This window comes from Plectonema cf. radiosum LEGE 06105 (assembly GCF_015207665.1).
Classification (GTDB): Bacteria; Cyanobacteriota; Cyanobacteriia; order Cyanobacteriales; family Nostocaceae; genus Rivularia; species Rivularia radiosa_A.
The window spans coordinates 1-57,671 of record NZ_JADEWL010000020.1 but is presented as its reverse complement, the minus strand read 5'-3'; the positions used below and the strand labels follow the sequence as shown (position 1 = coordinate 57,671).

The following is a 57,671-nucleotide window of genomic DNA, read 5'->3' as shown; positions in this document are numbered from 1 at the left end:
AGCTTATTGGAATAAGGAAGAAGCTTGCCATCAAAATCAAAGCTAAATTGACCATAGGTTTGAGGATGGAATAAACTAAGAAAATCGTCATACTTAAAAATTTTCCAACCATTTAATTCTTGAGCTAATGATGCAATAACTGCATCATCTTCATAAGGACGAAGCGCTTTCCTTTTATCCCAGTTTTTATAAGGACAATCGACTCCATCCCATCCATAAGGATAGATGCCGCAAACGATTTTATCTTCACCGTGTAAATTTTGACATCCTTTGCAAGATTGCAAATTGGAGGGATTAAAATCTCCTCCTTGACGCGCATGAATATACGAACGATGAATGTCCAAGTGTTCGCGTAATGCTTCTTCTGTTAATGGTTGATATGACGAAAAGGTTTTCCCTACCAAACCTGGGTTAATTTCACTTTGATTTTCGTGGATTAACGCCAAATCTTCTTCATTCTCAGTAAGTACGCAATTGCATAGGTTGATTGAATTTGATTGCATACGAGGAGCAACCATCAACCTGTTAATTGATGGATTCCCTTTGATTTCCACAAAATAATAGGTGTAAACGCAAGGCTTTTCCACCTTTTCTTCAGGTTCACTTGCTAGTTTAAGGCTTGTAAATGATAACAGTTGATTACTTGATACTTCTTCCTCGCTCAATTCCTCATGCAACTTTTTTGAAACTGATGCTAATGCGAAAGCGGAGCTAATACCTCCTACACCAACCGTAGATGAGATTAAAGCGAAACGCCACACATGATTCCAAGTATTTCCTTGTCGAACAATACCGCACTTTTGTAGTGAGTATCCTCCTACAGCAACAACTGCGGTAATACAGCCGGTAAATACAGCAATCAGACAAGATGCGCCAAGAAAACAGCTAGCTTCATCCAAAAAAGTTGATAATCTTCTTCGTAACATATGAACCTCCATACATTGTGTTTCAACTAATATTTATTAGCCCCGCACAACGCAGGATATGAAAGCTTTTTAGTCAAACCTACTATCTACTAAAAGTGCGGTATTTTTAATAGCAATTAATTCGAGTTCGGTATCCTTAAAAGCTCCCAATGGCAATAGCAAGAATCGAACTTGCTTTTACTCACCAGAACTGCCGGGTGCCTCGCTTAAAATTAAATCAATTTTACGTAATGCATCAGATGCCGTCTTCAATTCCTTCTCCTTCCCCAATCCATCTATTAGCTTTTTTATGACCATAGGTAGAAACTGTTCCCCAATTGGAGGTATCAGCATAATAATTCAACGCTTCTAAGGCACAACACAGGGCTTCTTTATTCTTGTTTATTTCTTCTTTCATAAAACTATGAATTCAATAAATATTGCTCAAGCTTTGTGGATGGAAAATTATTAGATAGTAAAAAATTATCTAACAAAAATTCAGGAGTAGGGGATAGTCGTATTATTACAATATCATTACCAGAACAACGATGATAATAATGAACTACCGGCGATTGAATTACTGTCAAATTATCATTACGAATTGCTTTAGCACTAACTAAACCATCCATAATGAATTTTGCAGCTGCCGCCGTATTATCAGCATCTCTACCAAAGTTACGTAAATACCAATGAAATTCAATCCAAATTTTATCATTTAAGGTAAATCCACAGTTCTTAACAAAGTTAGCGATTTTATTTGTCCACTGCTTTTTTAATTTATTACTTGGTTGCCAACCACTACGGGCAGTATTGATAATTTCATTCATAGTTGGTGGTAAGGGCATTTTAAGTTCATATATCATCTTCTTCACACCCTTGACTACTTAAAAAATTTTCTACAACAGTTCGATATTTTTTGTACGATTTACCGTCATATCGAGAAATATTAAATATTGCTTTAACTATCTCATCAACACGATAATTCCTTCTACATAAATTTAATATCGAGTTTTTGGATTCATCATCAAGCTTTATCTCAAAGCCAAAACTATGATCAAATTTTGCTTTATCATCTTTGTGACTGGAGTTTATATTTTCAGAATGAGAAAACTCTTCAATATCTTTTGGTTGCCAAGCATTATAAATATCTTCCTGATTTATTGCTTCTTCTAAGAGCTTTTCAAAATATTCCGGTTCCTCCGCATCGCCGACATAAAGAGCTTGAAGTCGTACAATTTTAGTAGAAGTTTTATATAAAAAGTCTCCATAGCCCAACAAGTTAGCAGCTAAGGTATTATCGTCGCCTAAGATAATGCAGCTATCTTCTGGGCGAGTAGTCGCAAATGCGGTTTTGGCAGGGAAATTACTCCGAATTAAAGGATTAATAACGTTTTTGTCTGGACGTTGGGTGTAAAGCATTATGTGAATACCCGCACCCCCAGCTTTAGCTAAAAGTTTCATCATGTCCAATTCAATAAAGTCGCAATGAACTTTGTCAGTTAGCAAGTCAAAACATTCGTCTGCCCATGTCGCTATCCGAGTCATAATTAAATCTGGGTAATGCTTGCGATTGAATTCGGCTATCGTCTCTACACCTACCTTCTCAAACTCCCGATATCGGGCTTCCATATGCTCCACCAGCAAACTAAATAATTTGGCGCTAGATTCAGCATCTTTAGCTACGGGTGCAATTAGGTGAGGTAACTTAGAAAATTTGCTAAAAGTAACTCGCTTAACATCTGACAAAGCCAGTTGAACTACCGACGGGGGGTAACGACGTGCTAGGTAAAGTATCGCTGCTTTCTCAAATTGTGATTTACCCCCACGAGTTCTTCCACCACCAAGAATATGAGTAACGTTTTCGTCAGAGAGCGGGATATCAACATATTTCCCATCAACACCAACACCACCGGGGATGACAATATTGTGTATATCTATTGGTGAAGAGAAATCAGCGTAATCTTTGAAATAAACAATTTCTCTATACCTACGGGGGACATCAATAGCAGCACCTCCAGGAACAACAGACACCATTGGTGGGGTGTCCATATTCAAAGTGTCTCCAAGTTGCTGCACAAAGTCGTTACCAAAATCTTGAATTTTCTTAAATGACACCCCTTTACCCAATTTTATTTTGATGCGGTTAAAGGTGGGACCGCATTGTGCATCAATATATTCTGCTGCTATCTTAAATTCGGCTAAGGTATCTACAATCAGCTTTCCTGATTCGGAAGTTGTTATGTTCGGTTGTTCGATATCTGTTTTAGCAGATTCCAATGCCTCAATTGGCTCCACACCTTGAGCCTTGGATATCATTACCGCTGCGCGATCGCAATACTTGATTATCGTTTCATCAGTAGTTGAGCGGGCAATATCAATGAACCACTTAATCGGTTTATTGTCACAAAATGCCCTGTAAAGATGTTGCAGTATTATCCGATATGCAACTTCTTTATATGCAAAGTTTTTAATAGTCTCGCACTTTTTAATTAATTCATCAATATCAAGTTTAACTAGTTCGCTATGTACGTTATCTAATTCCCATGCGGAAGGAATGCGATTGATATTTATATAACGCAGTGCATACTTAGCAAACTCAAATTGCTCCAAGTTGCAGCTATTTGATAATTGATTTAGTATTGCTTCGTCGTTCTTATTTTGGTTTACTAAATAAAATATATAGTTAAATAATTCTGATAAATTGTTAAAATCACGCTCATTCTGCTCGTTATTGAAATCTAAATTATCAATAATAGCAATCGCATTGTCGTGTAAACTATCGGGCAAATTAGCAATAGTTGTTTCTAATATTTCATCTTTACTCATGCCACTGTCATGAGCATGAACTATAGCTTTATATATATAATTATCTAGTTCCATGACTAAATTACTCCGCGATTAATTAGTACTTCATTGATTGCCAATCGTCTGCGGTTTTGGTCAATATCAATGCATCCACGCTTCCATTGCGTTGAATTTCGAGGATAAGCAGCAAGCCTTGATATGTAATATGGTTCTCTACTACAAATGTTGAACAAGCCGGACGCACTTAAATTGAATGCATCAATTCGGGAGCGACGAATAGCATCATCAATAGATAATCCAAAGGATATATTATTTGCATAAATTTGAGGAAAATTATCGCTAACTCTAGGTGCTGCTTGATTCCATAAATCTACGGCATTAATATAGGCAGCAGTATGTTTATTTACATCAAGATTATGCTGTTGAAATAATTTATTTAATCGCGGTAAACGAGATTTTATTCGATGCAAACAGCCGCGATTTGCACCATCAATATCACCCGCTTTACTTTTACCGTAGTCGCTACAAAAGCCTTGATTTAATACTCGCTTACCTCCTATTTTTGATGGGTCAATATGACCATAATATAATGAGGTAAATTGACCATTTTTTTCGCAGTTCCCCTCAGCGCGGCAAATAGCAACATTGCCTGGACTCTCAATATTACTAAACAGTTTTTCAGCATTATTCCTATCTATGTAGCTGAAACTTTGATTGATTGATAATCCAAGTAAAGGGGAGGATAGGATTAGTAAAGATAAGATTGTGAGGTGATAGGGACGAATCATTTTTTATCTACCACGTTGTAAATAGGGACGCGGGTTTACTGGCTTATTATTTAGCCTCACCTCAAAATGTAAATGCGGTCCGGTAGAAAATCCCGTACTTCCGACCTCCCCAATCATTTGTCCTGCTAAAACTCGTTCCCCTTTTCTTACAGAAAGCGCCTTCGCATGACCGTAAAGAGTTGACTTTCCCGCACCGTGATTGATGATAACAGCTTTTCCATAACCGCCTTTGGAGCCAGCAAACTCAACTAAGCCTGCTTCAGAAGCATAGATTGGAGTACCTTTAGAAGCACTAAAATCAATACCGGAATGAAATTTACGTTCTCCAGTAAGGGGATGAATTCTCCAGCCAAAACCACTGGTTATAGGTGAACCTTTTATTGTAGGAAAAGCTGTACTTTCTGATTCGCTCACGTTGTTCGTAGTTTTTGCGAGTCGTTGGATTAATCGAATCGGGAGTTGGGACTCAACCCATCCAGAAAATTGGGGAAGTGCGATCTGCTTGCAGCAGCGCTTCGCTATCACCATGCATAAAATCAAAGTAGAAAAACCATATTTCCAATTAGGAGAAATTGGTTTTACTATTGATGCATCTGTTTTATTCGTTTCGGTAGTACTAAAATCAATCAGAAGTCGCATTGTGGCAGCCAAATCTAGCTTGAAGAACCGCTTCTAAATCATTGTCAGGAGAGGGACAAGTAGAAGGTTGAGGAGAGGATGTTATTGGTGTATTTTTTTTTAGTCTCGACAACCTAACATCGGATAGAGATAGTTCAATTGAGTTAGGCTGCCAAAACTTTAGATATCCGGGCTCGGCTAAATCCGCAAAGAATAGGAGTAGTACCAGCCAGAATGTAATGCGAACAAACACTTAATCCACCAAATCAACAACAGGAGTTAAATTAGGTAAGCTATCTGGCGTTAGTTTAATTTCTTTATTTTGCACGTAACCAGGACCCGAATAATTACCATTGAGCATAAAGTTAATTCCACCAATCCCCAACCACAGCATTACGATGGCAATACCTACGGGGGAAGCAATCACGTCCTTGAGCCAGTAAAAGATATACCAAAAGTAACGTAGATTGTTATGGGGATGGAATCTATGTGCCTTCCAATAATCTGTTACAGGGACATAAATCTCCGGTACTCGATTACCAGTCGGTTTATTCGGAGAATTTACGTGATGTACGGTAACACCTTGTTCGCGGTGTATTGAAGTCGGCTCGACGTTAATAGTAGTTGGTTGTTGAGTCGGATATTGCTGTTGTTGAGCCGACTGCAACATTTGCGCTAATTGTTGTTGTGTGGCTAATTGACCGGCTTGAGAATAGTCAACACCAAAATCTCTACGTCTATTGTTTGCCATAATTTACCTCTTTAATCAGACCAAACATCGTCTTCTAAAGCATTCTTGAATTGTTCGGGGGTTATCGGTACGCTACCGTCGGCAGTAGGACGACGAAATGGAACTAAGTTTTGAAATTCGGGCTTAACACCTTCATATTGCTGGGATTGAATTGGTTCCATCCCGCCGATTGCAACATCACCGTTTAATTTCTGACTGTCGATTTCGGGTATAGATGGGATAAGGGGTGTAATCGGAGCGTCAGTTGAATCAATACCAAGGTCAATATTGGAGTTATATTCCCAAATTGCCCAACCAATTAACCCGATGCTTGCTGCAAAAAATACTCCACCCGATAACCAATTTAAGTTAGCTCCTGGGGATTTCATCTGAGCCACAGCAGGACGGGATGAATCGCCAACACTCGTCTTTATCGGAACCCGCTGCATGGCACCCAATACGTTAAATAGCGAAAGTACGAAACATATACCCGCACCAATAAATTTGACATACACTTAATCAACTCCTTGTTTGGATTTCTTCAACTTTTCTAGCTTCAGCTTCCTCTTACGCAATGATTCAGCTATCCTTTGACGTATTATTGGTACTTCGGATAATTGACGCACGGGGTCTTTGTACCCCTGTATCCGCAAATAATTGGCTTGAGATAATGCATATGGTTCTTGTACCGTCTGGATTTGCGTCACTATTTGATTCAGGTCAACCATCGGACGATTCTGCAAATTCTCGGCATAATCGATAGCCTCCAACTTCCCTATTAGCAATACCGCAGCACCACCTGTACTTAACTTTTGCTCAACTTTAGTACCATCAGTTTTGGTATAGCTATAGTTAAAACTATTATTTCCGGCAGCAACTTCAATCAAAGCATCCATCGTATCTTGCTTCATTATTGCCAATGCTGCCATGTGATGAAGTCTAAAAAACGGAGAATTATCATCACTTTGCTGGTTGTTTATATTTTGCAATACCTCACTAGACCATTGCGCCGCAGCTAGTTGCCGCCAACCCGTTAGCGTTACTTCCCCATTAACACTGGAGTTTTGTAACTCGTCGGGATTGAAGTCGGTACGAGTCAACTTCTCGATGTAAACGCGCCGTCGGGAATCTGCGATTTCTTTAGCATGGTTAACAGCAGAAACAGTGGATGGTACTTCACCGCGTCTACCTACGATAATTGCAGCGGCTGCCAACACTGAACCCAATCCAACCGTTGCACAACAAACCCACAACACTATGTCGATTTTTCGACTGCGCTTTTTAGGTATGCCGTTCGTATTGATCGAATTAAATTTATCTCTTTTAGGAAGTAGTTGCATAACGCTTAAGAGTTATCAACGATTAAGTACAAAGGTTCCCTTGAATAAGAGGCGAAGGTTGAACGCAGTATACAAACCCAAGCTCCACCAACAACTGCACCCATTAGTAATAGCAAAGGATTAATCGCAAGCGCTGCACCGACTCCCATCATTTGACCTATAAATCCGCTGATACCGCATCCAGTCGCTATCCCACCACCGATATTAATTAAAAAATCTTTAATCGCTCTCATAACTGGTAAACTCCCTGGTTTTCTTGAGTATTAAAGTAAATGCGATCGCAATTCCAACTAAGCCACCAAACAAAGAACTACCAATAACTTTGGGTACATTTATTTCTTGTGGAGATAACACGAATCCCGCTACCATCCCGGAAAAATTACCCAAAAATACAATTCCTATACCTTGTATTGCTGCAATCCTGAATTGTTGTATGCCTTCAGCAATGTAATCGGTGCATATCGGCATCATCAAGGTGATGACTTCTCTGGCAAGGATTTTGTCTTGTGGCGAGATTTCAATTGTTGGGGTTGTATCGCTAACGATGGATGCGGCTCCTCCCCCCAATTGACTTTGCCGAAAAAATCATTATCAATTCGGGAATAAATCTTGTTTTGATTTTCTTCTAATTCTGTCGATGTTTCTTGAGTTCCGTTAAATAACAAATCCTCCAACATTAAGGTAGAAGATTCGATAACTACTTTATGACGCAATGCTGCTAACTGTTTTCCTCTAGCAACATCTGAATGCAGTAATTTAACAAAACTATTAGTTGATGCTTCTGAGGGTTTTACACCAAATCTTTGTTCAATATACTCATCTTCATCAAATTCATGCTCTTTACCCGAACGCTCGTCACGCATTTGTAACAAATGATTGGCAGCTTCTTCTAACGACATATTTTCAGCCGCAGCAACTTGTTTTAATTGAATTAGATGCTCTTCCACATCAGGTTTGAGAGTATTATCTTTGTTTATTTTTAACTCTAATATTTGACATACTTTACCTACTATTTCAGGGGTGGTTTGCAAAATTTGAGCTACTGCGTTGATGTGTTTCATTTCTTTCTATCCTCCTAATTACAACTTTTACAATTGGATTTTGTTTTTCTTCTTCAGGAATATGCTTAGTCAAAAAATCGTACAAGCTAAGTCCGTTTGTTTGACGCATAAACTTATCTAATCCACCAGCAGGAATTACTTTTTCTAAATACTCTTCGTGAGTCAGCCGTCTTATCTTTGTCGCTACATAAAAAAGGTCGGCAATTTCTACTGCATCTAAAGCAAAGTAGCCGCCACGCTTTTTCGGCTTAACTATTCCCGCATATGGGTACCAGTACTGTAATGCCGCAATTGAAATCCCATATCTTTGGGATAGAGACTTTTGCGTATAAATAATGTTTTCTTCACATTTCATTGAAATTCAAAAAATACTTTAGGCAAGATAAACTCTCTTGAAAACTTGGCGACAAGAGTTGTGAACTTATTTTTATTTCACAAGTCTTGTCGCTTGAGTTTGATTTGATATAAATTAAAGCTCAGCTAAAGTCGCTGTTCTTTACACATATTATATATACATAGATTTAGAAGCTTTACAAGATAAATTGTATTAGGTAGTTAAACTTTCTGGATTTTGGTAATTTGCAGTTTTAGGAAAAAATTATCGAGACGGCAGGTTAAGTTAATAAAAATATTCTTAAATTATTAAAAGGGCTGGAATTACATTCTTATTAGCGCGATCGATTTTAGGATTAAATTATGAGTAAAGATAATTGGTTTTCAAATTTTGCACATAAACCGATATTTATGAGCGATTTCAGTTACCCAACAGTAGAATACGCATTTCAAGCGGCGAAGACTCTTGATATTAAAGAAAGAAAGCATATTGCTAATATAGGTTCGCCAGGAGCAGCGAAAAAAGCTGGAAGAAACGTAAATTTACGTTCAGATTGGGAAGAAATTAAATTGGCAGTAATGTACGTTTGTTTATGTGCTAAATTCGCGGATGAAGGTTGGTATCACGAACTCAAACTTACTGATAAACTTTGTATCAAAACTAACTACACTGTTCTATAAAAGGACACGCAGAAGCAGGAATGACGGGAGAAATTGTTGTTTCTAATAGTTAACTGTCTTATTAATGGTCTTTACTTAATAAAAAAAGCCCAGTTGACTTAACAACCAGGCTTCACACATTACAATATCACACAGCACTCATGTACAAGAAACCTTAATTTTGCTCCAAGCTAACTTTAACTACCTTGTGCTTTTCTTCTTCGGATTTGGGTAGTGTCAAATTCAAAATACCGTAAATTAATTAAACGAATAATCAATTATATTTCTACTAACTTTGGTCTTGAATTTTTAGATTTAATATTATTTATAATTAGTTTTATACCTCTAATTATAATGATTTTATTATGCTATTCAGTATTCCAAAAAATTCTGCGAATGCTAAAAAAATAACCCCAACTCCTTGAATCGCTGGTTCATTTTTCTAGCTCTCAGCTTTGTACCAATGCGATCGCCTAGCGTGTTCCCTTGAAACTAAGTGCCGACAATCACAGTTTGCTGTATAGTTCGTTCAGTTTGGTAACTGTAAAACTTGAGAGCGATCACTTTTACCATTTAGTTGATTAAAGTGCCTCCCAACAGAAAACCTAATCCTGAAAGCAAGGCGATCGCGATAACTTACGGACTAGTCTTCTTGTTTCCAACGTTCTTTATCGCCTTTGCTGGACTGAACATTAACTGGCTCGAACCTTTTTTTTGCTAAAGCTAGCATTTCATGATATTCCATGTAATCGTTTCCAGTGATTTCATCATGTAGTTCCCGATTCACGATTTTCTTTACGTTCTGGCATTTGTATAAATAGAAACACTTCCCTTTTATACTCGTGCATAAAAAATGCTAAGTTGAAATTCTTAAGATAAAATTATCGCACCAATCGATAATATATGTTTTGGGGAAGAAAAACTACTCTTGGTGGGGAGGAGATGTTTTTGCGATCGCCTTTAAAAACACAAAGTATACTAAAGCTTTGAGTTAATTTGCTTTAAATCAAATTTATCGGGGTCAAAATCTTCTTCTAACCATTCCATTTTCTCCTCATACTCAGGATGTTCTGGGTCATTAAGTATAGACAATAACTCCGAATAACACCAAGCACCGCCACAATCTTCAGGAGGACAAGCACGCTTTCCTGCTATACATACGGGGTAGCGTGTATCAACAGTTGGAGGTAGCACCTTTTCTACTAAAATTTCGTGTTCCCAAGAATCCCCAAAATCGTAGGTGTAATAAAACTTAAATTTCTCCCCAGGAACTACCTTATTAAGTTTTACCGTTTTCTCATTGAGCAGGTCGGATTCATATTCTTCGTGAGGTTCACCGTAATCGATACCACCAATATTCCAAGAGTGAAGGTGACAGTCGTACCAACCCATTACTATTTGAACAATTGAATGTAATAAAGATAGTTTAATATCGCTGTCAACCAAAACTCTTCTCCAAATCGGCGGTCGGATCTGCTTAAGAGTAATTTTGAGTTGGTAAATTTTTTGGGTGGAAGCAGATTTAGTTGACATAGGTACGCATATTAAGGCGATTAAAACTTATTTTACAGAATAGGTGTCAAGTTATTCGTGAATACAATAATTATTCCAATCCGATAATTCAAACAATGGCAGCTGCATTACTTGGGATTCTTTAACGTTATCAAGATTAGATAGCGAAATCCCCAACAGCCGAATACTTTTATCTTCTAGCTGAATCGTTTCTAATAGCGCTTAATCCCCAGTTAACGTCGCAAACGCGAACCATTCGGATTTCTTGCTTCCTCATCTTTTCGCGTTGGATAGTAGACTTTCTTTGCTTCCAACTGATAGAAAAGCAACCCATGAATTCCTTGGGCTTCAGCTTTAGGAATAGGACGCGACCAAATGTTTTTAAAAGCTTGATCCAAGCTTTCCTTATCTTCGCGATCGCAAACTTCATCGATAAAGGCAATATCCTGCCCATCTGGGAAAATTAATACAAATTCTTTTTCCGTTGCAGCGAAAATATCGTAAACACAATTTTCTGCTGCATCAATTACTTGGATGTTTTTCATAGATTTACAATCAAATAGGTGGGAAAATTTTTTGTTGTGGTGAGGAAATAGGAAGCCGAGTCTATAAACGTTTCAGCTATCAATTACCCAAGTTAATATCCCAAACCTGAATGCGTTGATTATTATTGAAATTAAACTATTCACCAGTAGCCAGTTTCTTGGAATATTTCGGTTCTAGTTAACCGCGCAACAGTAGAAGCGTAAGGTAATCGTTCATTAAAATATCTAGATAATTATCTAAATGCGCTGCTAACCAATTAGCTTGCTCGACATAACCTAAGTTTTGCATTACTCGAATAACACAATTGGAGTCAAACATATTACATTGACCACTGCTTTTAACCGCATCAAGAGCGGGGATTAAATATGGGCGAGAAGGCGGAGGCTTGACGCTTTGCGTATCGCTATTTGATAACATTTTTATCTTCATCTTATTTGACACTTAAGAAAATTAATTCGTACAATATTAAGTAATAAATATTACATTTAATATGCGTAGTGATTTTTCTTGGCTAATTATACCAAGTATAGTTATCGGAGTTATTGTCTTTTTGAGTAAGCAGACAAGAGAAGGAGAACAAGTTCAAGATAGCGTCAGAACAATTAACGTTGCACAAATTGCCTTTTTTTATGAGGAAGGTCGCTTTGCTACTTCTATTGAAGAACTGCATATTGGCGATAAACTGAGAACGGATAATTATGATTACTCAATTGTTCTTAACCATCAAGCTGCATTTAATTATGCTATTCCTCGTTCCCACAACTTAAAAGTTTATGTCGGAGGAGTATACTTAAATCCTTTTTCTACGAACCAATCAATAAATCAAGTTGACGACAAACCCAAAATCCCAACTATTTTATGCGAAGACAATTTTATAGGAAGGAATAAACCAGAATTACCAACAGTTGATTTAGGCGTACTTGATTGTGGTAAAGGTACAACAAAAATTGGAAGTTAACTTAAACTACATTATCAATTAAGATTTTTTAGTAACTATTAATAGTCGAATATAATAGCTCAGTAAATATAATTATATGTTAAAGCAAATGGTGGTTGAGAATAGTGAAAATTGAGTTACCTCCATCAAGTATTATTGCTGTGTGCTTTGTACTCTTTATAAGTGCGATGCATTTACTTGGCGGCATAAATCAGAGACAACTAATTAAAAAGCAACAGAGTGAAAAAGGTTTAAAAATAGAAAGACCAAAACCTAGTTTAGGTTTTTCCATATTAATCACTCAAATATCGTTAATTTTATTTTTAATCGTATCGTACAAAAACGGGTGGAATTTCACGTCAGTTGGGTTAAAATTTGAAATATTTCCAATAATTTCTTTGATAGTTGGTAGTATCTGCTATATCTTATTTACTTTTGGATTAATTATAATATTAAAAATTTTGAAGCTTTTGGAAGCCACAGAAGATGATACTTATCGAGTTATGTTAAGGCTTACACCACGACAAAAACTTCCAAAAATATTATTTCTCATAGGCGTATGCATATTTAATCCCATAACCGAAGAGTTGATGTTTCGTGGAATATTGGTACATCAATTAGGTCTTTTTATAAATAACCATCTGTTGGCGATCGCTTTAGGATTATTTATAAACCTGGGAAATCATATTTATCAAGGAAAGTTACAAATAGCTACGCACATTATCTTTTATCTGATTGCGATCGCATTGCTTTACTCACCTTTTGGACTTATCGGGGCTATTGGTTTTCACTTTGCTGGAGATATCTATCCGTTTATATCGCTAAAAAGAAGTGCTATTAATTACAGAAATCGAATCAGAAATAAGCGTGCGGTTAAAGATACTTCTAATTAGTTTAAAATATCAGATCCGCTTGTAAGGTTTTTTTATTAAAAACGTGCCAAATTGCGTGACTCAGCAACAATATTAATAAAGAAAGTACAACTGCAACCGCCAATACCCCAGGCGTAACGTTATCGGGTACTGTTGAAAATCTGACTGCTACATCTTCTAAAAGTGCTACCGATAGTAAGTTAGATTTACTGTAATGGTTGTACGCCAACTCAAAATAAGGTTGAGCTTTTTGCGATGGTCGCTTCGCGTTCGCGTGTCGTTAGACAAACCGCCTTTATGCATCCGCTCATGCGTGGTTAATCAACGACGCAGGACAAGTAATTCACCCCTACTTGGAGAGATTTTGCGGAATGTGGGTTGTATTGACCCAATTAGTAAATTAATTTTCCTTAGTTTCAGCAACTGCATTACCCAATCTTTTGAGAATCTTGAGAACAATATCTAGCTCGTGGTTGACCGGGAGCAGAGAGTAAGCCCGTGAAAAACCGTATAGGGGCTGTTCGGCGCTTAAATCCAATTTGAGAAAAATAAATTCATCTCCATTGGTAGCTAGTCCAAAAGCTAGATTACCTTGTCGTGGCTGGGCAAGCATATAGGCAAAGAGTTGGGGAAGAGCAACACCTACAGGAATCGCGCTTCGTTTGGATTCAAGCGATAGAATCCATAAATTATTGTTAACTACTAAGGTGTCAATAAAACCACGTAGAGTTTCTACCGTATCATCAATAACTAGTTCCACTCCGAAGGGAGAACGGATTTGGTATGGCTCGTCAAGAAATCCGGCTAGTTCCAGAAGTGGGGACACAACAAGCAAATTAACAGTACCTTCCAGAAGGAAGCCGTCTTCGCGGTGGTAATCAAACCGCTTCTTAATCTTGCCAACTCCGGCTTTTTCTTCCTGGGATAATTCTTGCAACTCCTCGGATAACTCGCTGAAAAATGCCAGGTCTTTGGATTGTTCTAAGTTGAAGCTTCTTTTTAAATCTTTGAAGCTTTTGATTCTATCGGTGACGGCTAAGGTCATTTATAATAATTATCTATAGAGGTAGTACAATAATACTGTAATTTATTTAAATAGGAATATCTATGAATTTTTGAATCAATTCTGGAGTCATGCTCGCCTTAGTCATTTCCAAGAAAGCTTGTATAGTTTCCTCAGCTTTAGCGCAAACATTTTCCACTGATTGGGTTTCCAAGTCTTTTGCTAAATGCTTGAGGATTACTATAGCAAACTTTTCATTTTCAGCTTCAGCATTTTCTTTGATAGGAATCAAAAGGTGGTGTTTAGGATTTGTGATGATTGCAAAAACGGGGCTTGAGATATAGCTGAAAGAACTTTCTGTTTGAGCGAATTCTTCCATTTTCCCAGCAACCTGGGCTGGTACCTTCTCGTCTTGGCAGAAGAGTTTAAAAAGCATCTAGAATCCTCAGAAGACCTCGAAGGTATTTTTGAAATAGTCAAAAGCCAACATGAGTATTGAAGCGCATAAAAGGGGGAGTTAGTAAGAGGGCAGAAGAAGAATAATAATTTACCAATTACCAATGACCCATTACCAATTCCCCAATCAAATGCATCAAATAACATTCGGCGAACTGAATATAGATATTGTGAGAAAGAAAATCAAAAACTTGCATTTAGCAGTATATCCACCCGACGGACGGGTACGAATCGCCACACCATTAAACATTGATGACGAAGCCGTGCGTTTATTCGCCATCTCCAAACTGTCCTGGATAAAAAAACACCAAGCAAACTTTAATACTCAAGAGCGTCAATCCAAACGAGAATTCGTATCTGGTGAAAGTCATTATTATCAAGGAAAACGCTATTTACTAAACGTTATTTATCATCAGGGAAATTCCAAAGTAGAAGTTAGGAATAATACCTATATTGACCTTTATGTAAAAGAAGGAAGCAACGAAACCCAACGTAAAAATGCCATGACTTCCTGGTATCGCAAACAATTAAAGCAAGACATTCCCCAACTAATCGCCAAATGGGAACCAATTATCAACGTTGAAGTAAAAGATTGGGGAGTAAAGCAGATGAAAACAAAATGGGGAACCTGCAACACCCAAGCAAAACGCATCTGGTTAAATCTAGAACTCGCTAAAAAAGATCGGCATTGCTTGGAATATGTCGTAGTCCATGAAATGGTGCATTTATTGGAGAGAAGTCACGGGGAGAGGTTTGTAGCTTTGATGAATAAATTTATGCCCAATTGGCGGTTTTATAAAGATGAGTTGAATTGTTCGCCTTTGGGGGATTATTGAGTTGGGTTTTGGGGATTGTATTATAAAGGGGTGGAATAATAGTAAATAATACTAATTTTTTGGCTAATCTCCGTATTATTCCGGAATGTATGATGCTGTTATTGAACTTTTATCATGACTAAGTGTGTAATATCTCACATCCTTACCCATGAACGAACAACGTCAGCAAGCCTATCTCAACCTCATTAGCAGCCTGTTTGATTTCCCCAGTGCTGGAGAAGAGATTTTAACCGCACACCAAGATTTACTTGATGCTGGATTTGTGCATCAATTAGAAGAATTAGCACAGATATATTCTCAACATGGAAATGAAAATACGGCAAATTGGTTGCAAAATTTGGCAAGTTATCTTAAGGAAGTGTTAAATCTAGATAATCAAGTAGATTTGCAATTTCTGAGTAAGGAGGAGATGGAAACATATTTCCAATTCGTGGGGGAGGTGCTACAAGCAACCGCAGACAGCAAAGGTAATCCCCAGGTGGTTTACCCCTTGCTGGCACGGAATACAGACAAGCTCGATGGAGTGTTTGCACAAATACTACGTGGCTTGGAAACAAATACACTCAGAGAAGTGAAAGCAGATGAGGCGGAAAACATAGCATCAGTTATCGACAATTTTAGCAATCTTATTCAGCAATTCCCCTTGGGTAACAAAACCAGCAATATGGAAATTGCCATCACTGGGCATGAAGTCGCGTTAACTCTCTACACTAGGGAAGCTTTGCCTGTTGAGTGGGCAATGACGCAAAATAATCTTGCTGCTGCCTACAGCCAGAGAATCAAAGGAGACAGGGCAGAGAACATCGAAATTGCTATCGCTGCTTTTACTGCTGCTTTAACTATCAGAACCCGCGAAGCTTTTCCCAAAGATTGGGCAGATACGCAAAATAATCTCGGTGCTGCTTACTATATGAGAATTCTAGGAGATAAGGCAGAAAATATTGAACAGGCGATCAAGGCTTATAAGGCTGCTTTAACTATCATAACTAGCGAAGCCTTTCCCGAAGAATGGGCAAGGGCACAACATAATCTCGGTGGTGCTTACGGTGATCGAATTCTAGGAGATAACGCAGAAAATATTGAACAAGCGATCAAGGCTTATAAGGCTGCCTTAACTGTCAGAACCCGCGAAGCCTTTCCCAAAGATTGGGCAGATACGCAAAATAATCTCGGTGCCACCTACCATATTAGAATTCGAGGAGAGAAGTCAGAAAATGTAGAACAGGCGATCGCTGCTTTTACAGCTGCCTTAACTGTTAGAACCCGCGAAGCCTTTCCCGAAGATTGGGCAGTTACGCAAAGTAATCTCGGTGCCACCTACCGTAAAAGAATTTCGGGAGAAAAGGCAGAAAATATAGAACAGGCGATCGCTTCTTTTACTGCTGCTTTAGCTGTTAGCACCCGCGAAGCCTTTCCCGAAAATTGGGCAATGACGCTACATAATCTCGGTGGTGCCTACGTCGATCGAATTCGAGGAGAGAAAGCAGAAAACATAGAACAGGCGATCGCTGCTTTTACTGCTGCCTTAACTGTCACAACCCGCGAAGACTTTCCCCAAGAATGGGCGGAGTCTTCGTGTAGACTGGGGGTTGCTTACCAAAATATAAACCAGTTTTGTTTAGCTTACAATACTTTTGAATCTGTCATTGCCACAGTAGAATCTTTGCGAGAGGAAATAGTTTCTGGAGAGGAAAGTAAACGCAAACAAGCAGAGCGTTTTAACGAAGTTTATAGCAACATGGTAGAAGTTTGCTTGGAATTAAGTAATATCACGGCAGCGATTGAATATGTTGAGCGTAGCAAAACTCGCAATTTAGTTGAACAAATCCTCGAACGCGACTCTAAAACCATCTTCCCGCCAGAAGTAGTCACTCAACTAGAAACATACAGGGATGAAATAGCCGTAGGACAATATCAAATCCAAAATGGCAAAGCTGATGAAAATCCCCAAGTCCTAGCACAACATCTGCAACAGTTGCGACAAGAGCGTAATGAATTGCAAAACCGCTACTTACCCGTTGGTTATGGTTTCAAATTTGACTCATTTCAATCTACTTTGGATGAGCATACAGCCATTATCGAGTGGTATATTCTCAATAATAAAATTCTGGCGTTTATTGTCACACAAAAAGGAGAGGTTAATGTTTGGCAATCCCAACCAGAAGACCTAGAAGCTTTGGGAAATTGGATAAATCAATATTTGCAGAACTACTACGAGCAAAAAGACCAATGGCTGAATAGCTTAGGAGAGGCACTCAATAAATTAGCCTCAATTCTGCACATTGATGAAATATTAACCCAGATACCAAAGCACTGCGATAAACTCATCCTAATTCCCCATCAATACCTGCACTTATTCCCCCTTCATGCACTACCAGTAAATCAAAATTCTCAAAATTCGTCTTGTCTTCTAGATTTATTTGCTGGTGGTGTAAGTTATGCACCCAGTTGTCAAATACTGCAACAGGTACAACAGCGCCAACGTCCTGATTTCCAATCCCTGTTTGCGATTCAAAACCCCACAGAAGACTTATCTTTTACTGACTTAGAAGTAGAAAGCATATTATCTTACTTTCCCTCTCATGAAGTATTATCCAAAAAACAAGCTACAAAAGCTGCTTTATCCCAAGCTGCAATACAATTAAAGCAAGCGAATTATCTCCACTTTTCTTGTCACGGTTTCTTCAATTTAGATTTTCCCAAAAATTCCTGTTTAGTGCTAGCAGATGCTTATGTTTCTCCAGAATTTGCTGATGCTCACCCCGAAAAATATGTAAAAGTATCCAAAGACAAAGCTGTAGATTTAAGTAAATGCCTGACATTAGGTAATTTATTTGAACAAACTTTCGACGTTAGTCAAGCTCGTCTTGTAGTTCTCTCCGCCTGCGAAACTGGTTTAATTGATTTTCAAAATACCAGTGACGAATATATTGGCTTACCTAGCGGTTTTATATTAGCTGGGAGCAAAGCTGTAGTCAGTAGTTTGTGGACTGTCAGCGATTTATCTACAGCATTTTTGATGATGAAATTTTATGAAAATTTGCAAATAATAAATAGTGTATCTCTAGCACTCAATCAAGCACAGGAATGGCTACGAAATTTAACAACAGAGGAATTTGAAGCACTATTAGTTAAATATGATTCACAAATTGAAGAAATTTTTGCTCAACTTCCAGAAGAAAAGCGTCCAGTGGCAAGAGCAATATTAAGAAGAACCTGCAAACGTAAACCCCACCCTTTTGTAGCACCATTTTACTGGGCAGGATTTACAGCTACAGGTCTTTAGGATTCAGGTTTGGCGGTTTCACAAAATTGCTTCTTCCCAATTTTGGCAACATAAATTACCACTGGAGTTGCCAAAGCTGCGGGAATATTACCACTTACTGCGAGGGTGGCGATCGCAGTTGTCAATACTCCTGCCATCAACTCGTCAAATTCTTCCTGGCAGATAATTTTGCTGAGTTTTTGGGCTAATTTCTCTAAATAATTTGAATCTCCCCTCAAGCTGACTTCTGCTTCGGTTGTCTCAACAGCAATTAACTGTGCTGCTGCTTCCAGATTTCCTTTACACTCTTCTATGGCATCCAAAGCTGCTAAAGCTTCTGGATTATCCGCCAACTGAGTGCGAAACTGACTAATTTCCTCTGGTGTAACTGTAATCATATAATAGTTTTTATCTGTAAGTATTAGGTAATTATATATTTAATACACTACATCAACAGTATTAGTAATCTTGGAGTGCGATCGCAACCCAAAAAATATTAATAAGGTTTTACCAGCAATTAGAATTACTTGATACTTACCCCATGTTTACTAGGAAGTGTCCCCAGTATGGTATAGATTTTGACCGGAATTACACGGCACGAGTTCATTAGGATTGTCCCGAATGCGGTTGGAAAGATGATTCAGTATAAAATTTCACGATTCAAAAACGCGATCGCACAACTTCCTCAAATCTTCTACCGACATATCCAACCTTGTTGCAGTTTCTTCAATTGTGGAATTTTCAGGATAGGTGCTGCCGGACAATAAATTCAACAACAATTCTACTTTCTCTTTAGACCTTGTTTCAACAAGCTTATCGAATTTTTCTTGAAATGCCTGAAAACCTTGAGTGACAATGAAGAGCTGTTCTTCTGGTTGAAGTGATTTTATCCAAGCAGAGGTGGTATCAGGAGAAAAATCTAGCTCCTCACGAGACTGCAAATCGCCCGAAGAAGGTTGTAGCAATTCCTCCAAAGAAATAAACCCTTCAAGATAACCGTTAAAAGCCTGATAAGAGCAGCCTATAAATTTTACTAACCTTTCTAAAGATTCCTTACTTAAATCGGCTTGACCTCTTTCCCAAGCTCCCCAGGTAGTAAAACCGATACCTCCAAGTTCTTGACTACGCTTCTTAGCAAACGAACGTAACGATTCACCGCCTCGAAGTTTCTTACATAATATCGAGAGACGTTGCTTACGTTCGTCTTCATTCGTCATAATCGAACTATTTTTACCCAACTACATACACATCAAAGTTTTTTTATTTTGTACTGATTGCTGTACAGATAGTATTGACTTTAAGTACGACAAGTATTATTATCTAAATTAATCGCAAATTATCGGTAATAAAGATTGATTGCGACAACCGCGAAAACATTGAAAAATCGAGGATTGAAACAAAAATTAACCCAAAGCGCTTTTTATCTTATCCCTAAGCTGAGATAAAACCTTTTCTTTATTAAAATCTGCCGCCGCTCGTGCAGATTCTGCAAGGATTGTATCAGTATTGGGTGTAAGCTTTAGTGCGCCACCAAGGTATCCGAGGGATTTGCAGTAATAGTCTGACAAATTAGTGGAAGCTAATCGCTTTACCCTAGCATAATCGCCTTGAACAAAAGCGTCACGTGCTTCTTTATGCAGTTCTTTCTCTGGTTCCGCAAGAACTTCAAGAATTGCGTCTACAGCTTGTTGTACCTTTTCTTTTGTAAATTCTGTAATTTGTTGTGGTGCCTGTACCATGTTTTACTCCTTACCAATTTTCAAAATCGTCAGCTGCTACTTGAGAAGCATAAAGCGGTTCCCACAAACGGTCAAGATGGTCTGTGACTATTCTTGACACGAATCCAATACCCTTATCGGTGTCGGTTAACTTAAAGAGGAAAAAGTCGGTCTAAAAAAAGACTCGACTACACTTGACGAATGGGTACAATACCATGCAATGACTACAAAAATCAATTAGCTACCAAAAAATCTATAAACATAGATGCCGACCTGGTAAAGCAGGTGAAAACTTTGATAATAATTCATAAAACATAATTTTTGTCAAAGTAATTAATTTTGGCTTAATAAGCTCAATATATCTTTACCTATAATTTGTTGTCTTCTTCTTCCCATCTTTCTTCTAATTCTTCAACGGAAATATTCTCGCTTTTCGCCATATCCGCGACTTGTTCTTTAATAAGGCTTGTGTTTGCTTCTAATCTCGAAGAAATTATCTGACCTGCGAAAGCGGTAGGTTGTTTACCATGAATTTTAGCCCAATGCAACAGTTTTTTATAGTTGTACTTCGATATCGTAATCGTCAATCTGGTGTTATGAGGATCGATCGCCATAGTAGATTTTTTAGAACTTTTCATATATATTCCCTTACGCTTTGGGTCAAGTCCAGAAATTTCAACAGGTTTTGCCTTCTGTCATAAAAACTATACAATAGATTGAGAAAAGTTTTGCACTAGAGATGCTCTAGTTATGATATCGTATTTTAAAGCTCACAAAAACTATAAAGATTATGAAAAGTTACGAAATGCTCAAAACCCTACCCTCGGAAAATATTGAGCCTCGCCATTTCTTGCGTTATTGCTTCGACATTGACCAACTTTCATCCGAAAACATTTTGGAAGAAGAAACTAGTTTCGGATACTGCTCTAAATGTGTCAAACTGCTCTCCAAGATATTAGGAATGAAGAGAAAGACGGTTCGTGAATGGGGTGAAAATCCCAACTTTGAAGGTATGCCTCATTACGCCAAAGTTACTTGTAGCTACGCGCAAGCAGCACTATCAAAGGAAGAATTAAACAGAATTATTCATCACGATTATGAAGCGCCAGCAGTAAGCGCGATGGAATTTATAGAGGAGATACTTTTACTGGGATTATCGCCATCGGAAAGATTGAAAGTAATTAGTTCCACCAAATTTCGCGGGCAATGCTTTACGTTATTGTCCGAAACTTTAAACATATCTAAGCGCAGGTTATACGAATGGGGGCGTGACATGGAGTTGCGCGATATGCCCCGACATTACCAGCATACTCTTGCCTACGCGATCGCAGTCTATAAAAAAAGACAACAAACTACTGCAAAACAAAGTGCTGCTTAATATTCGAGTTGGTCAAATAAATAAAATTTGGTCTTAAAGGAAGACCAAACAACAAAATCAGAATTTATTAATACCATGCAACTACTACAAAAATCAACCTACTGCGAAACTCACAACATAGATGCTGACCCCGTAAAGCATCTGGAAGCTAGCACCATAGAATATCTCCACGTTAGTTTTCTGCTCTGGGAATACAAAAGAGCGTACAGCAAACGAGAATATCGAGAACTACTCGACGGGTACGGTTGGGATAAAGGCAGCATGGAGGAGAAACGGGCGCTCAAGTTAGCAGAACATTTCCAAGATTTTGCCCATCGTCCCCATGCTCTAATCCAAATCCCCGTTACGACATTATTGAGATTATGCTCAGAGAAATACAAGCCGATAATCGCAGAATTAAACCAACTTGATGAGGATGATATAACTTGCGATCGCGTTCTTGGTTTAATCAAAGAAAGGCAAGCATTACTTAAGAAAGAGAAAGAATCGGAGCTACCAGAAAAACCTTCAATATGGCGCAGAAATTGCCGGGGTGAACGCTACGCGCAGTTTCCACCCGTATATGAAGATGATCAGCGGACGGGAGTATTAACTCAAAAGCTAATGGATGAGTACGGGCTAATACCGCAAGCAATACTCAGAGAGGCAGTTGCTGATTTATATCAGAAGATTACGGAAGGGCAACAAGAAGAAAGTGCTGCCCCTGATGTGAATGGTGTTGGTGTGAGAGTGAATGATGATAATCATTATAGTGAACCAATCCCATCAGTCAATCAAATCCCAACCGTCAAAGATAAGTGGCAAGAATTGAGCGAACAACTGCAAGCTGATGTTGATGATATTGGCTTCCTTGATCGTCAAACGGGCAACTTAATCGCGGAGAATTGCCAGCGATGGGAAGCAGCGGTTCCCCAAGATAAAAGATGGAATGCGATCGCTAATATTACAAATCGCGACGGAACATCCCTCAAGCATCTTTCTAATTATGCCGTCAACCACAATCCCCAATGGAGACAAACTTGGGGTACGACTCTTGCAAATTATCACAACTTCGAGCAAGAGTTGACTTGGGTAGACACCGACATTCGGAATGACGCTCTCGTATCGATGGGATTCGATATACCTGCTACTGTAGAAATTAAAACAGGGAATCTTCAGAACAGACAAGGTAAGGTGATCGGATTAAATGGGGAGAATATCACTCCCATCCTGGTTAAAGTTGATGGTTTTAATAATTATTTCCATTGGAGCGAGTTAGAAATAGTAGAAGAAACAAGTAGCTTTAGGTCTTATACTAGCGCCTCAGAAGCACAAGAATATTTAGAAGAAGCCGAAGAATCGGATTTAGAGTTGGAACCGACACCCTTAGACAAAGCAATCGATGTGCTAATACAAGGAGATTGGGAAGATATTAGAATCATATTTAACCAGTATCCAGAAGTTAAAGGAGAAGCCTGGAATGCTCTCTGTATTGAGCAAAAACGGAGGGTGATTGATATTACTCCGGATAGTGTCAAGGTATTAAATAAAGCCAAGAAAGAGGGTGTAATAGAAGAATATAAGGAGATAGCTTCGGGGGTGTATGAAATCAAACTTCCTGGTACGTTAATATGGGAAAACCGAGCCTTTCATGAAATTGAGATATATCATCACCTGCGTCGATGGCGAGATATGTCTTACTCGGTTAACTGAGCTTTTAGTTATTGTATAAAAAAGTTTCGATGGGTGCATCCGTTTCAGAATAAAACGCTCTGGGGAGAATGAAAGTGAAAGAAATTTCTGAGTCTGACCGTTGGAATCCGGCACATTTCGATGAAATGCCGCGTAAACTCGATTCAAACGGTAATCCTACAATCTTTTGGGATGACAGCATCGAGCCACCAGAACCGGATGACTATGACACATTAATCGAATATGAGGAGGCATGGCACCAATGGGAACAAGAAAACTTAGACAGCTTGACTTGTGCAGCGGAATTGGAGCCGGTTTCCCCCTCTCGGGAATCATCACCGGAAAAGTCAGACTATGTGGACTTTGCGAAACCGACTCGTTTTGTAGACAAAGGTTGCAACAACGTTTTCCCGGTGTGCCAATCTACAACGACGTGCGCCACCTCCGAATTGAAAAGGGAGAAATCGACACAATCACAGCATCGCCTCCATGCCAGCCCTTCAGCATTGAGGGAAAGCGTTTGGGAGGAGCCGACAAGCGAGACTGTATTCCCGCAGTGTTGCGACTTGTTGCCAGAATCCAACCCAAATTTTTCTGTCTCGAAAACGTACCCGGATTATTGTCGGCACCTCAATACCCAAGAAACGAACCCGGAACATATTTTCAACAGATGCTCCGGCAGCTTCATGAATGCGGGTATGATGCAGAGTGGATGGTTGTCGGAACATCAAGGTTTGGAACCAGATGGTCTGGAAAAAGACTCTTACTCGTTGCCACGTCCAGGAGCCTTAAGCTGGAGTGGCAAAGGACGACCTCCTGGCACCACCAAATCGGAAGCCAAAGCCAAGAAGTTAGGCTTAATTGGCAAGAAGGAAGTATTCAATCCAGAGTGGCTAGAACTACAATTTGGGCTGCCAATCGGCTGGACATCCCCGCAGGAGTGCCGAGCGGCGACAGAGTTACTCGCGATCGCCGAGCAGCACTTGGAAATTGTCTAGATGTGCGGCTCGCTCAAATTGCCTGGAAGCGAGTGTTTTATCTCTACTCACGAGAGCTTCGGTTGAAGAATTAGTCCATTCACAAGTTAAAAACAAGCGCAGAATGTCAATATGTACTATTTTTCTGCTATTTAGATACAAGTTCCATAGGGAAGGTTGAGAATTGGTTGTGTTTTTCTCATCTTCCGTCGAGAGATACTTGTTTTTACACAGGTATCTCTCTACTTTTTTGTACGCAGTCATTATGTTGCGGAAATTACTTTAGTCTAAACTCCAGTTATTTAGCCAGTCTCCCATTGGCTTTAGACAATCAAAAATCCAATAATTTGATTCTTCCCAATAATGTTCACTGTGAAGTTTTTCCAATAAACTTTGATACATAATAACAGCATATTCAACAGAATTATTTTCTACAGACTCTTCAATACTGTCACCAATACTATCAAGAACTTCTGTTAATTTCTGAGACAAAAAAGAAATATTTGCCTGCTCTCCACATTGCCTGATACGCTCATATACTAGCACAAGAGCTATTGATAAAGCTTTATCAAACATATCAGCAGAACTGTCTGGTTTCTTTTCTTCAAGATTTATTTTACCAGCGAAAGTTAAAAATTTGATACAATTTTCATGATGTCCTAAATTATAAGCACGTTCTGCGACAGCTTGAAAATCATCAGCAATATCATCAAATTTACCAAGTTCTTTGCAAGCAGCAGCAAGAGACAGGATGCTACCTTCTTCCCAATCAGTATCTTCTATTTGGCGAGCTGCCACTAAAGTATTATGGTAGTAATATTTTGCTTGTTCTGGTTGGTTATTTAATAAATATAGATTACCTAAACTAATACAAATTCTTGACTCATCGCATTTACGATAGTATTGGTGAGTTAAATTTAAAGCAGTATTGAAACAGTCAAGTGCTTCTTGAGTTTGTGATAGGGAGCGATAAGCTAAACCAAGATTGTTTAAATTGGTAATTTCGGAATCAACATCATTACGCTGGCGTACAGATTCCAAACTTAATTGCAATAACTTCACACTGTTTTCTAGTTTTCCCCAGCGACGATACATTTCTCCAAAATTATGAAGTATTGCCTCCCGTTGCACCGTATCTTTTACATTTTCAACTAATACTAAAGCACGCTGATAATCATTTTCTGCGTCTTCCCACATTTTCATCTTAGTCAAGCAATTACCTCGGTTATAGTAAGAAATTGCTGTTAGAGTGTTAAGATTGTGGGCTTCTGCACGTTTTATAGCTTCTTCACTTATGTCTAAGACATTTGCGTAAAGTTCTAAGTTTTCATAAGTTGCTCCCAAATTAATTAATGCATTTATTTCTTCTGGTTTACGGTCAAGTTGTGATAATAAAGCTATTTCTTGACGCATACAAGCTATCGCAACGCGATTGCGATTTAAAAGCTGCAAATATATTTCTCCCAAGGTTCCGTATACTTTTGCTAGAGCATAAGATGGAGCATTAACAAGCAATCGCTTCTTCAATAATTTTAAAGGACGTAAAATAGATTGAGGTGTTTCCAATTTACTTGCAAAAACATAAATATTGTTTAAAAATACCTGAATTTGCTTATCATCCATTAGATGCTCAAATAGGTAAATTCCTTTTTCGTAATAACCAAACGCATTTTGATAATCATTTATTTCATAATAGAAAGTTCCAATATCAAAGTAAGTGCTAGTTAATTTACTTTTATCATCGATTTCTTCTTCAATTTCTGCAACTTTCTGAAAATGCTTTATTGCTTTATTGTAATTACCCAACTTATGATGTAATTTTCCCAAGCCTACATGAACTAATTCTTCCAATTCCCATAGTTTATAAGTTTGTGCTATTTCTAAAGATTCTGAGTAGTATTTGCTTGCAATTTCGTATTTACCTTGCTTAAATTCATGTACGCCTAAATCATAAGTTAACATCCCTACCTTGTAAATCATACGCATTTCTTCCGCTATCTGGCGAGCAGTCTGAGTAAAATTAACAGCTTTTTGCCAATTACCTTGTTCGGCATATAAATGTGCTAAGTTTGCGTATAGGCATATTTTCTGCCAATTTGGAGCATTAATCTTTTCAAGTAACTTTAAGCCTTGTTTTAAAAGAAATTCGGCTTCAGGTAATTGCTGTTGACGAGTATAGATTTCTCCCAAATTATTGTATATTTCGGCTTGCCCTTTGACATCGTTTAATTCCTTTTTTAAAGCAAGGCTATTCAAATAATTTTTCTTTGCAATTTCGTCATTTCTCTGAACATAAACGGCTCCTAATATTTGAAAAGCAAGTGCACTGGCAACTTTATCTTGAAGTTCACCAGCTAAATGTAACATTCTTTGGTAAAAGTCTTCAGCCTCGTCATATCTACGCCAAAAATTAGCTAGCATTCCTTTACTACCAAGCAGCCATATCCATTTATCTGGACTTACCATATCTTCTTCAAATTGACTAAGAAATGTTTCTGCTAAATTAGGGTGATAAGGAATTAAACCAGCATCAATAGCATCAACTACTACTGTTGATGCTTTATTAAATGCTTTCGCACGGTAATAAAGTAGTATTGCTTCTAGTAAAAGATGATATTCTTCTTGCATTTGAGCCACCAAAAAATCAGCAAGCTGAATTTGCAAATTGCTTGGCTCATCTGTATATCTGAGTATTAGCGTGCGAATAGATTCATGTACTTTATAGTCATTAGATACAGATACATTAATTAATAATTGCCGTTTTAGTTTTGTTAAATGAATTTTTCCGTCATCTTGGAAAAATATAGAACGATAAGCACTTACTACATTTTCTTCTGAGAATGGTAAATAAAACATTGAAGCTATTGTCAAAAACTTTCTTTCATTCGGGGTTAAGCGTTCGTATATTTCATCAAATAATTGTTCTATAACCTGGTCTTCAGCTAATGCTAATAAATGTTCTTCTGTAAAGTCTTCCTTAAATAAAACAGCTATTAATTCAAGAGCAAGAGGTAAACCACCAAAACGTTTATCAATTTTTCTCGCTAACTCAGAGGAAATTTGAATACTTCTCCGAACAAAAAAATCTTGTATTTCATCAACATCACGTAAACCATCCAAGTGAAATACTTTTATAATTTTCTTTGCTTCATCAATTGGTTTACAGAAGCAGGGTTTTGCACGACTACTGATAAAAATTATGCTTTGTGTTAACTTCTGTTTTAAAATAGAGAAAAAGCTCTCTATGTTTGAATTCTTCTCAATAAGATGAACTGAATCAAAGAATAGATAATAACGGTGATGATTTAAATTTTTGATTATAATTGCAATGCGTTGTTCATCCAATAACTCAGAAGATTTGAACGTAAATGTTAAATTATCTCCATTGTCTATCTGCTTTTCGATAAACTGAGCCAAAGTTATCAAGATATGATTCAACGATGCCAATTCTGGATGAAACTCATACCAGAAAACATGATTCAGTTCCAGTTGGGATGCAACTTGTTTCATTAGAGATGTTTTTCCAACACCTGGAATACCTATTATTGCAACAATACGGGTTTTCTTAGAAAGAGAAAGAAACTCGTGAATTAACTGCTTTCTGCCAGCAAATAATTCTTCACCCGGTAAATTAAAACTTAATACATCTGGAAATTGCTGATAGCTTAATTGAATTTGTTTCGATAAAACTTCTATTTTTGTGAATGCTAAGTGTACATCCCTATATAGGGCTGCTAATTCATCATGCAAAGCATTTCCTACTTCATATTTATCTTTTAAAGTCGCTAAAAAAATTTCTAATACGGGCTTACCGCTTTTTATCCGCTTTTGCAGTAAATCTTCCAAACAAAAGTCAACTAGTTGCTTCCGATTATTTGCATTTCTAATTTCAGATTTAAATGGAAGCAATTCATCAGTGACAAAAACAGCAATTAAAGCATCATAATGTTTAAACTCATCGCATTGTAAGAAAACTTGACGACATCGATGATTTAGCTCTTTCGGCAGTCCTCCGCTCATCTATTGATAAATATTGATAGATAATGTTTTCAAATACTGAAACTAATGTAGCGCATTTTTGTAAAACTTTTACTGCCTCGAATTTTTCCAGATTTTTTTATTATTCTTTCTAATTAACACTTGTTTGACTTTTATAAACAGTTATGAATTTCAAAATAATATTTTAGGTCGGTTTACCATGTATAATTTAATGTATTTATCAGGTATTTAGACGGAAATATGGCTGGTATCCCCCCGCAACTGCTCAACAAATTGCGACAAGCACTGTTACTGTGCGAACAATTCGAGAGCGATCGCAAGCTCAGGCCAATTTTCACCTATGAGCCACTCCGTCCTTGGCGTTTTAGCTTACCACAAGCTGATAGCCTTACCAGCAGGGTAGATAACTTAATTGGTTTCCTTGTTCCTAACCCACCACCTAATGCATTAGTTGCACCTATTGCAGCTGGCGAAAAAGTAATTACCTCAAAGCGCTCAAGTCTTGTCAAATTTCTCCAGTCAAATTACGGTGATGCTGTAGCAGTAGAGATGGAAGGAAAGGGTTTACTTCAAGCTGCCCATGCCAATGAACCAGTATTGGCACTAATTGTTCGTGGTATTTCGGATTTAATCAGTAGCAAAAGTAAAACAGATAAAGTAGGTTGGCAAGAAATTGCTGCACATAACTCAAGTGCTTTTGCATTCGAGATTTTGGCAAAAATTGACGTAGTTCATAATCCAATTCAGAAAAATAAAAATGAGAAAAGCAGACTATTAGGAGAGATAAGCAAACTTCAAGAACAAGATAGCACACTTCAAGAGCAAGAAAACAGGTATCAAAATGATATCAAAAGGCTGAATGCAGAAATTAAAGAACAAGAAAATGAAAGTGCTTCCTTAGAGAAGCAAATCATAAGTGTTGCACCTCAACAAACACTAACAGCTTCCAACTGGTTAGGTAAACGAAAAGAAATTGCAAAGGAAGCAGTTAAGCGTGTCTTTGATGATAAATCATCGGGGCTTAAAGAAATGATTATAGAAACAGAACTACCACCGGATAAGATTTTTGAAGGTTTTTGCAATGAGATAGAAATTTACTTGGAGAAAATTTATTACTATATCCTAAGTGACGACAAAAACCTACTTGAACAACCTGGTTCTCCAATATACCTTCATTTAAATGCATATGAAAAGGCACTTGAAGCAGCCGGAATGATAGCATATGAAGAAATAGGCGAGGATGGTAAACAAATTAAAGACAGCCTACAAATTTTAATTTCTAATTTGTCTTAGACTACTTATTCTAATTTCCTAATTAGTATTTTTGTTTTGAATTGATTCGATTTTTTTCTGAATTGATTTAACTTCAGAGTTTAATTTACTAATTTCTGCTTTTAGTTTTTTACTCTCTTGCTGAACTTTATACAGTTCATTTTGCTTTCCTACAAGTTCTTGTTTCTTATTAGTAATTTTCTGAGCAACTTTTCCTAACTGGACTTTCAGTAGCTTTACTTTAGGGTCTTCCAATATTTTTAAGTATAAACTATAACTATTAATCCTGTTTGTACTAGTAAATAGCCGGATAAAATGTGTAAATATTGAGTAAAGCTAAAAGTGAAGCTTGAACAAATTATTCATTCGCTCGGAGTTAAAAATGTGTTTCATAAGAACTCGCATCATTACACTGACCGGGCTTGCCTGTACAAAAGCATCAAATAACGGAGATAACATAAGCGTTTAAGTGCTGTTGAGCGTCCTACCTTCTTAAAAACCCCAGATCCAGATCATGTACTATTTGTCAATATTGAGAGGGCTGGTCTTTAAACCAAGTTTTGCACTTTATTTAATCCACATTCCTAAGCACTTATTTAAGTCCTGGCAACTTCCAATCGCGTACAACCTTAGCAATTGCATCACGGCTAGCTTCTGCACCGAAACCCCAAGCTAGTAAGCTAAAATAATCACTCGGGCCATTAGCACCAAACATGGGCTGGTTTGCATAAAGTTGTCCAAATCCTGCTCCTGCAAGAAGCCCTACTGCGATCGCGTAACTCAACCAATTAAACCAATATATATTTCGGGCAGCTTGTTTTGAATTTGTTTGTGCAGAAATGACTTCAGGTACGGGGTTAGGAAGGGTAGGTGGTGTAGTGTAGTTAGCATCCCTGGCTGTAATTTGAGTATCTTTAGTTTCGGTAACTGATTGTTGTTTAATCTCTTTATCTAATTCGTCAATTGCATTGTTAACTTTTTGATGCCAATCGTCGGTAAATTTCTTATCTGTTGGAGAAAGCTGGTCTAAGTCGTTCTGCAAACCTTGTGATATACGTCTTAGGAATTCATCTTTATCCGGTACCAATTGAGTTAACTCATTTCTAAGAGTATTGAACTGATCGAGTTTAGCTTGACTTTGTTTGTACCAGGCTATTTGTTGTCGTAAGCGATCTAAATCTTCGCGAAACTTTTGGGTAGCTTCTTTATCAGCTGCTTGTCTTTTTGCGTTTTCTAATTGGCTACGTACTTCTTGCACATATGGTGCATTACTATTTAAAGATTCGAGGCTATCAAATAACTCAGATAAGTAATTTACCAGAGCTAACCAATCTTCCCTTTCTTTTCGCCATTTATCCCAAACCGCTTGTGCTTGAACTACTGCTTTTTGTGCTTCATCCCAACGCTTGTTCGTCAAAGTTGTTTCTACATCTATTAAATGTCTTGCAATTTTTCCTTGGAATGATTGCGCCAATTCAGGATCGGCTTGTATTTGAGTGCGAATGCGACCAACTTGTACAATAATTTCGTCGCGAGGCATACCATCGTTACGATATGCTGAAACTCCGATTCCCAGCCCAACACCCAATAAAAGCACGAGCAAAGGAAAAAACCAGTGGTCTTTAAGTCGCACTATAACAGGAACAGATAACTCACCATTGTCATAAACAACAAGTAATTGTCCGCTATATTCTCCACTGCGAATTTTGTTAAAGTCAAATTCTACAGGGAAAGTTAAAGGTTGCTTTGGTTGGACTGATTGATTAGGTAAAGCAAGACGGATGGCGCTAGTTGGAACAATAGTAGTCGAATCTGCGCGATTCAAATCAAGAGTAATTACCTGTAAATCTGTAATCACCTCATTTGTCTTTACAAGTAAGTTTCGTTTAACAGGTGGGCATTTAAAAAAAGCTGGGCATTGTGTTCCCACTACCGTCAAGCTAGAGGGATTTAGAGTTACTTTAGCTTCAGCTTGGGCTGGTGAAGCTGCTAAGACAAAACCCAGAGTAAGCATGAATAAGCTAATCATGGTCTTTTGACTGCGCTTCATGCCAATTCTCCTTAATTTTTTGATTTTTCAATACCTCACAGTTTTGATGATAATATAGCCCAATTGCTTATTTTATATAAGAAGTTAATGATTTTTTCGAGTTTTATACGCTACCCGTATTTATTATTAGCTGTTACGATAATCTGCTAATATTATGTCCCCGAATCCCTCAATGGAAGCAGTCGGCTCTTGAATAATGCCACCATTTTCCACACTCCAACGCTTGAGAGAATCCAATACATAAGTTTTAATATCATCCACAGTCACAAATCGCTTGCTACCCCTATCTGCTTTACCACTGAGTGCTTCTAGTAAATAATAAGTAAAAACTCCAAACTTTTTGTCTTTTGACTCTTGCGCTTTCTGTTGTGCTGTGCTTGCTGCGATTAGAGCAAAACCCTCAGCTAAGTCATAAGCATTATGAATAAACTGCGGATCGTCGTTAATGTCCCTACCAGTTTCTACTCCCATGTGGCAAGCATCCAAAGTCAGCACCAAGCGCCTTGCTTGACTAGAACGCATATGCTGCTTTACAACTTCAAGAGGTAGCCCAGTTTTTTCCAAAGTTTGGGAACGAGTATTATTTACTATTAGTAAAGGTTTTTCATGAAAAAGCTTGCCATGACAAGCAAAATGCACCAGTAATAAATCATTAGGTTCGACCATTTCGCAAAGTCGAATCAATTCTGCTTCAATATTATCTCGGCTTGGGAAGCGTTGATTTCCGTGTCCAAGTTGGTCGTGTAAGCAAACAACTGTATAATTTAGAGCTTTGAGTCTTTCTTCCAATGCTAGTACATCACTTACACAGAAATTCAAACGCCCAAAATTAGGGTCGTTGTAATTATTAACACCAACCAAAAATGCCCAGCGATTTTTTATTGGGCGATTTTTTATAGGGTGATTTTCTGGTATTGGGTTATCTTCTGGTGATCGATTATCCGGAGTACTATTAGTAATTGAGTTGTTTTCAAGATTATATTCGAGTTCCGCTGCTAAATGCTTCAACTGTTGGTGACGATTATCTGCCTCATCTATCAGCTCGCTTAATAAGCGTACAAATAGCACAAGAGCATTTTCTTTGGTGTCGCTGCGACGCTTGTTAACCAAGAAAGCAATCAAATAATCCACTCTACTGTTAAGGCTATCAGCTTGAGGTAAACTAGAACGCCAAGGACGGAGTGACTCGTTAGTGAAAATTGTCTTGAGGTTGCGATCGCTCTCGAATTGTTCGCATTCTAACAAAACATTACGCAGTCGTTTGTGCAGTTGCGGGGGGATACCAGCCATATATCCGTCTAAATACCTGATAAATACGTTAAATTATACATGATAAATTTATCTAAAATATTATTTTGCGCCGCATAACTGCTTATAAAAGTCATCAAGTTTTGTAAGTATTTTCCGTAAACATTGGTAGTACTTTTGAATATTTTCATAACATATATATTTAGTTAATACTGGCTTTTATCCATGAACCAACAGCGTCAGCAAGCCTACCTTAACCTCATTCACAGCCTGTTAAATTGCCCTAACGGTGAAGAAGCAGAGATTTTAGATGCAAACCAAGAATTAGTAGATACTGGCTTATTCCAGACATTACAAGCGTTAAGGGCGATGTTTTTGCAGCAGGGAGATCGGAATACAGCGAATAGATTGCAAAGCTTGGTAAATGTTCTTATGAAAAGCTTGGCAAGTTATCTTAAGAAAGCGTTGAGACTGCATACCAAAGTAGATTTACCATCGCTGAAAGAAGAGGAGAGAAAGTCATATTTTCAATTCTTCAATGAAGTAATGCAAGCAACTGCTGGAGGTATGGGTAATCCTCAATTAGTTTATCCATTGCTCGCAAATAATATAGATAAACTCGACGAGGTGTTAGAAGAAATATTACGCCAGTGGGGGATAAATACACTAAGGGAAGCGAGAGGATATCAGGCGGAATACTTAGCCGCAAATATTGTCATTTTTAGTACTTTGATAGCGCAATTTCCTTTGGGTAACAAAGCCAACAATGTCGAAATTACTATTGCTGGCTGTGAAGTTGCACTGACATTCTACACTCAGCAAGCATTTCCCAGAGATTGGGCTGTGGCACAAAGTAATCTCGGTAATGCTTACAGTATCAGAATCAGAGGCGAGCGAGCGGATAATTTAGAACGGGCGATCGCTTATTCCCAACAAGCTTTGAAAGTTTTCACTTTTGGCGCATTTCCCCAAGATTGGGCAAATGCACAAAATAATCTCGGTCATGTTTACACTAACAGAATTAGAGGCGAGCGGGCACAGAATGTAGAGTTAGCTATTGCTTATTACGAAGAAGCTTTGAAAGTTCATACTTTTGACGCTTTCCCCAAACAATGGGCAATGGTGCAAGATAATCTCGCTAGTGCTTATAGTCGAAGAATTAGAGGGGATAAATCTGAGAATTTAGAGTGGGCTATTGCTTATTACCAAAAAGCTTTAAGAGTTTATACTTTTGACGCTTTCCCTTATGAGTGGGCACAAACACAACATAATCTTGCGAATGCTTACACTAACCGCATCAAAGGGAATAAAGCGCAGAATATAGAAGATGCCATTACTTGTTCTCATCAAGCTTTAAGAGTTTATGCTATTAAGACTTTTCCTTATGAATGGGCAAGGACGCAAAGTAGTCTTGGTAGTGCTTACCGTAACAGAATCAAAGGTGAGAAGGCACAAAATTTAGAGTTGGCGATCGCTTGTTTTCAAGAATCTTTAAAAGTCAGAACTATTGACAGTTCTCCTGTAGATTGGGCAGGTACGCAAATTCATCTTGCTAATGCTTACTGCGATAGAATCAAAGGTGAGAAGGCACAGAATTTAGAGCAGGGAATTGCTTACTACCAAGAAGCTCTAAGAATTTATACTTTTGATGCTTTTCCGCAAGATTGGGCACAGTTACAAAATAATTTCTCTACTGCTTATATTGAAAGAATCAAAGGCGAGAAAGCAGAGAATTTGGAGCAGGCAATCGCTTGTTGCCAAGAGGCGATGAAAGTTTATACTTTTGAGGCTTTTCCCCTAGATTGGGCAAACACACAAAATAATTTTGCCAATGCTTATCTTCACAGAATCAGAGGGGATAAAGCAGAAAATTTGGAGCAAGCGATCGCTTATTGCCAAGAGACTATGAAAGTTTATACTTTTAAAGCTTTCCCTTATAGATGGTCACAAACACAAAACAATCTTGGTTTAGCTTACTTTCAAAGAATAAAAGAGGACAAAGCTGATAATTTAGAGCAGGCAATCGTTTGTTTTAAAGAATCTCTTAAAATTTATACTTTTGATGATTATCCCTATGAATGGGCAAGAAGACAAAGTAATCTTGGTAATGCTTACAGAGATAGAATAAAAGGTGAGAAGGCACAGAATTTAGAGCAAGCGATTGCTTATTGCCAAGAAGCGATGAAAGTTTATAATTTTAAAGATTTTCCTCAAGATTGGGCACTAATACAGAATAATATTGCTACTATTTACCGTAATAGAATCATAGGGGATAAAGCACAAAATTTAGAACAGACGATTGCTTGTTTAGAAGAAGCGATGAAGGTTTATACTTTTGAAGCTTTTCCTCAATATTGGGCACTAACACAGATTAATATTGCTAATGCTTACTGCGATAGAATAAAAGGGGAGCAGTCAAGTAATTTAGAACTGGCAATCGCTTATTATGGAAAACCTCTGGTTCTAAAAGTTTATACTATTGATAAATTTCCATATGAGTGGGCACAAACACAGAATAATCTTGGTATTGCTTACTGTAAAAGAATCAAAGGTGATAAGGCTGAGAATTTAGAGCAGGCAATTTATTATTACCAAGAGTCTTTAAGAGTTTATACTTTTGATGCTTTTCCCAAAGAATGGGCAAGAACGCAAAATAATCTCGCCAATGCTTACACTAACAGAGAAATAGAGGATAAACCACAGAATTTAGAGCAAGCAATTGTTTATTATCATGAAGCCCTGAAAGTTTATACTTTTGAAGCTTTTCCTCAAGATTGGGCGCTAACAAAAAATAATCTTGGAACTACTTACCTTAACAGAATTAGAGGTGAGCGAGCTAAGAACTTAGAACAGGCAATAGCTTACTACCATGACGCTCTAGAAATTTATACTTTTGAAGCTTTTCCTCAAATGTATGCACAAATTTTCTTTTTCCTTGGAAAAGTTTATCAAGAAGCAAACAAGTTTGATTTAGCTTACACCAGCTTAAAATCTGTCATTAACACAGTAGACTATTTACGCGAAGAGATAGTATCTGGGGAGGAAAGTAAACGTAAGCAAGCGGAAATTTTTAACGAAGCTTATCGGCATATGGTAGAAGTTTGCTTAGAATTAGATAACGTAACCGAAGCAATTGAATACGCTGAGCGCAGCAAAACTCGCAATTTAGTTGAACTTATCGTCGAACGTGACTCTAAAACTATCTTCCCCCCAGAAGTAGTCACTCAATTAGAAAAATATAGAGATGAAATTGCCATAGGACAATATCAAATCCAAAATGGTAAAGCTGAAAATTCCCAACTTTTAGCACAACATCTCAATCAATTGCGACAGCAGCGTAATGAATTGCAAAACCACTACTTAAGTGTTGGTTCTGATTTCAAATTTGATTCATTCCGGAAAACTTTAGATGATGGCACAGCCATCATTGAGTGGTATATTCTCGACGAGAAAATTTTGGCGTTTATTGTTAAACCTACAGGAAAGATTACTGTTTGGCAATCTCAACCAGAAGATCGAGAAGCTTTGAAAAATTGGCTAGATAAATATTTGCAGAACTACAACAATCAAAAAGACGAATGGAAGAATAGTTTAGGGGAAGAACTCAAAACATTAGCTTCCATTCTCCACATTGATGAAATATTAACCCTGATACCAAAAGACTGCAATCAACTGATTATAATTCCCCATACCTTCCTACATTTGCTTCCTCTTCATGCACTTCCAGTAGGCGAAAATCATCAAGATTCCCATTGTCTTCTAGATTTATTTACAGGTGGCATCAGCTACGCACCCAGTTGTCAACTTTTACAACAAGTACAGAAGCGAGAGCGTCCGAATTTTGAATCTGTCTTTGCCATAAAAAACCCTACAAATGACCTTGCTTACACCAAGTTAGAAGTAGATAACATTTTAAATCTTTTCTCTTCCCATCAAGTATTATCCGATAAGCAAGCTAGCAAAGATGCACTACTTCAAGAAATCCCAAAGCTAAAACAAGCAAATTATCTACATTTTTCTTGTCATGGTTCATTTAATCTTAACTCTCCCCAAGATTCCTGTTTATTGCTGGCAGAAAGTAAAGATGAAAATAATGATTTAGATTTAAACAAATGTCTTACTTTGGGGAACTTATTTGAGCAAGACTTTCAGCTAGATAATTGTCGTCTTGTCGTCCTCTCTGCTTGTGAAACAGGTTTAGTGGACTTTACAAATGCTAGTGATGAATACATCAGCTTACCTAGTGGATTTCTCTATGCAGGTAGCACTAGTGTGGTAAGTAGTTTGTGGCAAGTCAATGATTTATCCACTGCATTTATGACAATTAAATTCTTGCAAAATTTACAAGCAGCCATAATTCATGGTGAAGATTTTTCAGTTGCAGTTAGTTTAAGTCAAGCTCAAAAATGGTTGCGGAATTCAACTAAAACTCAGTTAGAAGAGTGGATTGGGGAACATAAATTAAATTCCGATCCAACGTTGAGGAATCAATTACGCCGTCGGTTTCATAATATACCCAATGATTCCAGACCATTTGAATCTCCCTTCTACTGGGCTGCTTTTTGTGGGGTTGGGCTATAAATCTTAGAGGATAGCAACAGGTAAGAATAATTAAAAATACTCAAGATAGTAAGTAGTTCGGCAGGCTTTGTTGCATAATTAATCCGACTTTGGGCTGAAATGCGTGTCACAAAAGGAATCGTCAATAAGAATGTTTAATTGACGATTCTTACTACACAAGGTTTTGAGATATTCGTGCAACAAAGCCAAAACCCAGCTACAACATTTTTCGACACCACCCCAAAACCTTAAAAATTTATCAGTTGAATTTCATTCCTTTTTCGTTTCAGATAAAGAATCTGGCTGGCTTGACTTAGTACTTTCTGTTACCGAGTTTTCAATCATTTCTTTACTTTCTGCACCTGTAATAGGTGTACTACGACCATCCGCAGCTCGCAAACTGTCTAAATCCTCAATGTACCAATTGAGGATAGCATCTAGAATTTTCGGATGAGTTTCGTACCAAAGCGCGATCGCATTTGATATTTCTTCAACATCGTCTGGAAGAGTTGTAAGCAATTCCAGTACATCGGTACGGTCTTCTGCTGTTAATAGTTCAGATTGATTTTGTAATATATATACAAAAGTTAAAATATTTTCTTCGTAAGGTGACATTTTTGACTCCTAAGCACCAATAACAGAGAATGCGCCCCAATAAAAAGGTTCCCGAAATGGCTTTGCATCATCTGGTAAACGGTGAAAGCCGCGACGTAAACTAGCCCTTTCAAGGTGTTGTGTAATGGGTTGATTTGTAGTTTGGTAAAAAGAGGTGCAAATCTATATGGATGGAGAAAAAAAATGCTGCTCGGTTACGGTTTTTGAGCGTTTTGTGAAGGAGAGTCCAGTATCGGTAATGGTTCGTGGACTTTTAGAGAAAGCATTATGTCCTCAGATTATTGATAACCTATTTGAACGTTGTGCAAAAACTCAATACACTCGCGAGCTATTATTTTCCACAGTTGTAAATTTAATGAGTCTAGTTGTTTGTGGAATCCACCCTTCAGTAAATGCAGCCCACCAAGCTTCCTCCGAAGAAATAGGTGTTTCAGTGACTTCGGTTTACAACAAGATTAATGGTATTGAGCCAAACACGAGTGGGGAGTTAGTTAGAGAAGTTGCTGGAATTATGGAAGCCACAATTCGACATTTAAATGCAACAATTCCGGATTTGCTACCAGGTTATCGAGTCAAGATTATTGATGGTAATGCAATTGCAGCTAGTGAACATCGTTTAAAAGAACTGCGCCAAATTAACAGCGCACCATTACCAGGGCAGTCTTTGGTTGTGCTTGACCCTAGTTTGATGCTAGCAGTAGATGTATTTCCGCCCTGAAGATGGTCATGCCCAAGAGCGTTCTTTATTTGATGAGGTGCTAAAAACTGTTGAAGAAGACGACGTTTGGATTGCTGACCGTAATTTTTGCACACTTAAGTTCTTATTTGGCATTGCCGCTCAGAAAGGCTATTTTATTATCCGTCAGCATCAAACTCTGCCTTGGCAGGCAAGTGATGATTTTCGCTTAGTGGGTCAAAACGATAGTGGTATGGTGTTTGAGCAGAACATCATTTTGAGTGCTGATGATGGTCAACTTCTAAAAGCACGCCGGATTAAGGTCTGCTTGAAACAGCCTAATCGTGATGGGGATAGAGAAATTTTCATTCTCACTAATCTCCCATCTGAGTTGGTTCCTTCACTTTTGATCGCTCAACTGTACCGTAAACGTTGGAAACTCGAAACATTGTTTCAAGTACTTACAGAAAATCTCTGCTGCGAGATTAATACATTGGGCTATCCAAAGGCAGCTTTATTTACCTTCTGTATCGCTTTAGTCACCTACAATGTGCTGTCCGTGGTTATGGCTGCACTTAGAACTGTTCATGGAACTGATAAAATTGAAACTGAGGTTTCCAGCTACTACTTAGCTGACGAAATCAAGGGTACTTACCGGGGGATGATGATTGCCATTCCTCCTGAAAAGTGGCGGGTTTTTCAGAACATGACCTTTATCGAATTATCCCAAATTCTCAAACATCTCGCAGGTCATGTCAAATTGAGGGCTTTTCGTCGTCATCCACGAGGTCCAAAAAAACCTCAACCAAAGCGGACTTATCTCAAGAATCGACCTCATGTCTCAACTTTTAAAATTCTAAACCAGAAAAAACTAGAAAATAACACACCTTGAAAGGACTAGTCCTAGGTTATTAGTAGCTCATTTTTGAGCCAAGTTAATTTTTGACATATTTCTAAAAATATATTATTACAGCATTTTCAACTCTTTCGGCTCATTGTGCTGCTTATAACTCAAATTTACAGAAGAATCTAGCGGAATGCTTGTTTTCACATCGTAGGCGTGCTTTACAAAGCCAGAATATTAACTTATCGTTTTTATCGCTTACTTCTATTTGTTCTATCACGTAACCATATAAACCCTTAATACCGTATTTTCTTTAAAATCGGATTATAAACTTTTACGTGACATTACGAGCAAGTACTACACTCAATTCCTGTGCTAAGTCAGCTAAAATTTGATTGCGACTGTCTCCTGGATCTATTGAGTCTGCAAGTAAACGCACTAAAATAATTAATGCATTTTCCTTTGTATCGCTACGAAATTTATCATGTAAGTAACCAATGGCATCTTCTACCATTTCAGAGGGGCTACCTGCTTTCCAACAACTTCGCCAAGGTTTAAGGGGAGTATTTAATTTAAAAAAATTCCGTAATTGCTGAACGCTATCAAATTGCTCACAATCTAACAAGGCATTACGTAATTTACTATAGATTTTAGGGGGAATACCAGATGTGTTATCTTCGTTTTCAATTTCTTTGTGATAAGTATTTCGGCTTTCAACTCCTTGATTAACGATTGCTTCCCCGACTGTAGCCTTGAGGTGTTCTAAGCGTTCCCGTCCAGGTTTTAAAGAGCGTAAGTCTATTTGAATTTGTTTTTGTAATTTATTACGTGCATAATCTAAAAACTGTTGCCATAAATTCAAGTTTGTTTCTGGTAGCAATTCCAGTTTTTTCAGTTTAGTACTATAGTTTTGTTCGTTGATACTTATAGTATTTTCGTGGTCTGCTAATTCCCCCAGGTAGCGAACATACTCTAGTTCGGTTTTTCGGATTTCTCCTAACAACTTACTTAACAGCGATTGTTGATTTGCACCTTGAGAAATTTGATTAAAGCGCTGTGTGTACTCTTCTAATTTGCTGTATAGTTGTTTTGTTTGGCGATCGCACCATCGGGATTGATGATAAACGTACTGAATTTTATGGCGACACCACAGTAAATATAGTATAATCTCTGCTACTTTATCCATATGGTCTGGATTCATATCTTGGCATTTAAGCCAAACTAAAATATGCAGTTTTTGAGCAGGGTCAGTATGGGGGCTTTCATATTCAAAAATTGGATTTCCCAGCAGATAACCTTCACTTACAAACTCTATTGAATTTCTTTCTAAAAGAATTTGTGCAACACAAGCATCAGCTAAGGATTGGTAATTTTCTTGAGTTTCTATTGGTTTACCAAAAAGTAATATTGTTTGTCCCAGAGAAGGTTGTATTTGTGGAGGTAGCAGTAGATTTTCGGGATTGATATTACTTAATTGAGCTAGAGTTAACGTACCTTTAAAAGACAAAGTTAAATCGATTGCATAAGTATCATGTAACCTAAAAGGACAAAGTAAGCCCTGAAGTTTTAACCCATTACTTTGAGAAATTAACTGAAAATTTAAACTTTTTTTTTGATTAAGTAGTAATTTAAGGTATTCAATACTACGATTATCTTCTGCTTGTGGAAAATATTTATTTTCTTGGTAACAAATAAGTTGTTGTTGAAGATTTTGTAATTCTGCAATGTGAAGTTTATTACCCAAATCAACTAACTGTTCCCACAACTGTGGTGCTTCTGCTACAGTCGGCTCTAGTCCTTGGTTGATACTGTTTCGCAGATGGAAAGCATAAAGAGTAATACTAGGACTACGCAGTCCTAAATTCTGGGTTATTTCGATCATTATTTGGGCATCTTTTACCGATAATATTTAGAGTATATTATCGATATTGGGTGATCACTGACCGATCGCACAAAAAGCTGCCCAGTAGAAGGGAGACTGAAATGGTTGGGCATCATCTGGCATTTTATGTAGCCAACGACGCAGCTTTATCTTGGCAGTTGCATCTAAAGAGATTTTATTTCTTAAAATCCATTCTTGTAATTCTTTTTGAGTAATATTCCGTAGCCAAAGTTGAGCATGGTTGAGGGCGATTGCTACGTTGGGATAATGCTCAGAATCTTGCAAATTCTTATAAAACTTAATCATCAAAAAAGCTGTTGATAGGTCATCCACAGTCCAAAGACTGCTGACCACACCGGGGCTGCCTGCATAGAGAAATCCACTGGGCAAACCAATATATTCATCACTGAGGGATTTCAAATCTGTCAGACCCGTTTCACAGGCAGATAGGGTAGTGAGACGACATTGGCGCAAGTCTAAGGCAAAGATATCACCCAGAGTGAGGGATTTTTCTAAATTAATCGCGCTTCCATCACGACTACCTGCTAATAATAGAGCAGATTGGCTAGGTGTTTCAAAGTTGAAATAACCGTGACAAGAGAAATGAGCAACATTGGTTTGACCCAGGCGCTCTGAGGTTAGAGCTGTTTTGCTAGCTTCTTGTCTTTCTAATACGTCATCGTTAGGATAAAAGTAATTACGGATAGTGGCAACCTCTAGGTCAGCAAAGCTGAGGTCTTCTGTGGGGTTCTTGACACTGAAAAAACTTTTTAGTGAAGGACGGCTCCAAGTTTTACTTAATTGTAGCAGTTGAATGCTAGGAGCATAGCTAAGACCTCGGGGAAAGCGATCGCAAAGTAAATCTTCATTCTTTAATGGTAAAGCATGGAGAGGCAGCAAATGAAGAATGCGATGAGGAATAAGGATTAGGCGATCGCATTTAATCTCTTGGCAAGCAAAAATCTTATTAATCTCGTCAAGGATTTTGTCAATCTTGAGAATTTCGGCAAGCTCGGCAAGGTGGGAAGGTAGTTCGTTTTTCCATTGTTCTCTCTGTTGACTGTATGAACCCAGATATTTCTCTGCCCAATTAATAAAAACTTCTCTATCTTTAGCAGAAGAGCTAGCAAATATCACTGGTGAACTGTGCTGGGTAATAATTGAAGTGAGAAGTTCATCTCCAGTCAAGTACCACTGAATCATGGCAGTTTGCTCGTCAACAAGGCTTTGAATCTCCTGGAATCGAATAGTTTCTATTTTTTGAGTTAAGTTGAAGCTAGGATCAAAAGGTTTGATTTGATTCAATACCTCATTTAATTGCTGCCGTGACTCCTGCAATTCTTCCTTTAGTCGTTGCCTTGACTTCTCTAATGGCAAGCGCTGCGGTTGTTGTTTTTCAATACTTCCCGATAATTGATCCATAATTACCTGTAACTGCCTTTCCAATGATGGAATGCTTCGTCGCAGTCGATCTAACTCGGCGATCATCTCTTGGGGAACGTTGCCTCTAGGATAGAAGTCACGATTTGTGAGAAGTTCAACTAGGTTGCGGGCTTTACTGCGTTCGATTGTTTCGATGGCTTTATCCCATTGTTGGATGTTAATATGGGCTTGAACCTGTTTTTGATAAACTGCTATTGCTTTTTCCATAATCTTTTGGCGATTTTCGTCGGTGTTTGCCCGACTGCGACTGAGTTCAGCTACGATTATTGCATTTTCATAGGCATCAATTGCTTTTTCCCAGTCGCCTTGAGTGAAGTGGAGATTGCCGAGGTTTTGAAAAATTTCGAGACATTTAATTGGATCTGCTTCGGGAGTGAAAACTGTTAACGCCTTTTCGTAGGCTTCTATCGCCTTCTCCGAATTTTCTGTTCTGTCGTTGCCAGATACCCTACTGTGGTAAGCAGTACCTAAATTCATCTGAGTTTCTGCCCAGAGCATGGGGAGTGTTTCTGGGGTATAAACTTGAAACGCTTTCTCAAAAGCTGCGATCGCCTTCTCCAGATTTTCTGAACTGTCACCGGATATCTTGTGAACGTATATAACACCTAAGTTATTCTGAGTCCTTGCCCAGAGGCTGGGGAGTGCTTCAGGAGTATGAACTTGCAACGCTTGCTCAAAAGCAGCGATCGCCTTATCCAAATTTTCTGCCTTGTCTCCAGATATCCTGTAGAAATAGGTGCCACCCAAATTGTTCTGGGTCATTGCCCAATCAATAGGATTTGCTTCACGAGTGCGAACTTGCAACGCTTGCTCAAAAGCAGCGATCGCCTTCTCTAGATTTTCTGCCTTGTCTCCAGATATTCTATTTGTGTAAACAAGACCCAAATTATTCTGAGTCATTGCCCAATTGATGGGAAGTGCTTCACGGGTGCTTACTTGCAACGCCTGTTCGTAAGCTTCGATTGCCTTCTCCAAATTTTCTACCCGGTCGCCCGATATCCTATTTCTGTATGCCTCACCCAAATTGTTCTGGGTCATTGCCCATTGGATAGGGAGTGTTTCACGGGTGCTGACTTGCAATGCTTTTTCCAGAGCAGCGATAGCTAACTCCAAATTTTCAGCCCTGTCACCGGATATCCTCTCGCTGTAGGCAAGCCCCAAATTATTCTGAGTTATTGCCCATTGGATAGGGAGTGTTTCGCGAGTGCTAACTTGCAATGCTTTTTCCAGAGCAGCGATAGCTAACTCCAAATTTTCTGCTTTGTTACCAGATATCCTATTTCTGTATGCTTCACCTAAATCGTTCTGAGTGTTCGCCCAATAGATAGGATTTGCTTCACGGGTGCGAACTTGCAGCGCCTGTTCGTAAGCTTCGATAGCCATCTCCAGATTTTCTGCCTTGTTGCCCCATATCCTATTGCTGTAGGCATTACCCAAATTGTTCTGAGTCATTGCCCAATAGACAGGATTTGCTTCACGAGTGCGAACTTGCAACGCCTGTTCGTAAGAAGCGATCGCCTTCTCCAGATTTTCGGCCTTGTTGCCCCATATCCTGTCCTTGTAGGCATTACCTAAACTGTTTTGAGTCGTAGCCCAATCAATGGGAAGTGCTTGACGAGTACGAACTTGTAGCGCCTGTTCGTAAGAAGCGATCGCCTTCTCCAGATTTTCTGCCTTGTCACCGGATATTCTGTCGCCATAGGCATTCCCCAAATTATTCTGAGTCCCTGCCCAAAGTATAGGGAATGCTTGTTTTGTGTAAACTTGTAGTGCCTGTTGGTAAGAAGCGATCGCCATCTCCAAATTTTCTGCCTTATCACCGCATATTCTGTTGCTGTAGTCAGTACCCAAATTGTTCTGAGTTTTTGCCCAATCAATAGGATTTGCTTCACGAGTGCGAACTTGCAACGCCATGTTGTAAGCAGCGATCGCTTTTTCCAAGTTTTCGGACTTGTCGCCCCATATCCTGTCACCGTAGGCAATACCCAAGTTGTTCTGAGTCATTGCCCATTGGATAGGGAGTGCTTCAAAAGTGAAAACTTGCAACGCCATTTTGCAGGCAGCGATTGCCATCTCCATATTTTCGCCCTTGTCACCATATATCCTCTCAATGTAGGCAGTACCCAAATTATTCTGAGTCATTGCCCATTGGATAGGGAGTGCTTCAAAAGTAAAAACTTGCAACGCCATTTTGCAGGTAGCGATTGCCTTCTCCAAATTTTCTGTCCTGTCTCCTGATATCCTGTTTTTGTATGCTTCACCCAAATTATACTGAGTTTGTGCCCAAAGTATAGGGTATGCTTCAGGAGTGAAAACTTGCAACGCTTTTTCTAGAGCAGCGATCGCCAACTCCAAATTTTCTGCTCTGCTGCCCAATATCCTGTTACAGTAAACACCACCCAAATTGCTTTGAGTTTGTGCCCAGGGTATTAGGTGTACTTCAGGAGTGAAAACTTGCAACGCTTTTTTCAGAGCCGCGATTGCCAACTCCAGATTTTGTGCCCGGTTGCCAAATATCCTCTCGCTGTAGGCAAGACTTAAATTATTATGAGTCATTGCCCAGGGTATAGGGTGCGCTTCAGGAGTGAAAACTTGTAACGCCATTTCGCAGGCAGTGATCGCTTTCTCTAAGTTTTCTGTCCTGTTCCCCGATATCCTCTCGCGGTAGGTATTCCCTAGATTTAGTTGAATCACCGCCCAATTTTCACGGTCACTGTCGCGGGTCAAAAAGACTGTTAGCAATATTTCGTAACCAGCGAGGCTAATTTCTATATTTGTCTCCTTGCTGCCAAGGGGAAACCCCTGGATAAGTTTGCTCAATTCGATAAGCATCCAGGCGATTTTTATTGCTGTTGAGGATTCCGCTTCTAAGAGTCTTGCCGCTGACCAATTTTGCAAGATGGCGATCAAGTTTTTATCGAGTTTGTCTAGGTTTGCTTGCAGTATGGGGTATATGACTTCGGGGTTAGCTTTGCTGCTGTAGATTGCCTGCGATATTTTTATCAAGAACTGCTCATATTCTTGGATGCGTTGTTCGTTCATTGCTGGCTTGCCTTTATACTTAAGTGTTCAGCGTCAGATTGCTACCCTGCGGGGGGATAATGCTAAAGATTTAGTGGTATGACGACTTTTGATGATTTTTGCTTTGTTGACTCATTGTTATTCCTTAATTAGTCTTAATGAACAAGTACTACTAATCGGTGACATTGGTAAAAGCGTATTACCAGAAGCTCCCAAAGCTCCCATTAATTGCCTCGCAAGATTCATTAAGAAATTAGCAGCATCTAGTTTGCTCAAAGTCATCTGCTCGTTCGCCACCCTGAGCATTGTCTGCACTAATCCAGCATCAAGTAAATCTTGATTCGTTTCTAATATTTCCCAATATTTTCCACTAGAGCAATTCAGCAATTGTTTAATTAAGTTAAGATAAGCATCCTGGCGCTGTTGGTTCATAGGTAGATACGAATAGCAAGTAGTAACATTACTATGGCAATAATTCAGTAATTTGCCTCGACATTCCGGAAAAATACAGAGATTAGCGAATATAGTTTATCTTTTAAAAATAACTACTTGCCTTTTGCTCACACCATTCTAAAATCTTTAAACCAAGCTATGTATACTGACAAGCCAAAAAAGTAATGAAACTTTACTGAGTAGATAAGCCTTTTGTTTTATAAAGCTTATCTACAAATAAGGAACTGACTTTAATAACATTTTTATACAACAAACTTCACATAATTATAATTCCAAATGTATTGCGGTATACTTGAAATTATTAATTATGTAGTTAATTCTGGACTAATATTAATTACTTTCAACTAAGTATTTGTGTAAAATGAGTGATAAATTATACATGCTGTTTGAAGATGTAGAATTAAAGGCAACGTTACTTACTAAATGCTGGAACAACTTTTATACAGAAATATCCCAATACTTACCAGATAGTAGATACCAGCCGGAAATGGAAGAACTTTCTGTCAAATTAAATGAAGCCCTTAATAAGCTAATTAATGAAATTCGTTCTCCAACTCTCTCCCTAGCGACTACAGGCAGAACTAGTAGCGGAAAAAGCACTTTAGTTAATTTGCTATGTGGAGCAGAAATTCTTCCTGTAGCAGTAAGTGAAATGAGTGCTGGGGCTGTAACTATTGAATGGGAGCAACGCGATGCAGGTGAAAGCAGACACTAAAATTGCGAACGCCAATAATAGAATTACAACCCTCTGTATGGGATACAGATAATTTAGGAGATTTAATTGCTGAAGGTGTTTTAGATAGTGGTGATTTTTTTACAAGGTGTTGTACAAGCACAACGTGAAGAATAGGAGCGTTTAGATCAATGGCTCCGTTAGTTAAAAATTTACAAAAGATAAGCTGGATATTATAGCCTCTGGATTTATACGTGGAAGCAAGAAAAAAATATTACCCTTTTGGGTACCAGAATTTTCCCGTAATCTTATTGTTGCTTGTTGATGAATTACTTAGTGAATAAATTAAGAATTCAAAATTATGACAATTACTACAAGCAATTGTCACTTAAAGTAAAAAGTGACCGTTTTAAAACCATAAAGTGTCCGCCGTCCAAAATAATTTGGTGGAAGCGCATTTGAGAGAGTTGAATGAAATCACTTGCTCCCGTATTTCCAAGATAAATAAGGGTTATAGCTTACCTGAAGCGGTCATTTTATCCTTTAAAAACGGCTATCTTATCCTTTAAGTGATATGCTCCGGTCAAAGTATGGTTTAATTCTTTTGGCAAAAATATAGTTTAAATCGCAATCTGCCTAATATTGGTTTAGTTGAAAAAAAGATTGAGAACCATTAGTATTTAGTCAAAATGGTATACTGTAATTTATTATACATTCAATAATTTGTGTTTCACGTATAATGATCGCCAAAAACTAACTAATGTAATTTAGCTTTACACTTCTATCTAAAACAATTCAGCCTTGGAAGTAGTCATTTGAAATATGTGTAGTATGAAGACATTAAAAGACTGTTACAAACAGAAATTACCTGATTTTCAAAAGAGAGTTGAATCTGCAACCACTATTAGCGAACTAAGTGAGATAGTTCAAGATCGGTTAACGCAGCTTGGCGACATTGATGGGGAATATATTGGAAGCTTAACTCAATCACAGGCTCGTATTGCGCTTTCTATGCTGGAAGCTTTTCGCCTCTCTTTCTCCATGCTGGCAAAGAATCAAACGCAGGTTCACGTCTCTCCTAGAATTACCCCTGAACCTCACGAATCTATTGATGATAATGAGCAAAACAGTTTGTTCGATGGAGTTTGGGGTGGTTTAGCGGGTGGTGCATTAGGAGGAACAATCGCAGGTGGTATTTTCGGTGGTTCTTTGGGAGCAGTTCTGGGTGCATTCGTTTCTACAGCAGTAATGAAATCCAGACAGTTTAATAAATCTTCTCTTGACAATCAACCTAATAAATCTCAAGTGAAGCCAGTTGAGTCCGAACAAGCAGTTGCCAATATAGATAAAGAGGAATTGCTACTCTATGTAGAGCAGACTCTTGATGTAATCGATCAAACAGTAGCTGAGTATTGTCGTTTATCAGAACCTGTGATCCATAAGCCGAAGTTAGAAGATCATCTAGAAGTCCTTGAATTTCTACAAGATTTTATAGGTGAAACAGAACAGTTTGAAAGTCAATTACCAGAAGTATTTAAATTGAGAAAAAGGCAATTATCTTCAATCTTGCGTAAATATGGAATTCGACATCAATCTTATCAAAATAATGCTTCTGAACAAGTAAAAGAGCTTTTTGATTTTGAACCTAGCATAGACCCCAACTTACAAAACTATGTAATGGAAAAACCAGCATTTCTGAAAGATGATCAAATATTACTCCATGGCAAAGTAATTGAACCCAGTCCCTCAAATCTTAGATAAAGATCGTTGCCTATATAGCAAAGTTGCCATTTATTCATAAGAAAATAAGAGGAATAAAAATGTCCGAAAATATTAGCGAAGTTATTGGTTTTGATTTAGGTCATGGCGAAACAGCCTTGGCGCATATATTCGTGAATGATACGGATAAAACAAGTGAGCCTGAACTTCTTGAAATATTTGCTGGGAAAAAGAATATAATAACGGCAATTGGTTATCATCCTACACGAGGTATTTTAGTGGGAAGATCTGCCCTTAAAACTAAAGGAATAGTAGAATCACATATAACTTTTAAAAGAAAACCCAGCAATGATCCTGAATATCAAAGGGTTATGAGTGATTATATTAGAATGATATATGAAACTCAAATAGAACAAGGAAGAATTAAAGGAACCGAAAGTTTTTTTATTGTGGGATGTCCTTCTGAATGGACAAAAGATTTAGCGATTGTAAGTGCTTATGAAAAATTATTTTCTGATGCTGGTATTCAACGAGTAAAGGTAGTAGCAGAATCTCGTGCTGCCTATATTCATGCTGTAGAAAAAGGCATCGTGAACATGGCTCAATTAAGAAATAGCTTAATTGTTATTGATATAGGTTCTTCTACTACTGACATCACATTCATCGATCAGAATAAAAATAGTATCCCAATTGATTTGGGTCGTGATTTAGGAGCTTCTTTAATTGATAAAGCTATTCTCCAGCGAGTTATTAATAATTTTGATCATGACAAAAAAACTGAATTAGAAAATATCTTTAGCCAGTATTCGTATCTTCGCAACGAGTGTGAGTTAGCTTGTCGAGATACTAAAGAAGCTTACTTTGCTGAACCAGAAAATTATCAAATGGCTGAAAACTATGCTCCTTATCAAACTGTAAAAATTTCAGGTATATATTTTGAGCCAGAAGTTGATGGTAATGTGATGAACGAAATTCTTAACACTCCTATTGTCAATTTAGGAAGTGGACTAGAAACATGGCCAGCTGCTTTTATGAATGAATTGATAAGGCTGAAACAAGAATTAGAAATCAGACAACAATTCGGAAGCTCAAATGATTTTTCTGGAGCAATTCTTCTCACTGGTGGAGCGTCTCGCATGGACTTTGTGCAAGAAATTTGTAAAAAAGTCTTTCCCCAAGCATCTCTAGGATTAGATAAAACTCCTGAGTATTGTATTGCTAGGGGATTAGCTCGTTGGGGTCGAGTCGAAATAAACACGAGCCAATTTTCTCAAGAAGTAGAAATATTTTGCTCCGATAATATTAAACCTGAAGTCACCAAACAAATAGATTCTTTGTATGAAGCTATTGCTTCTGCTCTAGCAGATAGTGTTATTAACATTATTAAACGTAACTTTGATTCATGGAAAAACAGAGATCATAAAACAGTTAACAATATGAAATATGCTATTGATAAAGATATAAAATCTTTGTTGCAGGGTGAGAACCTCAGTAAGTTATATGGGAAAGAAACCAATCAAATGTTGGCTAAAATCTCTCAAGAGCTTCGTAATGACATTAAAGCATTAGAAGTTAAATATAATGTCCCTATTGGCAAGTTAGGAGAATCCTTCGACTTGAAGAACCTTACAGTAGGAAGTATTTCCTTGGGTACTCAGTCAAACATAGATGCAACTGATGGTCTAATATCCGAATTTAGTAATATTGTTTCTTGGATTTCTGGTGTTCTAGCTGGTGTTGTGAGTTATGCAGTTGCACCTGTTATTTTGGGAATAATAATATATATAACAGCTCTAATCTCTACAACTCTAGCTGGTTTGTTGTTTGCCATTCTTACTATTGGTTCAGGAGGGGGAGCCTTGTTAGTCGTTCTTGGTTTGGCAGTTTTTGGTGGGACGAAAGCTAAAGATACAGTAAAGAGTACTCTTGAGGAAAAAATGCCTAGTTGGGATCTTCCAATGTTAGCTAGGGATAGAATTGAATCTAGCTCTGTATACTCCAAAATTAATGACCAGCATACACAAATTGTTAATGAGATATCTGCCAAACTTAAAGGGGAAGAAAAAATTAGGCAGGAACTGAGTGATAACATCACGACTATTTTTGAAGAAAGTCTCAAGGCTAAGGCTGAAGACATGAAAGCACTAATTAACTAACAATACCAATGAAATATTAAAAATGCTTCCCCACAAGCCCGATCCTATTTTATTAGTACAGATTTTTGCCAAGCTCACATCTTTAGGTCGTATTCACAAGGTTTCTACAGTTGTTTAACCCTCGTAAATTGGCAAAGGTATTGTAACTAAATATTGTTTTTTATTAATCAGATTTTCATGTATACGCCCAATCCAGAATCCCTTGAACATCGAATTCATGCTGCTAATCTAATATCCCGATCTTTACTTTATAGTTTGAGTAGGCAACATCTTGATGTTCCTCTTGCAGATGCTCAATTTATTCAGCCACTTCCTCCTCCAGATCGGCTTTTACTTGAAGAACCTTGTTTCTTGCGTATTGACCGCATAGGGGGATCTGTTAATGGTTCGTTTGAGAACGCGCTAACTGCTCTGCAAACTACTCTATCTGCTTGTCATGCTCCCAAAAAGTATACGCTGATTTTTCTTGTTACCAGTGATGGACATGAAAATCATATCTATTTAGGGATAAGAAGCCATAACTATTCGCAGTATCCTAGTATTGACTTCATCAAAAATATTGGCAATTTTTTGCAAGGTAATTGGCCAGGAACAAAAGTTTCAGTATGCACAGAAGAAGACCCCGTTTTTGCAGAGGAAGTATTGCAACAACTTCGTAGCGACCTACGAAATGCGATCGCTCTAACTGGTATTCCATCTCTCAAACATAGCGACCATACTGGTTATCCACAAACTTTAGATCGGTTTTTACGTGGTTTCCAAGAGTTGCCATTTACCTATATGGTCATTGCCGAACCAATGGGTACGGATAAAGTAGAGGATATTCTTCTGCGATGCCGAGAACTATTGAGTCATGTATATGCTTTGACTAAGATTACTCAAACATTGACTACAACCGAAGGTTCATCTCAAAGTCAGGGATGGACTGCAAGTAAAAGCCAAGGCAAATCTATTGGTACAACCAGTAGTGAAGAGGCGACAAGACCAGGAGGGGCGGATTACAATCGCGATTTACTGAAAGGTTTAGGATTAGCTGCTCTTGGAACGGCTAAAAGATTTTCACCCCTCGGTTTTGCTGCTGCATTAGGAGCAGTCTTAACTCGTAACAAAAAATCTTACCCAGATAGAAGAATTACCAATAGCATCATAGAAACTAACTCTGAGACTATGACTTTCGGTCTTTCAGAAACGTCAACCTTGAATCAGAGTGCGGCTGAAGCACTGGGTCAAGAGTATATAAATGCCCACGCTCAGACAGCTGAAAGACAACTACAACAATTTATTAATCGCTTTGAAAAATCTTTTAGTTTAGGTTGCTGGAATGTAGGTGTTTACTTACTAGCCAATAGACCAGATATTGCTAAACAAGGTGGTACTCAGCTTAAAGCCTTGCTTACTGGGGAAAATACTACTTTTGAACCGATTCGCGTACACGATTTAACAAGATTGTGGGCAAAATCTGTAAGAGGTGCTTTGCAAGATTTTCAACAGCCTTGTATTGGGTTAGTACAAACTACAGATCGGTATCAAAAGGAAAAGTTCACACTCGCAGACCGTATAGAACATCCACTCGGACCTTCTTTCAGCCATTTGACAACTCCACTCAATACTGAAGAGCTAGCATTATTAGTTAATTTGCCCCGCAAAGAAGTACCTGGGGTCAAAGTAATGCCAACAGCAACCTTTAGTCTCAATCCACCTTCAGTCAAAAGCGAGTCAATAAAATTAGGTTCTTTGCTTGAAGGTGGCGAGCCTACCAGCCTTAATTATAAATTATCGTTAGATAGTCTAGCTAAACATACTTTAGTTACTGGCATTACAGGAAGCGGAAAAACCACTACCTGCAAAAATATTTTAAACGAACTGACTCAAAAGAAAATTCCTTTTCTGATTATTGAACCTGCCAAGGAAGAATATGTTGAATGGGCAATGCAATTCAATGAATCTTTGCCAGAGGATAGCCCAAATAGAATATCTATCTATATTCCGGGCCTAGATTCTTGGCGAGGTACAAAGTTAAAAAACAAACTTGCCCTCAATCCCTTTGATTTTGTTTGGCTTTCTGAAGAGATGAATCCTCAAGTCCTATCTCATATCGATCGTCTAAAGTCAATCTTGAATGGTGTTTTTCCCATGCAGGAAATTCTACCTATTCTTCTGGAAGACTCTCTATATAACGCTTATAGCATTCCTCGTGATTGGATAGGAGAACAACTTCCTCCATTTGATACCCCCAGACCTACTCTGACACAATTAGTAGATCAAATTCAAACTGTGGTGAAAGGAAAAGGATATGAACCGAGAATTGCTGGTAATTTAACGGCTGCACTGACAACTCGTATCCAAAGTTTAAGAAGAGGCTGGAAAAAACAATTATTCGATCAACCTCGTTCTACTCCCTGGCAGAATATATTTGATCGCCCTACTGTTGTGAACTTATCTCACTTAGGAGATGATAGCGATAAAGCTTTTACAATGGCACTCTTGTTTCAGTTTCTTTACGAGTATCGTCAGGCACAATTTGACCAGATTGCTTCTCAAAAACATCCAGGAAATAACCTACGTCATTTAACAATCATTGAAGAAGCTCATCGTATTTTACTAAATACCAACTCTGCTATGGGCGAACAAGCCAATCCTCAAGGTAAAGTTGCCGAAATGTTTGCCAATATACTTTCTGAGATTCGTGCTTATGGTCAAGGATTTTTATTAGTAGACCAAATACCAGCAAGGTTGATCCCTGATGCTGTAAAAAATACTAATCTTAAAATCGTACATCGTTTAGTTGCTGCTGACGATCGCGATGCCATGAGTGCTTGTATGACTCTAACTCCCGAACAAACTGCAATTATTAGTCGCCTCCGTGCTGGCCAAGCAATAGTTTGTGGAGAATTAGATGACATGGCTGCTTGGGTAAAAATCGCTTCAACATAATCGAGGATTAGAAGTTAGTTACAAAGATAATAAAAATGAAAATTTTAAACATAGTCAACCGTAAAAGAGAATCTTTAGCCAAAGTTACCTGGGAAACACCCAACCGAGTTTCGGTAGAAATCTCTGAAGCCACAGACGAAGATACACAATCTGCATTGCAAGAATTTATAGACGAATGCTGCTCTAACGGCGTGAACTTAAGAACGGGAAAACAAATGGAACAAGACGGTAAAACCATTTTAGTAGACGAGAAAATTCAGGTTACAACTAGCGATGAAAGATTTCTATCAGCTTTGAGTGATGCTGTAAGTCGCAATTCATTCGGAGAACAGAAAGCAAGAGTATTTGGCTTATTACAAGAACAACAGGCAAAATAAAAATGACTTATTCCTCGACTGAAGAGATAAACAACATTCCTATAGAAATTCCTAGTGAAACTGGCACAGAATATACAGAATTAGTCAACTGTACTGAAGTTAGTAACTTTGAGGACTGTGAATTTACTTCTACAGAAGAAGTAGGCAATTATCTTAGGGAAAAAATTCCTTTATCACATTTGGAGAATTGTCCGAGTATTAGGTATGAATCACAACCAAGCGAAACTTGCCCTAATGCTTTAGGTTTTATATATCGTCATTCTCGTGAAATAAAAATTTGTTCGATTTGTGAAGGAAAAGAAGAACTGTTAAAAACTATGACTCATGAAGTCGGACATAATACACATTATAACATAATGTCAAATAATCCTGAACTAGCAAATAAATGGATTGAAATTAATCAAGCAAGCTACACTCAAAACTCTTATGACGGAACGGGATTTGTCAGTAGTTATGCAATGACTAATGAAAGAGAAGATTTTGCTGAATCTTACGCTAGCTACATAACCGATCCAGAAAAATTAATTTTCTATAGTCCAGAAAAATATGAATTTATGAAAAATGAAGTATTTTATGGTCGCGAATATAATTAGAGATTATAAAAATCAATTTCTAAATACCTGGACTTTAGGAAAAAAGATGAATAAAAAGATTGAAAGCTAGACAGTAAAGAAACTATATCTCATATTCCTGTAAGCGATCGCATAATAATACCGCACACTGATTCCAAATATCGTAGTCATCTGGCTTCAATTTTAGGTTTCCAAGAAGCAATTAGTCATTGGTCTCAGTATTTTGGCACGCGCCAGTTTGCGATTTAGCGCCAAGTATGAAGCCGGAATTGTTGGCGCTCGCGTTGAAGCAGCAATTGATGTAGCTTACGGTGTGCGTTATATCGGTGTGATTGATTTTGATAAACCAGTAGAGAATTCAGGTTTTTATGCAGCAATTGGTTTGGAAGTACAAATTCGTTTCAGTATTGAGTTTTGGCTGAAATTCACAATAAAAGTTTGGCGCTTCCGCAAAACATTTAAAAAATCCTTCCGTTATACCTAATAAATATCTCCCAACTGCTGATATCTCTTATCAGCAGTTATCGTTTTACGGCTCACGCCGATGAAGTTGTGAAGTTCGTAAAAGGATTTTGAAAAAATGAAAACTTCACAAGAAATAGCCACCGACTTAAAGAAATTTTATGGTTCAGTAAATCTCTACAAACACTGGCTAGGCTTGAGATATACGGATGGTATCCAATACCTAGCAAAAGAAGCAAATTGCTACTGGTTATTAGATGCGATCGCTTCACATCAAACTAAGAATTTACTGTCCAATCCAAGACTAAGAGAATTTCAAATTTGGCATTTACGAGTTAAAGAGAATTCCGGCATTTTGATATGCGAGTGGGACACCAATCAAGAAGTATTACGGCAAGAAATTGAATATACCGATTTTCCATTGAGTCATATCAAGCTGTATTTAGTTGAAAAAGTCTTAATGCTTCCAAGCGAATATTAACGCGCATCACATACTTTTAGCTATCAGGAGAAAATCATGATTCAAGCGATTGGTTCAGAACAGGTATTTGTCACAAACTTAGAACAATTCATGACGAAAGCTGACAAATTTATAAAAATTTACTACTCAGGTGTCAGCGATGAAAATCAAGTGAGAGAAATGATGCAAGAACTGAAAAATCTAGTATCAGATACAGACTTGCGACAGTTAGAGATTGATTATCAACACAACTGTGAAATCAAGGATTTGATGGCAGATTACCATGATTCATCTTGGTGGTAATTCGACTGCCTAAAATACTGAAACACTCCAACAGAAAGTGGGCTTACGCCCAATAAAGCAATGAAAATTTAGGAGATATCTGTCTTATGGCTACACGTAAATCCTCTGCACCAAACTTTCAAGCAATCGATGATTCCGTTTTAGGCGAATATGGAGTTAGCAATTACTCAGAACGCTTGTACTCAAAAGTCTACTATTCTATTCGTTCTTTGTGTGGAATCCTTGCCAAACGTAGTTTCCAAGATTTCAATTGGGATGTATTTAAAGAACGCTTCGTCTCGGATTTTGGAAAAGTAGAAGAACAGCGATTCTCTCTAGAACAGCTACTTGAATTTGCTAATCGTAAGTTCGGTAAAAAACTTGAAGATTTGGTAGTACTAAATCAATTATCTTGGCAGCGCAGACGAGAATATGCCGAGCGTGTAAATGCAAACGTTAATCCTCAAGTAGAAGCCGAGAATTAATCCTGGCATTTCAAACAATATAAAAGTGGGAATAAAGAAGATTTTATTCCCCTTTCTGTTGTCAAAAATTATTTCGGTGATATCTATGGCAGAAGTTTTAAGTGAACCCCAATTTCAAATACTCACTCATTCAAAAACAGGAATTAAAACCGGAAGAATTTACTTTCCAGCGCTATTCTTGGCTGATTATCATGAAAGCATTACTCAATGGCTGCAAAGACAAGACATTATCTTCTGTGAAACGGACTTAAAGCAATATGATGATGGCTCGTTTCGACTATATTTCAGGACAATTAATTCTTTAGAAACTGAATACTTGCAGCTAATGAAGGGCAGTGGAAAGTGGGCAGTAGGCAGTAGTAATTCCATAAATAAATAATGGGGTTGAAAGTTCGGACATAATTGTTCTCGTACTACGTATCTTGTTCGTGTTCACGCCTTCGATGTGCGGTTCAGCCTAATTTTCTACTGCCGACTGCCTTTCTTAGTAAAACCCCTTACGGGGAGTAAAAAGTAGTAACTTTCGGTAATAGCGGTGAAATAAATGATCAAATCAAAATATCGAAACTTTATTGCAGATGCTAGCAACCAAGATTTAGCTATTCCTTATCCTCTACCAATAATATCACAAGTCTCGGAGCCAGATAAAATTAAGCATACCCTGACTGACCAACCTCACTTCGGTGCTGCATATGGCTCAAATATGTTCACACCCTGTCAAAGCTTTTCGGAGCGGGAAAACTTGCGAGTCTTAGTTGTAGATGCTGAAACTGGTGAGAATGGTAGGGTGATGCCAAATTCTGAAGCAATTAAGTTAGTTGGGGATGGTGATGGAAAGATAGATGCAGTATTACATAAGTCTTTAGGTAATGAGCCAGCAACACCATTTCAAACCCGTTTTGGTATTAAAGAAAGACGTGATGGGCTTGATATAAATAATGATAATAATGAAACTTGGCAGTTAGGAAAAGGTACATTTGCACCACGGGATTTAAGCCAGGTAGGGAGTGGGTATGATTTGGTGATTTCTACCGAGCAGCTAAAAGGAAGAACAGGGGAGGAGCGGGGGAGGGGGAC

55 protein-coding genes (1 of these 55 running past the window's edge) are annotated in these 57,671 nt (G+C 38.0%); 24 read left to right on the top strand and 31 right to left on the bottom strand.

From position 1 onward, the window contains the following. The 13 genes from IQ247_RS09270 to IQ247_RS09210 all read right to left on the bottom strand — a co-directional run. On the bottom strand, positions 1 to 926 hold the 5' portion of the coding sequence (locus tag IQ247_RS09270) for a hypothetical protein (protein ID WP_193919203.1). It extends 319 nt beyond the left edge of the window; the window shows 926 of its 1,245 coding nt (coding positions 1-926); it begins with the start codon at positions 924 to 926; the stop codon falls past the left edge of the window. Between the two features lie 235 nt (positions 927 to 1,161). Beyond that, complete coding sequence (locus tag IQ247_RS09265) at positions 1,162 to 1,323, bottom strand: hypothetical protein (RefSeq protein ID WP_193919201.1); 162 nt, start codon at positions 1,321 to 1,323, stop codon at positions 1,162 to 1,164. 4 nt (positions 1,324 to 1,327) lie between these two features. Beyond that, positions 1,328 to 1,768 (bottom strand): RusA family crossover junction endodeoxyribonuclease, encoded by a 441-nt coding sequence (locus IQ247_RS09260; RefSeq protein WP_193919199.1) that lies wholly within the window; start codon positions 1,766 to 1,768, stop codon positions 1,328 to 1,330. Next, positions 1,758 to 3,785, bottom strand: a complete 2,028-nt coding sequence (locus IQ247_RS09255; protein ID WP_193919197.1) for a DNA translocase FtsK — start codon at positions 3,783 to 3,785, stop codon at positions 1,758 to 1,760. The genes IQ247_RS09260 and IQ247_RS09255 overlap by 11 nt, the downstream gene beginning before the upstream one ends. A 2-nt stretch (positions 3,786 to 3,787) precedes the next feature. After that, positions 3,788 to 4,498, bottom strand: a complete 711-nt coding sequence (locus IQ247_RS09250) for a hypothetical protein (protein ID WP_193919195.1) — start codon at positions 4,496 to 4,498, stop codon at positions 3,788 to 3,790. A gap of 3 nt (positions 4,499 to 4,501) precedes the next feature. Then, a complete protein-coding gene (locus tag IQ247_RS09245) occupies positions 4,502 to 5,137 on the bottom strand; it encodes a M23 family metallopeptidase (protein ID WP_193919193.1) in 636 nt (211 codons plus the stop codon). 232 nt (positions 5,138 to 5,369) lie between these two features. Then, positions 5,370 to 5,867, bottom strand: a complete 498-nt coding sequence (locus IQ247_RS09240; protein ID WP_193919191.1) for a hypothetical protein — start codon at positions 5,865 to 5,867, stop codon at positions 5,370 to 5,372. Positions 5,868 to 5,878: 11 nt separating this feature from the next. Continuing rightward, positions 5,879 to 6,361: a hypothetical protein gene (locus IQ247_RS09235; RefSeq protein ID WP_193919190.1), complete on the bottom strand. Its 483-nt coding sequence runs from the start codon at positions 6,359 to 6,361 to the stop codon at positions 5,879 to 5,881. After that, positions 6,362 to 7,186, bottom strand: a complete 825-nt coding sequence (locus IQ247_RS09230) for a phage terminase large subunit family protein (protein WP_193919188.1) — start codon at positions 7,184 to 7,186, stop codon at positions 6,362 to 6,364. A gap of 5 nt (positions 7,187 to 7,191) precedes the next feature. After that, positions 7,192 to 7,419, bottom strand: a complete 228-nt coding sequence (locus IQ247_RS09225; RefSeq protein ID WP_193919186.1) for a hypothetical protein — start codon at positions 7,417 to 7,419, stop codon at positions 7,192 to 7,194. Beyond that, on the bottom strand, positions 7,406 to 7,657 hold the full coding sequence (locus IQ247_RS09220) for a hypothetical protein (protein WP_193919184.1): 252 nt from the start codon (positions 7,655 to 7,657) through the stop codon (positions 7,406 to 7,408). The genes IQ247_RS09225 and IQ247_RS09220 overlap by 14 nt, the downstream gene beginning before the upstream one ends. Next, positions 7,657 to 8,247, bottom strand: coding sequence for a hypothetical protein (locus tag IQ247_RS09215; RefSeq protein WP_228059597.1), 591 nt, complete (start codon positions 8,245 to 8,247; stop codon positions 7,657 to 7,659). The genes IQ247_RS09220 and IQ247_RS09215 overlap by 1 nt, the downstream gene beginning before the upstream one ends. Beyond that, on the bottom strand, positions 8,201 to 8,602 hold the full coding sequence (locus tag IQ247_RS09210) for a hypothetical protein (RefSeq protein WP_193919182.1): 402 nt from the start codon (positions 8,600 to 8,602) through the stop codon (positions 8,201 to 8,203). The genes IQ247_RS09215 and IQ247_RS09210 overlap by 47 nt, the downstream gene beginning before the upstream one ends. A 341-nt stretch (positions 8,603 to 8,943) precedes the next feature. Between IQ247_RS09210 and IQ247_RS09205 the strand changes: the two genes are divergently transcribed. Continuing rightward, positions 8,944 to 9,261, top strand: coding sequence for an NADAR family protein (locus tag IQ247_RS09205; protein ID WP_193919180.1), 318 nt, complete (start codon positions 8,944 to 8,946; stop codon positions 9,259 to 9,261). A gap of 622 nt (positions 9,262 to 9,883) precedes the next feature. Here the strand turns inward: IQ247_RS09205 and IQ247_RS09200 are convergent. The 4 genes from IQ247_RS09200 to IQ247_RS09185 all read right to left on the bottom strand — a co-directional run bounded on the left by IQ247_RS09200 (position 9,884) and on the right by IQ247_RS09185 (position 11,715). Then, entirely contained in the window at positions 9,884 to 10,027 is a 144-nt protein-coding gene (locus tag IQ247_RS09200) for a hypothetical protein (protein ID WP_193919178.1), read from the bottom strand. Between the two features lie 191 nt (positions 10,028 to 10,218). Then, the gene (locus tag IQ247_RS09195) at positions 10,219 to 10,773 is read right to left on the bottom strand and encodes a plasmid pRiA4b ORF-3 family protein (protein WP_193919176.1); all 555 of its coding nucleotides are present in this window, start codon (positions 10,771 to 10,773) and stop codon (positions 10,219 to 10,221) included. 212 nt (positions 10,774 to 10,985) lie between these two features. After that, on the bottom strand, positions 10,986 to 11,297 hold the full coding sequence (locus IQ247_RS09190; RefSeq protein WP_193919174.1) for a DUF8220 family protein: 312 nt from the start codon (positions 11,295 to 11,297) through the stop codon (positions 10,986 to 10,988). 178 nt (positions 11,298 to 11,475) lie between these two features. Then, the gene (locus tag IQ247_RS09185) at positions 11,476 to 11,715 is read right to left on the bottom strand and encodes a DUF5049 domain-containing protein (RefSeq protein ID WP_193919242.1); all 240 of its coding nucleotides are present in this window, start codon (positions 11,713 to 11,715) and stop codon (positions 11,476 to 11,478) included. A 73-nt stretch (positions 11,716 to 11,788) separates the two neighbouring features. On the opposite strand from IQ247_RS09185, the gene IQ247_RS09180 reads away from it, so the two are divergent. Both IQ247_RS09180 and IQ247_RS33365 read left to right on the top strand, forming a co-directional pair. Beyond that, entirely contained in the window at positions 11,789 to 12,256 is a 468-nt protein-coding gene (locus tag IQ247_RS09180; protein WP_193919172.1) for a type IV pilin-like G/H family protein, read from the top strand. A gap of 104 nt (positions 12,257 to 12,360) precedes the next feature. Beyond that, the gene (locus tag IQ247_RS33365; protein WP_322745467.1) at positions 12,361 to 13,128 is read left to right on the top strand and encodes a CPBP family intramembrane glutamic endopeptidase; all 768 of its coding nucleotides are present in this window, start codon (positions 12,361 to 12,363) and stop codon (positions 13,126 to 13,128) included. A 379-nt stretch (positions 13,129 to 13,507) separates the two neighbouring features. On the opposite strand, the gene IQ247_RS09165 is transcribed toward IQ247_RS33365, so the two are convergent. Both IQ247_RS09165 and IQ247_RS09160 read right to left on the bottom strand, forming a co-directional pair. Continuing rightward, positions 13,508 to 14,152 (bottom strand): type I restriction endonuclease subunit R, encoded by a 645-nt coding sequence (locus IQ247_RS09165; protein WP_193919166.1) that lies wholly within the window; start codon positions 14,150 to 14,152, stop codon positions 13,508 to 13,510. 46 nt (positions 14,153 to 14,198) lie between these two features. Further along, positions 14,199 to 14,546: a hypothetical protein gene (locus tag IQ247_RS09160; RefSeq protein WP_193919164.1), complete on the bottom strand. Its 348-nt coding sequence runs from the start codon at positions 14,544 to 14,546 to the stop codon at positions 14,199 to 14,201. A 124-nt stretch (positions 14,547 to 14,670) separates the two neighbouring features. Here IQ247_RS09160 and IQ247_RS09155 point away from each other — a divergent pair, with 124 nt between their 5' ends. Both IQ247_RS09155 and IQ247_RS09150 read left to right on the top strand, forming a co-directional pair. Then, positions 14,671 to 15,402 (top strand): M48 family metallopeptidase, encoded by a 732-nt coding sequence (locus IQ247_RS09155; RefSeq protein WP_228059596.1) that lies wholly within the window; start codon positions 14,671 to 14,673, stop codon positions 15,400 to 15,402. 148 nt (positions 15,403 to 15,550) lie between these two features. Next, complete coding sequence (locus IQ247_RS09150; protein WP_193919162.1) at positions 15,551 to 18,688, top strand: CHAT domain-containing protein; 3,138 nt, start codon at positions 15,551 to 15,553, stop codon at positions 18,686 to 18,688. On the opposite strand, the gene IQ247_RS09145 is transcribed toward IQ247_RS09150, so the two are convergent. The 4 genes from IQ247_RS09145 to IQ247_RS09130 all read right to left on the bottom strand — a co-directional run bounded on the left by IQ247_RS09145 (position 18,685) and on the right by IQ247_RS09130 (position 21,023). Then, positions 18,685 to 19,065, bottom strand: coding sequence for a hypothetical protein (locus IQ247_RS09145; protein ID WP_193919160.1), 381 nt, complete (start codon positions 19,063 to 19,065; stop codon positions 18,685 to 18,687). The genes IQ247_RS09150 and IQ247_RS09145 overlap by 4 nt on opposite strands. 255 nt (positions 19,066 to 19,320) lie before the next feature. Beyond that, on the bottom strand, positions 19,321 to 19,884 hold the full coding sequence (locus IQ247_RS09140; RefSeq protein ID WP_193919158.1) for a helix-turn-helix transcriptional regulator: 564 nt from the start codon (positions 19,882 to 19,884) through the stop codon (positions 19,321 to 19,323). Between the two features lie 186 nt (positions 19,885 to 20,070). Further along, entirely contained in the window at positions 20,071 to 20,406 is a 336-nt protein-coding gene (locus tag IQ247_RS09135) for a hypothetical protein (RefSeq protein ID WP_193919156.1), read from the bottom strand. Between the two features lie 347 nt (positions 20,407 to 20,753). Further along, complete coding sequence (locus IQ247_RS09130) at positions 20,754 to 21,023, bottom strand: hypothetical protein (protein ID WP_193919154.1); 270 nt, start codon at positions 21,021 to 21,023, stop codon at positions 20,754 to 20,756. A 152-nt stretch (positions 21,024 to 21,175) separates the two neighbouring features. On the opposite strand from IQ247_RS09130, the gene IQ247_RS09125 reads away from it, so the two are divergent. From IQ247_RS09125 to IQ247_RS09115, 3 genes are all read left to right on the top strand, one after another. Beyond that, positions 21,176 to 21,763 carry a hypothetical protein gene (locus IQ247_RS09125; RefSeq protein WP_193919153.1) on the top strand — a complete coding sequence of 196 codons (588 nt, stop codon included), beginning with the start codon at positions 21,176 to 21,178 and terminating at the stop codon, positions 21,761 to 21,763. A 75-nt stretch (positions 21,764 to 21,838) separates the two neighbouring features. Further along, positions 21,839 to 23,455, top strand: a complete 1,617-nt coding sequence (locus IQ247_RS09120) for an Alr2735 family protein (RefSeq protein ID WP_193919151.1) — start codon at positions 21,839 to 21,841, stop codon at positions 23,453 to 23,455. 232 nt (positions 23,456 to 23,687) lie between these two features. Then, positions 23,688 to 24,506 carry a DNA cytosine methyltransferase gene (locus IQ247_RS09115; RefSeq protein ID WP_193919149.1) on the top strand — a complete coding sequence of 273 codons (819 nt, stop codon included), beginning with the start codon at positions 23,688 to 23,690 and terminating at the stop codon, positions 24,504 to 24,506. A gap of 187 nt (positions 24,507 to 24,693) precedes the next feature. Here the strand turns inward: IQ247_RS09115 and IQ247_RS09110 are convergent, their stop codons facing one another. Next, positions 24,694 to 28,431, bottom strand: coding sequence for a tetratricopeptide repeat protein (locus IQ247_RS09110; RefSeq protein WP_193919147.1), 3,738 nt, complete (start codon positions 28,429 to 28,431; stop codon positions 24,694 to 24,696). A 219-nt stretch (positions 28,432 to 28,650) separates the two neighbouring features. Between IQ247_RS09110 and IQ247_RS09105 the strand changes: the two genes are divergently transcribed. Beyond that, positions 28,651 to 29,703 (top strand): hypothetical protein, encoded by a 1,053-nt coding sequence (locus tag IQ247_RS09105; RefSeq protein WP_193919145.1) that lies wholly within the window; start codon positions 28,651 to 28,653, stop codon positions 29,701 to 29,703. Between the two features lie 18 nt (positions 29,704 to 29,721). On the opposite strand, the gene IQ247_RS09100 is transcribed toward IQ247_RS09105, so the two are convergent. The 3 genes from IQ247_RS09100 to IQ247_RS09090 all read right to left on the bottom strand — a co-directional run bounded on the left by IQ247_RS09100 (position 29,722) and on the right by IQ247_RS09090 (position 33,022). Beyond that, positions 29,722 to 29,937 carry a hypothetical protein gene (locus IQ247_RS09100; RefSeq protein ID WP_193919143.1) on the bottom strand — a complete coding sequence of 72 codons (216 nt, stop codon included), beginning with the start codon at positions 29,935 to 29,937 and terminating at the stop codon, positions 29,722 to 29,724. Positions 29,938 to 30,274: 337 nt separating this feature from the next. After that, on the bottom strand, positions 30,275 to 31,732 hold the full coding sequence (locus tag IQ247_RS09095) for a hypothetical protein (protein ID WP_193919141.1): 1,458 nt from the start codon (positions 31,730 to 31,732) through the stop codon (positions 30,275 to 30,277). A gap of 126 nt (positions 31,733 to 31,858) precedes the next feature. Further along, a complete protein-coding gene (locus IQ247_RS09090; protein WP_193919139.1) occupies positions 31,859 to 33,022 on the bottom strand; it encodes a caspase family protein in 1,164 nt (387 codons plus the stop codon). 183 nt (positions 33,023 to 33,205) lie between these two features. On the opposite strand from IQ247_RS09090, the gene IQ247_RS09085 reads away from it, so the two are divergent. Further along, positions 33,206 to 37,561, top strand: coding sequence for a CHAT domain-containing protein (locus IQ247_RS09085; protein ID WP_193919137.1), 4,356 nt, complete (start codon positions 33,206 to 33,208; stop codon positions 37,559 to 37,561). A 249-nt stretch (positions 37,562 to 37,810) separates the two neighbouring features. Here IQ247_RS09085 and IQ247_RS09080 read toward each other — a convergent pair whose 3' ends face one another. Beyond that, positions 37,811 to 38,155: a hypothetical protein gene (locus IQ247_RS09080; protein ID WP_193919135.1), complete on the bottom strand. Its 345-nt coding sequence runs from the start codon at positions 38,153 to 38,155 to the stop codon at positions 37,811 to 37,813. 166 nt (positions 38,156 to 38,321) lie between these two features. Between IQ247_RS09080 and IQ247_RS32455 the strand changes: the two genes are divergently transcribed. Together IQ247_RS32455 and IQ247_RS32450 are read left to right on the top strand one after the other, a co-directional pair. Beyond that, positions 38,322 to 38,873, top strand: coding sequence for a hypothetical protein (locus IQ247_RS32455; RefSeq protein ID WP_228059595.1), 552 nt, complete (start codon positions 38,322 to 38,324; stop codon positions 38,871 to 38,873). Next, positions 38,857 to 39,723, top strand: a complete 867-nt coding sequence (locus IQ247_RS32450; RefSeq protein ID WP_228059594.1) for a transposase — start codon at positions 38,857 to 38,859, stop codon at positions 39,721 to 39,723. Before IQ247_RS32455 ends, IQ247_RS32450 begins: the two co-directional genes overlap by 17 nt. Before the next feature lie 286 nt (positions 39,724 to 40,009). Here the strand turns inward: IQ247_RS32450 and IQ247_RS09070 are convergent, their stop codons facing one another. The 3 genes from IQ247_RS09070 to IQ247_RS09060 form a co-directional block, all read right to left on the bottom strand. After that, positions 40,010 to 41,557 (bottom strand): hypothetical protein, encoded by a 1,548-nt coding sequence (locus IQ247_RS09070; RefSeq protein ID WP_193919133.1) that lies wholly within the window; start codon positions 41,555 to 41,557, stop codon positions 40,010 to 40,012. 54 nt (positions 41,558 to 41,611) lie between these two features. Further along, positions 41,612 to 46,042, bottom strand: a complete 4,431-nt coding sequence (locus IQ247_RS09065) for a CHAT domain-containing protein (protein ID WP_193919131.1) — start codon at positions 46,040 to 46,042, stop codon at positions 41,612 to 41,614. Between the two features lie 117 nt (positions 46,043 to 46,159). Then, positions 46,160 to 46,453, bottom strand: coding sequence for a hypothetical protein (locus IQ247_RS09060; protein ID WP_193919128.1), 294 nt, complete (start codon positions 46,451 to 46,453; stop codon positions 46,160 to 46,162). 400 nt (positions 46,454 to 46,853) lie between these two features. On the opposite strand from IQ247_RS09060, the gene IQ247_RS09055 reads away from it, so the two are divergent. The 12 genes from IQ247_RS09055 to IQ247_RS09000 all read left to right on the top strand — a co-directional run. Beyond that, positions 46,854 to 47,189: a dynamin family protein gene (locus IQ247_RS09055; RefSeq protein ID WP_228059593.1), complete on the top strand. Its 336-nt coding sequence runs from the start codon at positions 46,854 to 46,856 to the stop codon at positions 47,187 to 47,189. A gap of 789 nt (positions 47,190 to 47,978) precedes the next feature. Continuing rightward, a complete protein-coding gene (locus IQ247_RS09050; protein ID WP_193919126.1) occupies positions 47,979 to 48,908 on the top strand; it encodes a hypothetical protein in 930 nt (309 codons plus the stop codon). Positions 48,909 to 48,967: 59 nt separating this feature from the next. After that, positions 48,968 to 51,022 carry a hypothetical protein gene (locus IQ247_RS09045; protein WP_193919123.1) on the top strand — a complete coding sequence of 685 codons (2,055 nt, stop codon included), beginning with the start codon at positions 48,968 to 48,970 and terminating at the stop codon, positions 51,020 to 51,022. Between the two features lie 177 nt (positions 51,023 to 51,199). Next, a complete protein-coding gene (locus IQ247_RS09040; protein ID WP_193919121.1) occupies positions 51,200 to 53,956 on the top strand; it encodes an ATP-binding protein in 2,757 nt (918 codons plus the stop codon). Positions 53,957 to 53,991: 35 nt separating this feature from the next. Then, positions 53,992 to 54,333 carry a hypothetical protein gene (locus IQ247_RS09035; RefSeq protein ID WP_193919119.1) on the top strand — a complete coding sequence of 114 codons (342 nt, stop codon included), beginning with the start codon at positions 53,992 to 53,994 and terminating at the stop codon, positions 54,331 to 54,333. A gap of 2 nt (positions 54,334 to 54,335) precedes the next feature. Beyond that, positions 54,336 to 54,926 (top strand): putative zinc-binding metallopeptidase, encoded by a 591-nt coding sequence (locus IQ247_RS09030; protein ID WP_193919117.1) that lies wholly within the window; start codon positions 54,336 to 54,338, stop codon positions 54,924 to 54,926. Between the two features lie 202 nt (positions 54,927 to 55,128). Next, positions 55,129 to 55,389 (top strand): hypothetical protein, encoded by a 261-nt coding sequence (locus IQ247_RS09025; protein ID WP_193919114.1) that lies wholly within the window; start codon positions 55,129 to 55,131, stop codon positions 55,387 to 55,389. A 96-nt stretch (positions 55,390 to 55,485) separates the two neighbouring features. Continuing rightward, the gene (locus IQ247_RS09020) at positions 55,486 to 55,848 is read left to right on the top strand and encodes a DUF6876 family protein (RefSeq protein ID WP_193919112.1); all 363 of its coding nucleotides are present in this window, start codon (positions 55,486 to 55,488) and stop codon (positions 55,846 to 55,848) included. Between the two features lie 36 nt (positions 55,849 to 55,884). Continuing rightward, the gene (locus tag IQ247_RS09015; RefSeq protein ID WP_193919110.1) at positions 55,885 to 56,130 is read left to right on the top strand and encodes a Pb-reticulocyte-binding protein; all 246 of its coding nucleotides are present in this window, start codon (positions 55,885 to 55,887) and stop codon (positions 56,128 to 56,130) included. 86 nt (positions 56,131 to 56,216) lie between these two features. Next, on the top strand, positions 56,217 to 56,594 hold the full coding sequence (locus IQ247_RS09010) for a hypothetical protein (RefSeq protein ID WP_193919108.1): 378 nt from the start codon (positions 56,217 to 56,219) through the stop codon (positions 56,592 to 56,594). An 85-nt stretch (positions 56,595 to 56,679) separates the two neighbouring features. After that, complete coding sequence (locus tag IQ247_RS09005; RefSeq protein WP_193919106.1) at positions 56,680 to 56,973, top strand: hypothetical protein; 294 nt, start codon at positions 56,680 to 56,682, stop codon at positions 56,971 to 56,973. A 165-nt stretch (positions 56,974 to 57,138) separates the two neighbouring features. Further along, a partial coding sequence (locus tag IQ247_RS09000; RefSeq protein WP_445974522.1) for a hypothetical protein occupies positions 57,139 to 57,671 on the top strand: 533 nt, incomplete at its 3' end.

Coding starts and splice junctions, on each gene's coding strand:
- IQ247_RS09265 (WP_193919201.1), bottom strand. CDS start 1,323: ATGAAAGAAGAAATAAACAAGAATAAAGAAGCCCTGTGTTGTGCCTTA.
- IQ247_RS09260 (WP_193919199.1), bottom strand. CDS start 1,768: ATGATATATGAACTTAAAATGCCCTTACCACCAACTATGAATGAAATT.
- IQ247_RS09255 (WP_193919197.1), bottom strand. CDS start 3,785: ATGGAACTAGATAATTATATATATAAAGCTATAGTTCATGCTCATGAC.
- IQ247_RS09250 (WP_193919195.1), bottom strand. CDS start 4,498: ATGATTCGTCCCTATCACCTCACAATCTTATCTTTACTAATCCTATCC.
- IQ247_RS09245 (WP_193919193.1), bottom strand. CDS start 5,137: ATGCGACTTCTGATTGATTTTAGTACTACCGAAACGAATAAAACAGAT.
- IQ247_RS09240 (WP_193919191.1), bottom strand. CDS start 5,867: ATGGCAAACAATAGACGTAGAGATTTTGGTGTTGACTATTCTCAAGCC.
- IQ247_RS09230 (WP_193919188.1), bottom strand. CDS start 7,186: ATGCAACTACTTCCTAAAAGAGATAAATTTAATTCGATCAATACGAAC.
- IQ247_RS09225 (WP_193919186.1), bottom strand. CDS start 7,419: ATGAGAGCGATTAAAGATTTTTTAATTAATATCGGTGGTGGGATAGCG.
- IQ247_RS09220 (WP_193919184.1), bottom strand. CDS start 7,657: ATGATGCCGATATGCACCGATTACATTGCTGAAGGCATACAACAATTC.
- IQ247_RS09215 (WP_228059597.1), bottom strand. CDS start 8,247: ATGAAACACATCAACGCAGTAGCTCAAATTTTGCAAACCACCCCTGAA.
- IQ247_RS09210 (WP_193919182.1), bottom strand. CDS start 8,602: ATGAAATGTGAAGAAAACATTATTTATACGCAAAAGTCTCTATCCCAA.
- IQ247_RS09205 (WP_193919180.1), top strand. CDS start 8,944: ATGAGTAAAGATAATTGGTTTTCAAATTTTGCACATAAACCGATATTT.
- IQ247_RS09195 (WP_193919176.1), bottom strand. CDS start 10,773: ATGTCAACTAAATCTGCTTCCACCCAAAAAATTTACCAACTCAAAATT.
- IQ247_RS09190 (WP_193919174.1), bottom strand. CDS start 11,297: ATGAAAAACATCCAAGTAATTGATGCAGCAGAAAATTGTGTTTACGAT.
- IQ247_RS09185 (WP_193919242.1), bottom strand. CDS start 11,715: ATGTTATCAAATAGCGATACGCAAAGCGTCAAGCCTCCGCCTTCTCGC.
- IQ247_RS09180 (WP_193919172.1), top strand. CDS start 11,789: ATGCGTAGTGATTTTTCTTGGCTAATTATACCAAGTATAGTTATCGGA.
- IQ247_RS09165 (WP_193919166.1), bottom strand. CDS start 14,152: ATGACCTTAGCCGTCACCGATAGAATCAAAAGCTTCAAAGATTTAAAA.
- IQ247_RS09160 (WP_193919164.1), bottom strand. CDS start 14,546: ATGCTTTTTAAACTCTTCTGCCAAGACGAGAAGGTACCAGCCCAGGTT.
- IQ247_RS09155 (WP_228059596.1), top strand. CDS start 14,671: ATGACCCATTACCAATTCCCCAATCAAATGCATCAAATAACATTCGGC.
- IQ247_RS09150 (WP_193919162.1), top strand. CDS start 15,551: ATGAACGAACAACGTCAGCAAGCCTATCTCAACCTCATTAGCAGCCTG.
- IQ247_RS09145 (WP_193919160.1), bottom strand. CDS start 19,065: ATGATTACAGTTACACCAGAGGAAATTAGTCAGTTTCGCACTCAGTTG.
- IQ247_RS09140 (WP_193919158.1), bottom strand. CDS start 19,884: ATGACGAATGAAGACGAACGTAAGCAACGTCTCTCGATATTATGTAAG.
- IQ247_RS09135 (WP_193919156.1), bottom strand. CDS start 20,406: ATGGTACAGGCACCACAACAAATTACAGAATTTACAAAAGAAAAGGTA.
- IQ247_RS09130 (WP_193919154.1), bottom strand. CDS start 21,023: ATGAAAAGTTCTAAAAAATCTACTATGGCGATCGATCCTCATAACACC.
- IQ247_RS09125 (WP_193919153.1), top strand. CDS start 21,176: ATGAAAAGTTACGAAATGCTCAAAACCCTACCCTCGGAAAATATTGAG.
- IQ247_RS09120 (WP_193919151.1), top strand. CDS start 21,839: ATGCAACTACTACAAAAATCAACCTACTGCGAAACTCACAACATAGAT.
- IQ247_RS09115 (WP_193919149.1), top strand. CDS start 23,688: ATGGCACCAATGGGAACAAGAAAACTTAGACAGCTTGACTTGTGCAGC.
- IQ247_RS09110 (WP_193919147.1), bottom strand. CDS start 28,431: ATGAGCGGAGGACTGCCGAAAGAGCTAAATCATCGATGTCGTCAAGTT.
- IQ247_RS09105 (WP_193919145.1), top strand. CDS start 28,651: ATGGCTGGTATCCCCCCGCAACTGCTCAACAAATTGCGACAAGCACTG.
- IQ247_RS09095 (WP_193919141.1), bottom strand. CDS start 31,732: ATGAAGCGCAGTCAAAAGACCATGATTAGCTTATTCATGCTTACTCTG.
- IQ247_RS09090 (WP_193919139.1), bottom strand. CDS start 33,022: ATGGCTGGTATCCCCCCGCAACTGCACAAACGACTGCGTAATGTTTTG.
- IQ247_RS09085 (WP_193919137.1), top strand. CDS start 33,206: ATGAACCAACAGCGTCAGCAAGCCTACCTTAACCTCATTCACAGCCTG.
- IQ247_RS09080 (WP_193919135.1), bottom strand. CDS start 38,155: ATGTCACCTTACGAAGAAAATATTTTAACTTTTGTATATATATTACAA.
- IQ247_RS32455 (WP_228059595.1), top strand. CDS start 38,322: ATGGATGGAGAAAAAAAATGCTGCTCGGTTACGGTTTTTGAGCGTTTT.
- IQ247_RS32450 (WP_228059594.1), top strand. CDS start 38,857: ATGTATTTCCGCCCTGAAGATGGTCATGCCCAAGAGCGTTCTTTATTT.
- IQ247_RS09070 (WP_193919133.1), bottom strand. CDS start 41,557: ATGATCGAAATAACCCAGAATTTAGGACTGCGTAGTCCTAGTATTACT.
- IQ247_RS09065 (WP_193919131.1), bottom strand. CDS start 46,042: ATGAACGAACAACGCATCCAAGAATATGAGCAGTTCTTGATAAAAATA.
- IQ247_RS09060 (WP_193919128.1), bottom strand. CDS start 46,453: ATGAACCAACAGCGCCAGGATGCTTATCTTAACTTAATTAAACAATTG.
- IQ247_RS09055 (WP_228059593.1), top strand. CDS start 46,854: ATGCTGTTTGAAGATGTAGAATTAAAGGCAACGTTACTTACTAAATGC.
- IQ247_RS09050 (WP_193919126.1), top strand. CDS start 47,979: ATGAAGACATTAAAAGACTGTTACAAACAGAAATTACCTGATTTTCAA.
- IQ247_RS09045 (WP_193919123.1), top strand. CDS start 48,968: ATGTCCGAAAATATTAGCGAAGTTATTGGTTTTGATTTAGGTCATGGC.
- IQ247_RS09040 (WP_193919121.1), top strand. CDS start 51,200: ATGTATACGCCCAATCCAGAATCCCTTGAACATCGAATTCATGCTGCT.
- IQ247_RS09035 (WP_193919119.1), top strand. CDS start 53,992: ATGAAAATTTTAAACATAGTCAACCGTAAAAGAGAATCTTTAGCCAAA.
- IQ247_RS09030 (WP_193919117.1), top strand. CDS start 54,336: ATGACTTATTCCTCGACTGAAGAGATAAACAACATTCCTATAGAAATT.
- IQ247_RS09020 (WP_193919112.1), top strand. CDS start 55,486: ATGAAAACTTCACAAGAAATAGCCACCGACTTAAAGAAATTTTATGGT.
- IQ247_RS09015 (WP_193919110.1), top strand. CDS start 55,885: ATGATTCAAGCGATTGGTTCAGAACAGGTATTTGTCACAAACTTAGAA.
- IQ247_RS09010 (WP_193919108.1), top strand. CDS start 56,217: ATGGCTACACGTAAATCCTCTGCACCAAACTTTCAAGCAATCGATGAT.
- IQ247_RS09005 (WP_193919106.1), top strand. CDS start 56,680: ATGGCAGAAGTTTTAAGTGAACCCCAATTTCAAATACTCACTCATTCA.